Consider the following 57,671-nt stretch of genomic DNA (forward strand, 5'->3'; position numbering starts at 1 on the left):
GGGTGGACTGGACCCGCATTGAAAGAGCCTCGGAAAACGGCCGCCTGCTGACGGCCCTGGTGGGCGAGGCCATCATACGGGTGGCCTTCATGATGACCTATGTGAACGGTTATCAGGGTTTACCCATGGTAATCACCGGCGCCCTCACCAGTGAATCCGCCGCCAAGCGCATGAAGGAGACCATCAGCACATTCAAACTGGCTACCCTGCCGGGCGCCCTGCGCCGTGGTGGCGAAGCCTATCAATCGGCGGTGAAGGTACGGGTGATGCACGCCATGGTGCGCACCAGCCTGCTGCGACGGCCCAAGATCTGGGATTACAGTGTGTATGGTACCCCCATTCCCCAGGTGGACCAGATGGGCGCCGCCCTGGGGTTTAATTACCTGATGTCGTTGCGGGCCCTGAAAAACGCTGGCCGCTTCAGTGAATATGAGGCCTGTGCCGTGGAGCAGGCCCGCTACCTGGCTTATCTGCTGGGTATGCACGATCAGTTTCTCAGCAATGACCCCAGACAGATTGTGGAAACCTGGAATCTGTGCCAGGCCACTCTGCGCCATCAATACGATGAGCGGGGCCGTGACCTGAATACCGCCACCCTCAATGCCTATCGCCGCAACAGCAAACGGTGGTTTGACCGCACCTTCCACACCCTGGATGTGAAATCCACGCGCTTCATGTACACCAAAATGGTGGGAAGGCGCACCGCCGAGGCCATGGGTGTACACAGCAAACGCTCCGATGCGCTGGCCTTTGCATCCCTGTTTGCGCCCCTGGGCATCGGCTTTGGTGCCCTCAGCCTGCTCAAGAAAGTGCCCGGTGGCCGTGCCCGCATCGATCAACGGGCCACCGAGGAAATATTGCGCCAACTGGCTAACGAAGGCACCGCGGAATACCGCACCAACGAATCCGATTACAAATTCGAATCCGTTTGAGTTGCCGATGAACTGCGTTTTTATTGCCTATACTGGACAAGGCAATACTACCACCAGGGACGCACATGAGCTGGGATCTGATCTGCCTGAAGGCCCACGAACACCGCCAGGAGGGTGACGAAACCTACGCTTGCCTGTACAAAAACTTAAGCCGCATTGAAAAAGAGAATATCAACGCTCTGCAGTATAACGTGCGCGTGGTACCGCTTCCGCTGGTGGCGGGCAATGGTGACAACAAGCAGCTTGTTACCATGGAAGAGGCGCTGTTCAAGGTCATCGTGGATCTGAATGAGAGTAAGGTGATGTTCGACATTGGCGGTGCTGATGCCGCGTTGCCTTCGCTGCTGCGCGGTGGCGGCCTTGGTTGCCTGGCCATCTCGGAATTAATCATCTGGGCGAAAAAGCATTACAGTGAATTTGGCGTGGTGTCCGGCTACATCAGCCCGGCCCTGCTCAATTACCCCAACAGCGAAACCATCTCCGTACACTGCTTGAAAAAACTGGGGTTTACCGTTGCCCGCTCCCACAAAGGCGGCCTGCAGTTTATGGCCGACCGCGTTGGGCAACTGAACAGTCATGTGAACAACAACAAAGTGGAAAGCGCCACCCCCGGGCTCTGGTTCAGCAATCTGATGCAGGACAACCTGAATGTGGCGCGCCAGATGAAGATGCAGAGCGAGGAGATTTCCAACCTCAAGGAACAACTCTATCAAACCGCCAACCAGAAACATTCAGCGGCGCCCTGGATATCGGGCCTGCTCATGGGTGTGGTGGCCGGCTCCGCCCTGGCTTCGGTTTTATTCAGCCTGTAGGGCCGGTCCTGACTGCGGCTGAACATCGGCAAACTGGCTGCGGCCCAGCCAATGATGAATCCGCTGCACATAAGGCGCCGACCCCACCGCACTCAAACGTCCGGACTCCAGGGCCGTGCGCAACGCCAGTTTGCCGTACCAGATCTTGGCCAGGGTCTCCAGGTCGGCGCTCAGGTACACGTCCACTTCATGGCCAATATTCTCGTCACATACCTGCGGCGCCCTGTCCCGCACCAGTATAAACTTACGGATCTTTTCCCCACTGGTGGCAACATTGAACTGCAAGGTGGTATCACCGGACGGTAATTGGTCCAGGTTCAACGCCACGGCAAAATCACGCACAATCACCGACACATTGAGCTGTTCAGCATCCATGTCGTCGAACGCCCATTGCATGCCCCACTTACCCATGGCTTCCACCACCGGCCGCAATGCCTGTCCACTGGGCGTGAGCCGGTACTCATAACCCCGCTTTTCCGCAATGCGCGTACGGATGAGGATGCCCTGCTGCTCCAGCGTTTTCAGCCGGGTGTTGAGCAGCGTGGGCGACAGTTTGGGTAAATATTTCTGCAGATCTGAAAAGCGGCTGGCACCGAACAGCATCTCGCGCACGATCTGCAGAGTCCAGCGTTCACACAATATGGACGCGGCCCTGGAAACCGGACACACCTCTTCATAGTCGTACATGGGCTCCCCGTTTGGAATGACTACAGATTTTGTAGTGGTTTACTACATATTCTGCACTATAGCGAGCAAACCTGCCTCCCTAAACTCTCCTTCTGTCAGGTCAGCAAAGGCCTGATCCACAACCAACAAAACGGAGAGAACCACATGAGCATTGAACGCAACGATCTGATTATTGTAATGACCAAAGGCATTTATGATGAAGTGTCATCGGTGGGCCTGACTCTGGCCAACGGCGCGTTAACCGCCGAAATGAACGTCGGTCTGTTCCTCACCAGTTCCGCCATTGATCTGGTGCGCCGCGATGGGGTGAATCACACCCACGTACACCCCATGGAACCCCTGAAAGCACTGCTGCACGATTTCATCGACCGTGGTGGCAAGGTCTGGGCCTGCCCCCCCTGCACCAGCGCCCGCGGCTATGATCAAAGCAGCCTCATCGATGGTGTTGAGATCCAGGGTGCCAGTGTCATCTTTGCACGCATCAAAGCCGGCGCGGCCAGCTTGACTTTTTGATGCATCTAACAGGGGGGTGAAGCGGCGGTTGAGTGAAATTAATGCGCCGTTTCATGCCTCTGTCATATTCCCCTGCCTAGTATTGGCGATCGTTTTACGACCAAGTTTGCCGGCCTTTCGCGTCGGCCAATTCAATAGGGGATCTTCCATGAAGCATCGTGTTATCAAAACGGCGCTGGCACTGTCCATCGCCACTGCCTCTGCCGCCACCCTGGCGGACAGCCGCGCTCACAAGCCGTTCTGGCCACAGAAAAAAGACATGTATTTTGAGCGGGTGGCCACCTTCCCGGTGTATGAAAACCTGAACCCGGCGGCCGGTGATGAAGCAGAGGATACCACCGCCGCCGAGATCAGCGCCGCCAGCCAGGATGGCAACGTGGTCTATTACAGCGACAGCCCCAAGCAACGCATCGGCCTGATCGATATCAGCGATGTGTCAAAGCCCACCCCCGCCGGCTTCATCGCCCTGGACGGTGAGCCCACCTCGGTGGCGGTAAACGGGAACTATCTTCTGGTTGCGGTGAACACCTCTTCCAGTTTCACCACCCCCGCCGGCAAGCTGTCGGTGTATTCCCTGGATAACCCCAGCCAACCCCAATGGCAGGCGGATTTCAATATGGGCGGTCAACCCGATGCCATTGCCGTCAGCCCCGATGGGCGTTACGCCGCCATCGCGATCGAGAATGAACGGGATGAAGACCTGAACGACGGCATCCTTCCCCAACTGCCCGCCGGTAATCTGCAGATTCTGACCATGGGCAAAGACCCAAGCCAGTGGCAACAGCGCAGCGTCGACCTGCGCGGCCTGGCGCATACGGCGCCTTCCGATCCGGAGCCGGAATACGTGGCCATCAATCGTTTCAACATTGCCGCGGTTACCCTGCAGGAAAACAATCATATTGTGCTGGTGGATCTGCGCCGCGCCATGGTCATCAACGATTTCAGTGCCGGCACGGTGGATCTTTTTAACGTGGACACCAGCGAAGATGATGTCATCAACCCCGTGGATACACTGCTGGACCGGCGCCGCGAACCCGACGCCATCACCTGGCTCAACAACTGGTGGATGGTGACCGCCAACGAAGGCGATTACGAAGACGAGAACGGCGTGCAAGGGGGCAGCCGCGGTTTCACTGTGTTCAGCCCCTTCGGTAAGGTGCGTTATGAATCCGGCGCCAGTCTGGAGCATGCACTGATCCGCGCCGGTCATTATCCGGAAAGCCGCTCCGAGAATAAAGGCATAGAGCCGGAATCGGTACTGGCTGAACGCTTCAGGCACCAGGAGTTCCTGTTCGTGGGCAGCGAGCGGGCCAATATTGTGGCGGTGTACAAGACCGACGCCTGGCATAAGCCGGAACTGCATCAGTTACTGCCCACCACCATCGGCCCGGAAGGCATTCTGGCCATTCCCTCCCGTAACTTGCTGGTGGTCTCCAGTGAAGAGGATTCTGCCGAAGATGGCTTTCGTTCCACCGTTTCCCTCTATCAATACGGTGCCCGACAGGCGCCGTATCCACAGATTCAGTCCGACCCCAAACAGCTGATCCCCTGGGGTGCCCTGAGCGGCATGGCGGGCGACCGGCAACAGGCCGATACCCTGTACGCGGTCCCGGACAGCTACTACGGGGAATCCCGCATTTTCCGGGCTCAGGTCAGCAAGCAGGGGACCGCCGTCATTAAAGACGCCCTGGTCCTGAATAAGAATGGTGCTACGGTGGATTACGACCTGGAAGGCATTGCCCAGCGCACCGATGGCAGTTTCTGGCTGGTCTCCGAGGGGAACAGTGGCAGCCGCCCCAACCTGCTGATCAAAGCCGGCGCCGATGGCTCAATACTGGAGGAAATATCCCTGCCGGCGGCGGTGGTGGCGAAGCAGAAAAGCAACGGCTTTGAAGGGGTTGCGGTGACCGGCAACGGCGCCCGGGAAACGGTATACGTTGCCTTTCAACGGGAATGGACCGATGACCCCGCCGGACAGGTCCGCATCGGCGTCTACCGCCCGGCCAGCGGAGACTGGAGCTTCTTTTACTATCCTTTGGAGAGCACATCAACCGGTTGGATCGGCTTAAGCGAAATCACCGCCATCGACGACACTACCTTTGTTGTGATCGAGCGGGATAACCAACAGGGCCCCGCCGCCCGGGTGAAACGGTTGTACCGGTTTTCCATCGCCGGCATGACGCCGGCGGCAGAGGGTGAAACGTTTCCGGTGTTAAGCAAAACACTGGTGCGGGATCTGCTGCCGGACTTGAACGCAACCCATGGCTGGACCGCGGATAAGGTGGAAGGCACCGCCATCACCCGTGATGGTGAAGTCTACGTGGTCACCGATAACGATGGTGTGGATGATGCCTCCGGCGAAACCCGCTTTATGGCACTGGGTAAGCTATTCCGGTAACGGGATGGTTCAGATCTCCACAATGGAAAAGCCTTGTTTGGGAAAATGCACATGAACCAAACCCACCGCTGGATCGCTGCGCGCAATGATCCAGCGGTTGGCGGAGGCCCCCACCAGCTCGCCCACCGACGCATCCTGAGCATAATCCGCCGGGGCAATACTGACCCGGCAACCCAACAGCGCATCCTGCTTTTCTTCGGCGGTAATGGCTCTGGGTTCGCTGTTTCTTGCCAACACCAGGGTTTCATCGGGATTGATTTCGCTGCGCCGGCCCTCGCCGAACGCGTTCATGCGATCCATCCAGGCATTGACCCGGGCATAGGGTTGCAGGGTCTTTTTCTCAGCGGCGTCCCGAATCATCCACAGGCTGTGATACGCCGCAAAATCCGCAATATTGGGCTCGGCCCCAAACAGAAAGTCCTGCTGCAACCGTGCCTCCATATCCTTCAGATGTTGCTTGACGATAGCGGGTGCTTCCCCTGGTTTTACCATGCGTACCGATGCGGTGCGGCCCATCCTGATACGATCTGCAAAGAACTTGAACAAGTCAATAATGCTCAGAGTTTGCAGTACTTTCTTGTTCAATGCCCAGGAGGCGGATGACATCACACAGGCAAAGAAGACTTCCAGCTCAACATGTGCAATAAACCGGTTCACCTCATCGCTGCAGTTCTGCCGCGCCAGTTGCGGCTTACCGGCCCGCACGGCAATTTCACTGGAAATCACTGCAGTATCGCAAAATACATCGGCGCCGCATTGAGCCACCGGAATTTTACGGTAGCCCCCTGTCAATGTTGCCACAATGGGTCGGGGGGGCATTTCCCGGGTGATGGCGGATTGCCAGGGCAAATCAGCATAGCCCAGCATGCTGCGGACTTTCTGAGAAAATGGCGACAGCGCATAATGATGCAAGATCAAATCAGACACAAAAAATATCCCTCTATTGGCCAACAGGTTGTCCCGAATAGCAAGGCACTAACATAACAGATTTGCCTGCTGCGTATCAGTCCGGGAGGATAATTGATAAGGCCCAAAAGCTTGTACCATCGCTCCAAATAATTCAGGCACAATGTTCACATCCTTGATAGACTAAATGTTATAGGCATAGTGCCAGGCGCGCTTACGACAACAGAACGACAGGGGAATCAGGTGAATATTCAGATTCAGCGCAAGGGGCTGCGCTTCTCCATCCGCCTGACCGTGGTGGGTGTGTTCGCTCTGGCCACCACCTTGACCGCAGTGATCGCCATCGGCCTGCAATATTATTTCAGCCGCTCCATCGCCATTGAAACCGCCCTCGGCAAGTATCAGAACCACGCGGAAAACACCCGCAGCTACCTCAACGCCATCGATACCAACGCCTTTCATGTTGCCCAGCTGCTGGCCAGGTATCCGCAGTTGTTGAGCGATGGCGAAATCAATCCGGATTCCCTGCAGTTGTTCTCCGACATCATGCAAAACAATCGCCTTTTCTACGCCATATACATTGGCTTGGAAAACGGCGATTTCTTTGAGGTGGTCAATCTTAACAGCAGCAATACCGCCCGCCGCCAACTTAAGGCAACTCCGCAAGACCGCTGGATTGTGATCCGGGTATCCGGCAGCGGCGCGGCGCGCCAGCGGGTTTTCGAGTATTACAACGCCGATATGCAATTGCGGGTCGCACACAGTGAATCCAGTGACTACGACCCCAGCGTTCGCCCCTGGTTTACCAACGCCACCACCGACCGGGTATTCAAAACCGATCCCTACCTGTTCCAGCACCTGCAGGCACCGGGACAATCCTATTCCATGCGCCTGCCGCAGCAGAACGCCGTATTGGCAGTGGATATCACACTGTCGTCTCTGGCCAGTTTTTTAAAAGCGCAAAGCCACAACAGCGGTTCGGAAATTTATCTGTTTAAACCCAGCGGCGAGCTGATTTCATCCAACCAAACCCGCTCCGCCATGGACAGCATTCCCTCTGCGCCCCCGGTTGAACTCAGTGATGCGCAATCACAATTCATCCAGTCCGTGGGGAAACTGCGGATTTCCAACGAACTGGACTGGCCACCCATTGACTACGCGGTATCCGCCGAACCCCAGGGCTATTCCGTGGATCTGATGCGTATGATTGCGCAGATGACCGGATTACAGATCGAATTCGTCAACGGGTATTCATGGCAGCAACTGGTTGCCTTGTTTGAACAGGGCGAACTGGATATCCTGCAGCCGGTGTTCGCCAATGATGACAATCGCAGAATGGGCACCCTCAGCGACCCCTTTTTGCGGCTGCCTTATGCCATAGCAACCCGCCCGGGGCAGGCACCCATCACCCGCGTGTCTGAATTGAACGGGAAGGTGGTTGCCCTGCCCAACAGCTGGTCCATCATCCAGATACTTGAGCAACACTATCCTGCCATTCAGGTGCTGCCGGTGGACACCCCCATTGCCGCATTGCGCGCGGTGCTGGACGGCCAGGCGTTTGCCACACTGGACTCGGCACCGGTTCTGCATTACACCGCGGATCACTACTACATTGATCGCTTGCAGTTTCATGAGAATATCAACGCCCGGGCGGATAAGCTTCCCGATCAGATGCATTTTCTCACCAGCACCCGTTACCCCTTGCTGAACGGTATTATCAACAAGGCACTGTCCAGCATTGATGCTTACCATACGACCCAACTGCAGAAAAAATGGTTTACAACCGCAGACGCGGAGGCACCCAGTCAACCCAAAACCACCGTGCCCTATCCGGAATTGATTGCTCCGGTGACCGGCCTGACCAATCATCTGCACGAGGTAAACCTTAACGGCCAACCGCATTTTATTTATAAAGCCGCACTCAATCCCGAAGAGCCTGACAGTGATCTGTTTGCCGTGGTCATCGGTACCGCTGAGTTAATGGCTCCCAGCATCGCCCGGGTCACCTATTCCGTGGCCATCACCACATTGTGCCTGTTGATCCTGCTGCCTTTTATCTGGCTGTTTGCGGCCCCCATTGTCAGGCCCATCAAACGCCTGGCCATTGAAAACAACCGCATCAAGAACCGGCGTTACGATGAGGTGGAATTTCACGACAGTTCCATCATTGAAATCTTCGAGTTATCCCGCTCCATCGTCGACATGGCAGCCACCATCAAACAACACGAAGAAGCCCAGAAAGCGTTGATGGAATCCCTGATTCAATTGATTGCCCAGGCCATCGACGAAAAGTCGCCCTATACCGCCGGCCACTGCGCGCGGGTTCCTGAACTGGCGCTGATGCTGGCCCGGGCTGCGGAAGACTGCAATACGCCACCGTTCGATACCTTCCGTTTTCGCAATGAAGATGAATACCGGGAATTCCGTATCGGCGCCTGGTTGCATGATTGCGGCAAAATCACAACACCGGAACACATCGTGGACAAAGGCACCAAACTGGAAACCATCTACAACCGCATTCACGAAATCCGTACCCGCTTTGAAGTGCTGTGGCGTGATGCCGAGATTCAATACCTGCAAGCCGTGTTGGACCAGCCGCAGCTGGAGCCGCAATGGCAACAGCAACTGGAACACAAACGGCAACAATTACAGGACGATTTTCATTTTATCGCCAGACTGAACCAGGGAAGCGAAGGCATCAGCCCGGACCAGACCCGACGCCTGCAGGAATTGGCCATGATCACCTGGCAACGCCATTTTGACGACCGTATCGGACTGTCGCCGGTGGAAGCATTACGCTATTCGGACCAGGCCCCCACACTGCCGGTGACCGAACCGTTGCTGGCCGACAAGCCACATCATATTATTGAGCATGAAAAACCGAAAACCTACCCGGCTCACCTGCAGATCGACATGGAGATTCCTGAGCACCTTTACAACCTGGGTGAAGTCTATAATCTCTCCATTGCCCGCGGCACGCTGTCTAAAGAAGATCGTTTCAAAATCCAGGAACACATGATCGGCACCATCCGTATGCTGGACGCCCTGCCATTTCCGCCGGAGCTGTCCAACGTACCACGCTTTGCCTCCACCCACCATGAAACCCTGAAAGGTACCGGCTATCCACGCAAGCTGAACGGGCATCAACTTTCAATCCCGGAACGCATCATGGCGGTAGCCGATATTTACGAAGCCCTGACCGCCGCGGATCGTCCCTATAAAACGCCCAAGACCGTCAGCGAGTCCGTGGCCATTCTGTTCCGCATGGTGGAAAGCGGCGATATTGATCGGGATGTATTTGAACTGTTCCTCAGCAGTGGCGTTTACCAGGAGTACAGTGCGCGCTATTTACAACCGCAACAGCAGGATGACGTGCCCATCAATCAGTACCTGCGCAATAGGGACTGAGGCGCATCAGTGTTGCAGATGGCGGCAACATAGGGTATTAATCCGCTGCTGGAGAGCCAGACAACAAACCGTGTCTGCCCTCCCTGAACGTTTCCTGATGTCATTTATTATTTTGTCTGAGGTTTTTTATATGCATTTCAAAAAAATTGGGGCGACATTGTGTCTGCTTACGCTGAGCTCGATCAATACCGCTTTGGCCGATGGTTATCTTGGCCTTTCCTATGGCACCACCTCACCCGATGAAAGCGGCTTCGAAGACGACAATGGCTTTAAAATTACCGGTGGTGGCAAGCTCAACGATAATTTTGCCGTTGAGGTTTCCTACACTGATCTGGGTGCCTTCGAAATGGACAGGGCTCTGGTTCGCGAAATAGAGTATTTCGTTGGCTATGATCTGGATGGGGTTGATATTGAAATCAGTGGCGTGGAAGTTTCGGGCATGGGCATTGCGCCGGTGAACGAAACCCTTTCCCTGTTTGGCCGTATCGGTATCTTCTTGTGGGATGCAGAGCTGAATGTTGATGTATCAGGGTACGGCTCCGGCAGTGACTCCGATGACGGCAACGATCTTTTCCTCGGTATCGGCGCCATGGTGAACCTGTCTCAAGCCGTGTCACTGAAAGCCGAATTCTCCCGCTACGAAGCCTACGAAGGCGACATCGACTTTATGCATCTCGGCTTTAACGTTTATTTCTGATCACTGTCTTTGTAAACCGCCCTGACCGTGGCCTTGATATCGGCATTGGTATCGGTATTGATATCGGCCATCGTCCGGGCAGCAGCGTGGCTGGCCGCAGGTTGCGGCTCAACCCGGGGCGGGGGTGGCGTAATGGTATCCAGAGGTGTTAACAAATAAACGTAGCCCACCATCAACCACATAATGAGGATCGTGCCGATTAACGAAACATAAGCGTTCTGCTTGGGTGGCTTCATAGGTTAATTGCGTAAAAACGTCATGCTGATGATTGTTTTTTACGCTATCAGTGTACGACCTTGCAGTCATCCTACTTTCGTCTATTTACATTATGCGCATCTGATTCAAGTGGCTGATGCGGATCAAGGCACCGGCTCTGAAGCTGAACCGCAGAAGCGTTGCATCAATTCCGCCTTCATGATTGCGCCGAAATCACTGTGCCAAAGCCACTCATAGTAATCGCGGCCGATCTGGTCCGGTGGGGCGGGTTGTTGCCGCCAATTGGCCCGCATTCGATGATCCCGCAGGTACTTATCCATGGCATCCTGCACCGGATCCAGCTGCCAGCCGTCCGCGGAAAATGCTTCCACATCATCACACAGGGGTTGTGCCGCCACTGGTTGTGCCAACAACATCAGTATTGCCATTGCCGGAAGTGTGCGCATGCTGCCTTCCTCGTACGCTATTGCCGTGCGCTAATCGATTCAGAAGCCTAGATTGTGCGCCCAAAGCGGCAGCCGCTGCAATGGGGTGTTCAGGCCTGCCGGTACAGGCTCCATTCCACTGCCCGGCGGATATAGTAATTCAGCTCCTGATCCGCGGCCTGACGGGATTCAAATGGGCCCTCCTGGGTTTGCTCCCGGGTAAGAAAGTACCAACCGTCTCCGGACCAGAAAATGCGGTCACTTCTGAACCAGGTTTTTTCCTGTTCTCCTGCGCGTACTGCCATGGCACTGCTCCCTGCCGTCGCCTGAATGTTTTTTAACCATAGCAGTGTGAACCAGTTCACATAATAATCAATTTTCATAAGCGGGCGCGCTGATAACCGCCGTTGTTTAGAACCAAACACTTAGCTTTTTTGGCCTGGAAGCTATCTGCATTAGGCAAAAACCGCGCAGTATTCACACCAGAATCAGGATACTATTCCACCACCTTATGCCCCGTGTCGGGCAATACGACATACGAACAACAGACAGGATGAATCGGGATATGAAGCGGCGTCTTAGGGAAATCTTCCGGGGCTGGCACAGGATGGCCGAACCTGCTCCCGTGGATGCCGATCAACTGCCTTTGGAAGAACAACGGCTACAGGACCTTTCGGCGCGCATCCGCTCGGGTATTCTGTTTTATCCCGTGGTGTGGCTATTGATTGGCGGTATCATCGTTATCAAAAGCCCATCCCAGTCCAAACTGGTGATGAGCGCTGCCATCTTTGTGCTGGAAGTGGCGATCACCGCCTTTCGTTTTCATTTGTTACACAAGTGCGCCGGCTACACCCATTTTCATCACACCCGCCAGTTTCGTTATATCGATCTGGGCGTCACCCTGAGCGCCCTTTGCTGGTCAGCCATACTTTTATCGTCACTGATGAATACTCCGTTCAGGGAACATTATTCCCTGATCATTACCGCCACCTTGGCACTGAGTTCCGGTGCGTTGATCAACCTGTCCATTCGCAAACAAACCGTGCGCTGGTATCTGATCGCGCTGTATTCGCCTTCCGTGATCGTGCTCAGCCTGGGGTGGGCCGATCAGCCTCCGGGATTGGGCCTGGTATTCCTGTTTTATTGTCTCGCCATGTATCACCTCACCCGGCTGCCACGGCGGGAGTATGAGCGGGCCGCACTCAGTAACCTGCAACTGCAGGAGCAGGCCCGGCGCCTGACGGAGTTGAGCAACAATGATGCGCTCACCGGATTGCGTAACCGGCGTTATTTTGAAACCACCCTCAAACAGGAATGCAGTCGCGGCCAGAGGCTGAATTACCCGCTGGCGCTGCTGATCATCGACATCGATTTTTTTAAGACCATCAATGACGAATATGGTCATATGGTGGGAGATCACTGTCTGCGCCATGTGGCCAAGGTGATCAGTGAGGAGTTTTTACGGGCTCAGGACACAGTGGCAAGGATCGGCGGCGAGGAGTTTGCCGTGATTTTACCCGGCATGAACCAGAGCGACGCCATGGCCCTGGCGGAAACCCTGCGCCGCTCCGTTTACGACAATCCTTTTACCGTGGAAGGAACACAGCGCACCGTCAGTGTCAGTATTGGCTGCAGTGCTTCGGTGCACCCTCATGAGTACAGCCCGGCATCGTTGATGAAACACGCGGACCAGGCCCTCTATCTGTCAAAAAGCAAGGGCCGCAACCAGGTTTCCTTTATCGAAACCAAGCAATGATTCAATCGGTTGCCGGCTGCCATTGACCACCCCGTTGGCGATAGCCCAACCACGCCCGGTTCACCGCACCGGCCACCTTTTCCCCCTGCAAACGGCGATTGTCATAGGCACTGAAGGGCACGGCAAACTGCAACCCCAGCGCGTCACAGACAGCAGCTCCGGCATCCCAGGGGCCCCGTTCATGGCTTAACACCCATTGCCCGCTGCTCTCGTCCCGACAACTGTAAGGCAGCAGACCGGCGCAAGGGGCCACCTGGAAATGACCGTCATCATTGTGCAGCGCACACCGGCCATGGGCATCCGCCGCCGGTTGCCCCTCGGCCCAACTCCAGAGTGCCGCCCGCAGGCGGCCATCACCGGGGCGTAACTTGTCCAGGCCGAGCAGATTGATTTCACAATCCAACAGGTTCGCCACCACCGGCGCAGTAATCCGGCTGCCGGCATTGCCCACCAGACGGGACAGCAGGGTACGGTCTTCCTGCATACGGAGGAAGGTTTGCTGCACCTGTGGTTGCGACAGCGCAGAATCCACACAGGCCGGTGCCGGCTGCAGCATTGACAGACTCAAGGTAGGATACCCGCTGTCATCGTCGGCCCCGGCAAAGCCACCGAACAGCACCGACGCCAGCTCCGAGCTGCTGCAGCCATCACTGAGGATCAGGATATTTTTGCCCGCCGCACGCAGCAGCGCTTTACTCAAGCCTGCGGGGATAAGCGGGCAGCCCCCGGTGGCCGCCAGAGGTGTGGCCGGTAAGTAGGTGTAGGGGCCGAGCAGATCCAGCAACCGTTGGGCCAGTTCGGCCCGATCCCGGGCCGCGCTGTGATCTTCGATGTACAGCAGCAGCACCGCATCCTGGTTCTTTGGCTGCTGCAACCAGGTCGCGATTTCCTGCAGCCCCTGGGCCAGGGGGCGGTCGAAGGGGCTGCAGCCAATGTGCTGGTCGGTGCCGTGACACAGCAGCAGCTGACCGAAAACCGAGTGCACATCCAACTCGAGGGCACGCACGTCCATCTCCAATTGCGCCGTAATGCTGTGAATCTGATTGGGGTCGTAATAACTTTGCGCTGTGGTGTAAGCGGCGGCATTGTAGGAATTATGGGTGGCGATGAAGGTGACCCGGCGCAGGGGCTGCTCCTGATCCAGCTGACGCTGCAACTGATGGGCCCGGTGCAGCCAACTGGATTGGTAGTGTTCCACTTCCAGATTACAGCCGGTGAGCAGCAGCGCCACGACCACCGGCAGCCAACGCCCCGGGATAGTGAGATGTCGATTCATAACCGATTTTATTCTTGTTATTGATTTTGTACGATCGTACCAGGATATGCCTGTTTGAGGAAAGAATTTTGTCCCTATCCCACACCGCGACTGTTCTTGTCACGGTACAGATCCGCATCCGCCCGCGCCAACAGGTTATCACCGCTGAGATCCTCTTCCACTGTGGTGGCCACGCCCACCGACGTGGTGACCTGGACCCGGTTACCACCGCTGAGCTGAATAGGCTTTGCAACCGTGGGGGCGATTCGGGACAACAAGCTCTGCACTGCATTGTCGCGGGCGTTTTGAATGACGATGGCGAATTCGTCGCCCCCCAGTCGGGCAAAGGTATCGCCTTCCCGCACCAGTTGCTGGATACGCCGGGTCACCTCCACCAGCACTTCATCACCGGCACTGTGGCCATGGGTGTCGTTGACTTCTTTGAAGCCGTTCAAATCCAGGCAGATCAGGGACACCGGCGTGCCTGTCCTGCGGGCACGGGCCAGTTCGGCCTGCAGTGACGCTTCAAAACGGGCCCGATTGGCAATCCCGGTCAGGTGGTCGGTACTGGCCATACGCTCCAGATCCAGGGAACGCTTGCGGGCATCCAGCGCCGTGGTCACCAGGAACGACAGATCGCTCAGGGCCAGGCGCTGTTCGGCGGAGAACTGACGGGGCTGAGCGTCGATGACGGCAATGGTGCCCAGGGCCCGGCCGTCACTGTCACGGATGGGCGCGCCGGCGTAAAAACGCACATGGGGCGGCTGTGCCACCAGAGGATTATGGGCAAACCGGTTATCCTGGCTCAGATCCGGCACCACCAGCGGCTGTTCCGGCCGCATAATGGCGTGGGCACAAAATGCCACCTTGCGATCCAGCTCCGGGATATCCAGGCCCAAGCGTGATTTAAACCACAACCGCTCGGAATCCATCATGGCCACCACCGCAATGGGCGCCGCAAAGGTATGTGATGCCAGGCGCGCCAGGGCGTCAAATTCCGGTTCCGGTGGCGTGTCCAGAATCTCATAGGCCCGCACGGACCGAATTCGCTGTGCTTCATCAACGGGAATGGGGCAGGATACTGTTGACATGGACACCCTCCAAGCAGGTCATTAATTGACCAGTATAGTCGGGGCCGGCAATAAAGCCCGTGCCGGTGTGCCCGGCCTTCACTCCGGCGGCAGGTCTGATGTGGGGCCGGCTTCCAGATGGGCCAGCAATTTCCCCAGCAAGGTAATCAACTGCTCCAACTCCGGTGCTGACAGACCGGCCTGGGCCACACCGGCACTCAGGCCGTCCAGAGTTGCCGCCATGGCCTGTTCAATCACCGTCTTACCCTTTCTGTTCAGGTGCACCAGCTTGCTGCGTTTATCCTGCGGATCCACGGACCGCTGCACCAACCCCCGCCTCTCCAACTGGTACAGCACTTTGGTCTGTCCGCCGGATGACAACAACGTGGAGCGCTGCAGGTCCGTTGGGCTCAACACGTAGGGGCGGGCCGACCGACGCAGGGTGGCCAGCAGTGGTGTGATGATGTTCTACCACCTGGGTGAAGACCTGGTTAAAACCATGCATGAGTGGATGGGGTTGCTGTTTGTGGGTGCCATTGTTTTGCACCTGCTGAATCACTGGGCTCCCTTCAGCCGCTATTTCAAAAGCAAACAGGCCGTTGCCATTGTGATCCTGGTGTTTGCCGTGGCCGGCACCTGGATGGTGAGCAGCAGTGTGGGGGGCGGCAGCGAGCATCCCGCCAAGCAGCTGATGAAACAAGTGCAACAGGCACCGTTAACCCGCGTTGCCGCTCTGCAGGGCGAAAGCGAACAGGATCTGGTGCAACGCCTGCAGGCCGCCGGTGTGCAGGTTGAAAGTGCGCAGCAAACCCTGACCGAGCTTGCCCGCACGAATCAGAAACACCCTACTGAATTACTGAGTTTGGTATTGGGAAATCCTTGACCGACTTTATTCCAGCACCCGGCGGGATTCCTGATAGGCATCGGACCAATATTCGGAATCAATCCGTGAGGACATGACGCCGCGGGAGCTGGAGGCATGGATAAACTGCCCCTGGCCCACATAGATGCCGACGTGGCGCTGTTTGAACCCGGTCTTGAAGATCAGCAGGTCACCGCTGCGCAGCTGATCCAGTGACACCGCTTCACCAATATCCGACAGCTGATCAGTGGAGCGCGGCAGATGCATGCCAAACACATCCCGATAGGTAACGTAAACAAATCCCGAGCAATCAATGCCGCGGCGGCTGAGCCCGCCCATCTGGTGCGGGGTACCGGCCCATACCTCATAGTGGCGCGCCAGCCGTGTTTGGGGGGCGCCCTGATACAGAATCCGTTGCGGCTGCACGCCATAGTGGGCCGGGGGCGCGCTGGAACAGGCTCCCAGCCACAGTACCGCCAACATCAAACTGATTACACTGACGCACGCTTTTGCCATGGATGCACACCGTCCTCACACTCTTTCCCAGTGTAAACCATGATCGCCCATTGCAGACAGCGGCGCCGGCACCCCATCACAGTCTTGACAAATTAGGACAAACGACCTAATCTCTGTTCCCACAATAGGACAAACGTCCTAAGGGCAGACAACCAGGCAGCACCGTATCATGCACACCCGGCAACACATCGTTGAAGCAGCGGATCAACTGTTCTATGAACAGGGCTTCGAGCATACCTCCTTTGCGGACATAGCCGCCGCGGTGGGCATCTCCCGGGGCAATTTTTATTACCATTTCAAAACCAAGGACGACATCCTGGACGCGGTCATTGATCTGCGTCTGGCCAACACCCGGCGCATGCTGGCGCAGTGGGAGCAACAGGGTGATTCAGCCCGGGATCGAATTCGCTGCTTCATTCACATCCTCATTGCCAATCAAGGCAAGATTCTTCTGTATGGCTGCCCGGTGGGCACATTGACCAGCGAGCTGGCCAAACTGGATCACGCCGCCCTGACCAAAGCCGGTGCGGTGTTCACCCTGTTTCGCAACTGGCTGCAGCAACAGTTTCGGGCACTGGGCCGGGAGCAGGATGCCGATCAACTGGCCATGCATGTATTGGCCCGCAGCCAGGGTGTCGCCACCCTGGCCAGCGCCTTTCACGACCAAACTTTTATCCAAAACGAAGTGACGCAGCTTTACCACTGGCTGGATGACCAGCTGCAACCCAACCCAGGCAACAAGGAGGTATAAACCATGTTTATTGTGTTATTGAGATTTTCAGACAACCGGGCCCAGGCCAGTCAGTGGATGGCGGAACACAACGGGTGGCTCAAGCAGGGTTTTATGGACGATGTTTTTCTGCTGGCCGGCAGCCTGCAACCCCAACAGGGTGGCACCATCATCGCCCACAACATCAGCCGCCCTGAACTGGAATCCCGCGTTGCCGATGATCCCTTCGTGGCGGAAAATGTGGTGCGCGCCGAAATCCTGGAGATCACGCCGGCACGGGTCGACGCACGCTTATCCTTTCTGATGGCAGGAGCGGAATCATGAGCCGGACCGTCACCGGCCCCGATGGGAAACCACGTTGCAACTGGTGTGCAGCGGCGCCGGAGTTTTTTGCCTATCACGATCAGGAGTGGGGCTATCCGGTGGCAGACGATCAACGTCTGTTTGAAAAGCTGTGCCTGGAAAGTTTTCAGTCCGGACTCAGTTGGCGCACCATTCTCGCCAAGCGGGAAAACTTCCGCAACGCATTTCACCAGTTCGATTTCAATCGCATTGCCCGGTATACGGAACGTGACGTCAATCGACTGTTGCAGGATGAAGGTATTGTGCGCCATCGCGGCAAGATCGAAGCGGTGATCAACAATGCCAAACGGGCACGGGAGATGGTGCAACAGGAGGGCTCCCTGGCTGCTTATCTGTGGCGCTTCGAACCGGCCGCACAACCTCCGGCCCGGGCCCAAACGGCTTCCACCTCAGTGGAATCCATTGCCTTGTCGAAAGCGCTGAAGAAACAGGGCTGGAAATTTGTCGGCCCCACCACGGTGTACGCCTTTATGCAGGCCATGGGCATGATCAATGATCACGTGGGCGATTGCGTCAGCCGCAAAAAAGTGGATCAGGCCCGCAAACGGTTCCAGCGTCCTGCGTAGCCGGGGTCACTGTACGGCGCCGCCATGCATGCTGTGGATCAGCCCTTGATGCAACGCACGGAGTAGCCGTAATCCATTGGGTCAGGGTAACGCTCCACCTGACCCACAAACGCCATGTACCAGGCGAAGTTTTCACGATCGCGGGTACTGGACCAGTACTTGCCATGGGCATTGAGGTAACCGAAGTTATCGTCGCCCTCACCGTAGCGGCCACCACCGAACTGCAGATTGAAACCGCTGCTGCCGTTGGGAGAGAGTGCCTGTTGGGTAACACGGGTGTCCCGCCGCTCCTGCTGTGCATTGTTATAACCACCGAAATGATCTGCCAGAGTGCGCCAATCCGCATCCGACGGCAAACGCCAGCCATTGCCCAACGCCTGACAGGCCTGCCTGGCCGCTTGCCAGGTATAGAGCCGGCCATAGTCGGTGCAGTTGCGGAACTGATTGTCGTAACACCAGGAATCCTGGACCCGGTAATCCAGATTGGTCTGCATCCAGATCTTGTCCAGCAACCTGATGGTGGCATAGCGTTTACCGTTGGGATCGACCACATACCCAGGGGCCGCCCCTGCGGCGTTTTTGGTGCCACCGCCGTCACCCACTGAATTATCGTGTTGCAGCGATGCCTGCAGGGGTGAGGTAAACAGGAAATCACCATTGGCATGACCCCGAAAATTACCCGTCACCGGGGTGCTGTGCAGAGTACTGCCGGCGGTCTGCATGTAAGCGGCAATCTCCGACACAGTGATATAGCCGTCGGTAGTGGTATCCGCTTCACCGGCCAGCCCCTGCAACAACTGGTACGTAAACAGGCTCATGCCATCGCGACTGGCCGCCGATACCTGCTCGTTGGCACCACCGGCGGTGATGTACTGGCGCGCGGCGGCCTGGGTAATGCGCTGAATATAGTTAAGGGCGTTGGGGCTGAAGGAACTGGCCAGGCTCTTCACCGCAAAGGCGCCACCGAAACAGGAATCAAATATAAACAGTTGATGACGGGCATTGCCCAGTTGATCGGCGCTGTCACGCAGCGTGGACATGGAAACCCAGGAGGTGGCAGAGGCGCTGCGACCATCAAACGGCACAATGTAGCCGCGGTCTTTCCCGCCCACCTTGCGGGTCACCCCGTGTCCGGAAAAGTAAAACAGGAAACGATCATCCTTGCCGATGCGCGGTGCCAGATCATCCACCAGGTAACCGACGATGGCATCCTGGGTGGCCGCCGGGCCCACCAGCTTTTTCACCTGGTAGCCCTGCTGCACCAGATAACGTTCCATGTTGTGGGCATCGTTGGCGGCATTGGGCAACGCCGGCAGCCCCGCCTGCGGATACTCGTTCACCCCCACCACCAGCGCATAACTTCTGGCGAACTCCGCCGCCGCGACTCCGGGCCCACACAACAACAATCCCACCAGTATCCAGCCACGCCAATGCATCATGCTGCTTCCTTTATTCAGTGTTTGGATGGTTACAGTGCCTGCAATTTCTGTTGCAACCGTGCTGCCTGTTGCTGCATTCCTCCCGCCTGCAATCGCGCCAGCAATCGGGTCACACTGGTATCACCGGGCAATTGCTGGTGGCTCTGCAGCAGGGTGTCCACAAAATCCTCGTTGTCCGGTTCAATCTCCACCGCCAGCACCGCATAGGCCAGAGCACGCTCATGCTCCCCTTGCTGCAACGCATCCCAGGCCAGGGCATTGAGCGGGTACGCAGCCATGATCATGGGCAGGTCCGGCATCCGCAACAACTCATGAAATTCGCTGATGGCCCGCTCCCGCTGACCGTTCACATACCACGCAGCAGCCTGTTGCAGACGGGCTTCCACCTCTTGCACACCCATGGCCTGCTGGCTGCTTTTGACCTGAATGCGGCTGGCGACAATGGCGCTGCCGATCACCCCCGCTTGGTGGGCGCCGTCGGCCGTGGCGGAAACAGGATTCACCACAGGCCCGGTCACCGGGGCCGTCGGGAACTCCTCGATGAATAATTCCGGATTGCCCTGATACACCATCAATCCCACCACCACCACACCAAACAATACAAAAAATGTGCCCGGCGCAGCCCGCTTGAGGGCAAATTCATGCTCACCCAATTTGGCCGTGAGTTCAGTATCACCGCCGCCACCCAGCGGCAGACAAAACAAACGATATCCACAGAAGATCGCCAGCGCGCCAACTGCTATAATGGCAAGCCGGAACAGCAACGCATACACCATAAAGACGGGTAGATGATCCACAACAAGCCCCCAATAGCCAGCAGAACACTCAGAAAACAGATTTGGTCAGAAAACAGATTTGGTTAGGAGCACCACCGTAGCAGAGTACCCGGAAGCAGGCAATTGCCGGCTACAACGTCTGTCACTGCGGTTTCCAAGTTTGCATGCCCGATTAAAAAACATACAATGCGACCCACAAAAAATGCACCTAAATGATTCGATCCGGGGCAGGGTTGCACAGCATCAGTTCTGTTTTAACCAATGCAGACAATGTGTTCGCCTTGCGCTTGCTTACCTTACTGTATTTACTTAAAAAGAACTCATTCACCAGCGTCGTTTCCAGGAGCAACCATGCCACAACGAATTAAAGTCAAGAATCCACTGGTCATACTGCACGGTGACGAGATGGCACAGGTATCGTTTGACCGGGTGCTGGAGCAGTTCGTCACCAGCAAGCTGGATATCCAACTGGTGGAAGTGGATCTGTCGGCGGAAAACCGCCTGCGTACCAACGGCAGTGTGGTGAACGACTCCATTGAAGAACTCAAACGCCATGGTGTGGGCATCAAGAACGCCGGTATGACCGTAAACAAAGCCCAGTTGGAGGAGTTTCTGGCGAACATGCCGGAGTTGAGCGGCACCGCGCTGAAGCCACTGGCCACCAAATCCCCCAACGGCGCCATCCGTAAAGGCATCAGCGGCAACATCACCCGCGAGGACATTCCATTCCGTAACCTGAAACGCCTGACACCGGATTGGATCGATCGTGACATTGTAGTGGACACCATGGATACCGGCGGCAATAAGGAAAGCCACAATGAGATTTCCAAATCCACCGGCATCATCAAGGTACTGTTTGTGGGTGCCAGTGGTGATCCCATCGAGCTGCATCGCCGTAAAATCAAAAAAGGCGACCCCTGGCTACTGGCCTCCAACGACAACGAAAAAGTAAAAGCCTGGGCACATAATTTTTTTCAGCGGGCGATTGCAGAAAAGCGTGATGCCTACCTGGGCCTGAAAGACACGGTGATCTCCGGTTACGACGGGGTTATGCGTGAAACCGTGGAAACCATCTACCATGAACAGTACAAAAGTGAATTTGAAAAACTGGGGCTGAAGTATTTCTACGAATTGATCGATGCCCAGGCCGCCCGCATCGTGTCCAACCCGCCTGCACGCGCCATCTGGGGTGTACCGGAAAACACCACCGGCCGCAAACTCTACAAGCTGGTGAAGGAGCTGAAAAAATACGGCATTCCCGATCGTCGTTTCAGTGTTTCCATCTCCCGCATGAGTGCCGGTGGCGGCGATCAGTACGGCAGTTTCAACATGCCGCTGGAAGAAGACGGCATTATCAAAGTGGTACTGGACGGTGAAGAGAAGTACGCCCGCGATGTGAAAAAAGGCGACCCCATCATCTTCATGGCCAACGATCGGGATGCCATCAAGGACTGGGTGGGCCAGGTGTTCCGCGACGCGGCGAAAAACTCCAAGGAAATCTACTTCGGCCTGAAGCGGGAGTACATGGAATACGATGACGTATTCAGTACGGTGATCAAGGAAGTGCGGCAGGAAATCGTCTCCGACAACCTGCAACCGCCATCGTTTATGATCATGCGCCCCTCCTCCCAGTTGAAGAAAATGATCACCGATCCACCCCGCAACGGCCTGTACCCTTCCCTTAACCTGGACGGCGATATCTATTCCGATATCTCGGCCGCATTGGGGGGCAGCCTGGCCACCGCCAGTTCCATCATCGAAAGTATGGACGGCACCATGCTCTACGAAGCACCCCACGGCACGGCCCATGATCTCTACCTGAAGTATCTGGAAACCAATGGTGAAGTGGCACTGTTCAACCCTTCTGCACTGCTGTTTGCGGTGGCTAACGCACTGGAAACCCTGGCCGAACGGGAAGATAACCCGGCCCTGAAGACTTATTCCGATCAACTGAAAGAAGCCTTGATCACCACCGTGGAGCAAGGCTACATCACCGCGGATCTGCAAGGCAAAACCAACAACCCGGAACAGGAAACAGTCGTGGATATGTACGGTTTTCTGGATAACATTGAGAAAAACCTGCTGCAGTTGGGCTAAACCACGCCACTTGTGTGGCATACAACCTGCATCGCTGCTGACATGAACCGATACCCGAACACCTCTTACGTTTGGTACGCCCATGTCAGCAGCACATCCCTCTGCCCCACACCCCATGACCGCCCTGGTGCTCACCGCCGGTGGCGCCCGCGGCGCCTATCAGGCCGGAGTCATGAAGCGCATCAGCGAGATCCCCGCCTTCGTTGACCAGGCCGCACCATTTTCAATCATCACCGGGGCGTCTGCGGGCGCCATCAACGGTGCCGCCATCGCCAGTCAGCACGATAACTTCGGTGTTGCATCCAAGTTGCTGGTGAAACTGTGGGCCAGCCTGGAGGCCAACAACGTCTACCGCAGCGACGCGTTCGCCATGATGAAAAACGCCGCCAGCCTGGCATTGGATTTTGGCCTGGGTGGACTGGTGGGCGCAGGGCGGGTTAAATCCCTGGTGGATTCCTCCCCGCTGTACGCGTTTCTCAACCAGAACCTGAAACTGGACGGCATCCGCCGTGCAGTAAAAGAAGGCGGGCTGTATGCATTGGGAATTACCGCCACCGGCTATCACACCGGCCGGGCCTTCACCTTCGTGGAAGGCAAGCCGGGCCACCCCCTGTGGAGCAAGAGCCGCCGGGTGGCACTGCCGGCGGAGATCACCTTGCCCCATGTACTGGCCTCCGCCGCCATCCCCATTGTGTTCCCGCCGGTAGAGCTGCCGGCCGGCGCCGCGTCCGCATTCTTTGGTGACGGCGCCATGCGCCTGGTAACCCCCCTGAGCCCTGCCATTCGTCTGGGGGCGGACCGGCTGCTGGCGGTGGGTGTGCGTTGCCAGGAATCCGCCAACAGCCTGTTGCGCTCAGAATGGTCACAGGACGCGGATTTCGCCCCCAACCTTAAACGGCCACCGCTGTCCCAGATCTGCGGTACCTTGATGAATGCCATCTTCCTGGATCATTTGGATTCCGACCTCGATCACCTGAAGCGCATGAATTCGTTTGTGGCCGAACACGAAAAGCTCGCATCCCTGGTGGACCTGGTGGCGGAATCGGACTCAGATCATGAACCCATGCGCATCGTAACCCCGCTGGTGATCTCGCCCTCCGCCGACATCGCCATCATCGCCAAAACCCTGCAACACCGCATGCCCAAAACCATCCGCTACGTGATGGATGGCCTCGGCACCCCGGACGCCCAAAGCGCCGACCTCACCAGTTTTCTGTTGTTCGATTCCGAATTCACCCGGGAACTGATACAACTGGGCTATCGGGATGCAGCACAGCGCATTGATGAGATCGAAGCCTTTCTGCGGGATCCGGATTACACCGCTGCACCAACCCTTACAGAGGTGGCAACCGAGTAGAATACCGGGGCCTGCCGCATCCTCTCCATGGCATAGTACTTGCTCTGCTGGAGTGAAGATGTTATGAAATTTCCATGGCCCCCGAATGCAGTTTATCAGGTGCCCCGATGGGAATTCATATAGACATTGGTTTACAACCGTCATGTCTGAACAAGGGAGTATCGAAACTGCATGCCTCGCCTGATTGTTGGTTATGTGCGGGTGGTCGACGCCATTAATCGCCGCATTGGCCGCCTGATGATGTACAGCATTTTCATTATGGTGGGCATCCTGTTGTGGTCATCCATTTCCAAAACCTTCTTTCTGCCCTCCCTGTGGACGCTGGAAGCCGCCCAGTTCGCCATGGTGGCCTATTACGTTCTGGGCGGCGCCTATTCCATTCAGCTGAATGCCAACGTGCGCATGGACCTGTTCTATGGCCAGTGGTCACCCCGCACCAAAGCCTGGTTCGATGCCTGCACCATTTTCTTTTTGATTTTTTTTCTGGGGGTGTTGCTCTACGGCGGTTTCGAAAGCACGCAGTATTCTTGGGAATACAACCAGCGCAGCCGCACCGCCTGGCGCCCTTACCTGTGGCCTATCAAGGCGGTCATGTGTTTGGGTTTTATCATGATGATCCTGCAGGCGCTGTCGGAATTCTTTAAAGACTTGGCCCGCATTCGCGGTCAGGAGATCTGATGTCCCACAGCATGATTGCCACCACCATGTTTGCCCTGATGATGTTGCTGATGATAACCGGGCAGCGGGTGTTTGCCGCCATCGGTGCCGTGGCGGCGGTAGCGGCCCTGGCCCTATGGGGCACCGGCGGCGCGGACATACCGTTTACCGCTGCAATGAAACTGATGAACTGGTACCCGCTGCTGACCCTGCCCATGTTTATTTTTATGGGTTACATCCTGTCGGAATCCCGAATCGCCGATGACCTCTACAAAATGTTCCATGTCTGGATGGGGCCGGTGCACGGCGGCCTGGCCATCGGCACCATCGGCCTGATGGTGTTGGTGTCGGCCATGAATGGACTGTCGGTGGCGGGCATGGCCATCGGTGCCACCATTGCCCTGCCGGAGCTGCTGCGCCGCGGCTACGATAAAAAAATGGTCACCGGTGTGGTCCAGGCCGGTTCCTCCCTGGGCATTCTGGTACCGCCCTCCGTGGTACTGGTCCTGTACGCCATGATTGCCCGCCAACCGGTGGGGCAACTGTGGCTGGCGGGGGTGGTTCCCGGCCTGATCATGGCCGCACTGTTTATTATGTACATCGCCGTCCGCTGCCGGCTGCAACCACAACTGGGGCCGGTCTTGGCGAAAGAGGAACGCCAGGTGAGCAGAGCAGAAAAATTACGTCTGCTGCGTGCCGGACTGCTGCCCCTGATCATTTTCGCGGTCATGATGGTGCCCTTTGTTAACGGCTGGACCAGCCTGGTGGAAAGCTCCGCATTGGGCGCCATGGCCGCCATGGTGGCGGCGGTGGTCAAAGGCCGTATGAACAAAACCGTGTTTGAAAACTCCCTGCGCAATACCCTGGGCATCTCCTGTATGTTTATGTGGATCATTCTGGCGGCACTGGGGTTTGGCGCGGTGTTTGATGGCCTGGGCGCCGTAAAAGCCATTGAGAACCTGTTCACCGATCAGTTGGGGCTAAGCCCCTGGATGATTCTGATATTGATGCAATTGTCTTTTCTGCTGATGGGTACCTTTCTGGATGACACCGCCATGCTGGTGATCGTGGCCCCGCTGTATGTACCGCTGGTGCAGGCGCTGGGCTTCGATCTGATCTGGTACGGCGTGCTGTATACCGTTACCACCCAGATAGCCTATATGACGCCCCCATTCGGCTATAACCTGTTTCTGATGCGGGCCATGGCGCCGCCGGAAATCAGTCTGCGTGATATCTACAGTTCCATACTGCCGTTTGTGCTGGTGATGGTACTGGCACTGGCCTTGATCATGATCTTTCCGCAACTGGCGCTCTGGTTGCCGGGCTATGTGTATAACCAATAAAGAATCCTGATAACAGCAGTACCGTTTTCATGTGTTGAACCGAACCATACATTACGTATAAGAGGAAAAACCAATGAAAGACCGCCGTACCTTTATCAAATCCGCCGCGCTTCTGGCCGGCACCGCCGCCACCCTGACCCCACCACGACTGTACGCAGCCAAACCCAAGATCACCTGGCGCATGCAGACCTACGCCGGGCCGGCCCTGGCCGAGCACGTGATCAAACCGGCCATTGAAAGCTTCAACAAAATTGCCGGTGATGAGATGCAGATCGAATTATATTTTGCCGATCAACTGGTACCCACCGGAGAGCTGTTTCGTGCCCTGCAGAAAGGCACCCTGGACGCAGTGCAATCCGATGATGATTCCATGGCATCACCCACCGAAGTCACGGTGTTTGGTGGCTACTTCCCCTTTGCCAGCCGCTACTCACTGGATGTACCGGTGCTGTTCAACCAGTACGGACTGAAAGAAATCTGGGAAGAAGAATACGCCAAAGTGGGGGTTAAACACCTCTCTGCCGGTGCCTGGGACCCGTGTCATTTCGCCACCAAAAAACCCGTCAACAGCTTAAAGGATCTGAAAGGTCTGCGGGTATTTACCTTCCCCACGGCGGGCCGCTTTATGGCGCAATTCGGTGTGGTACCGGTCTCCATTCCCTGGGAGGATGTGGAAGTGGCGGTGCAGACCGGCGAGCTGGATGGCATCGCCTGGTCCGGCATCACTGAAGATTACACCGTGGGCTGGGCCAACGTGACGGATTACTTCCTTACCAATAACATTTCCGGCGCCTGGATCGGCTCGTTCTTTGCCAATATGGACCGTTACAATGAATTGCCGGACAAACTGAAAGAACTGCTGAAAATCACCATGGACAGCTCCCACTATTATCGCCAATGGTGGTACTGGGGTGGCGAGGCCAAGCTGCGGGTGAACGGCACCAAAATGAAACTCACCAGCATTCCCGACAAGGAATGGGATCAGGTGGAAGCGGCGGCCCATTCCTTCTGGGATGAGATTGCCAAGGAATCCCCCACCAAAGCCAAGGTGGTGAAGATCTTCAAACAATACAACGCAGACATGGCCAAAGCCGGCCGGCCCTATCGTTATTCCTGAACCTGAAAGTCACTGCAACCACAGTGGCCCGGCTGCGGCGGGCCACTGTCACACCGTTTTATGGGGTATCCATCATTATTACTGATTGATATTAACATCGGGCCTATCAGCATTTTTTGTCAATCAACAAAAGCGGCCTTTCCAAATTGCGATGCAGTGCCCCAACCCTTCTGGTTTTCTGACCTACACTTAGCTTTCAGGCACTGAAACACAGCCTTGAGATAACTCGACATGGAAGTAAATCACGACCTGCAGCAGGTTCGTAATCAAATATGCAACTGGGTGCTGATCACCGTATCCATCTGCGGCATTCCCGCCCTGATCGGCAGTTTACTGCGTTCTTATACCATTGGTCTGCAATGGGTTATGGGAATTCAGGTTGTGGCGCTCACACTGGTGGTTTCCTTTGTCTTTTTCAACCGCGTCATTCCCTATCCGCTACGGGCTGGGTATGTGGTTTTTTTGTTTACCTTTATCGGCTTAACCGGCATGGCCAAATTCGGCATCGCGGCGGCAGCCATTCCCATGGCCATTGTGTCGCCGGTGCTTGCCACTATTCTGTTCGGCTTCCGTTCGGGGCTGGTCTGTGCCGCAATCACGTTAATCGCCATGAGCGGCATTGCCGTGGGCGTGATCAACGGCAACCTGGCCAACGATTTTGATCTTACTGCTTACGCCGGCCTGGTTCCCACCTGGACCGCTTTTCTGTTAGTGGTCGTAATGTCCATCGCAGCACCGATCACCGCCATCATCATGCTCGAGCGCCACCTGAGCAAGGCGCTGTCGCTGTCACACAGAAGTCAGGAAGAACTGGAACAATTGGTAAAAGAGCGCACCCGGGCCCTGGAACAGGCCAAACAGGAGGCGGAGCATCTTGCACGAACCGACGTATTGACCGGCTTAAACAATCGACGTGCCTTTTATGAGTACGCCACCCTGCTGGATATTCAGGCCCGCCGTCAAAACCAATCCTATGTCATTCTCATGCTGGACGTTGACCACTTCAAGGCCATCAACGACAACCTGGGGCACGATAGCGGTGACCTGGTACTGCGCATGCTGGGCGAAATCCTCATGGACACCTTTCGCTCCAGTGACATTGTTGGCCGCCTGGGTGGAGAAGAATTCGCTGTGATATTACCAAAAACCAGCATGCGGACCGCGTTGCTGTTGGCCAACAAACTGAGAATCAGAATTGATCAAGCAAAGGTGCATGCCCCCAAAGGCATGATTCATGTCACCGTCAGTATCGGCATTGCCCATATGGATCGCGCTACCGTCACCCTGGAGCAGGTTATTGCCAATGCCGACAGCGCGCTGTATCAGGCCAAGCAAAATGGAAGAAACCGCGTAGAGCGCTTTCATTCTGAAGCCATCACTCTTTTTCACAGCGGTTCGCCTCCCTAAGCACCCAATTTTCGGAGTCTCCTGGGGCTGGCGCGGATCACCTGTTTGAAAGTTGCACAATTCCAGCTATACCTAATGGATGAGGTCCACCATGTACTTCCTGGGAGGCTAAGCTGGGTAGCCACCGGTTACACGGCCTGATTCAATGAAAGATATTCCCTTGGGCTCACTGCTGATCGGAAGTGTTTTAGGCTTTTCTGCGACTCTGGCAGAGGCGCGCACTCTCCCTGAAGACCTACTCAACCTCTCCCTGGAAGAGCTAACACAGATTAAAATTTCCGGGCCCTCCCGCACCCTGCAAACCCTCAGTGATGTGCCTGCATCGGTTACGGTATTTCAGCGCCGGGAACTGCGGAGTATGGGTATTGACTTCCTTTATGAGCTGCTCAGCTTTGTACCAGGACTTCAAACCAGCCGTGACAACAATTATGGCGCAGCGTACTTTTATTCCGCTCGCGGCAGCAGCACCGCCCAGGAAACCACCTCGATATTACTCTTGATCGATGGGGTACCACGCCAGGAAGTCCGCAGCACCAGTGCGATCTCCGGCCTGCTGCCCCTGGATCGCATCGAAAGGATAGAAATCATCCGCGGCCCGGGCTCCGCTCTGTATGGTTCCGGTGCCTTCCTTGGCATCATCAACATCATTTCCGTGAAAGGCAATAACCTGATAAAAATCCAGCCCGGCGAGCCGGATCGACAGCAACTGGAAGGCCAACTGAACGTCGGCTCAGGCAACTGGGAGCTGGATGCTTTCCTCTATGACTACCGGGATCAGGGCGAAGCCTTCCAATTGAACGACCGACTTGGCGACGAACTAAAACCAACTACAGACCCGCAACAGGCCAGTAACGCCGTAATTAACCTTCGCTACCGGGACACACAGCTGACCTGGGAGCATTTTCGTTACTCATCACAGCAATTCTACAGTATTGGCGCCATCAGCAATCCGGTAAACGAAAGCGAAAACAGCTACGATCACATCAGCCTCAGGCAGAACCTCGACTTTGGTGCCCTGCAAACCACCCTTCAGGTCAGTTACACTGCCAGCGAAACCACGTTTGTCTCTCAGGGCACAGAATACGGAGAGCTGGCGGCCATCAGCAATCCCAGCAGCAATGCGCCTTTAGTGGCCGACGTGCTGTATGAATCCCACGACCTTCTTCTGCAATGGCTGAATGACTGGCATATCAATACCGACAATACGCTGCAGTTCGGCCTGGAAAAAAAGCATGAAGAAATCACCACCGCCCGCCTGAATTCCAACTACGATACCGTCATGCTGGCCAACATGGAGTTCCCCGTAGACTACAGCGCGAGCCGGGACATCCGCACCAACGTACTGGAAACCGGCGGCCGCAACATTTACGGAGTTTATGCCCAGCTACAACATCGATTCGACAATAGCACCAGCTTCACCCTGGGCTCGCGCTACGATGATTACACGGATTTTGACGGACAATTCAGCCTGCGCCTGGCCATGATTAAAGAGTTGCAAAATGAGCACTACCTTAAGCTGTTCTACGGCGAGGCCTTTCGCGCACCTGGGTTCAATCAGCTCAATATCAAGGAGTCTGTCACCGTGGCACGCAACCCTGATCTGGAGGCAGAAACCATACGTTCCACGGAACTGGTCTGGCTCAAACAAACCACCGACTATACTGTATCAACCAGTGTTTTCTACAATATCCTTGAAAATCAGATCACAACACGCGCCACCACCGACGGCAAAAGCAGTGCTGTCAACGAAGATGCCGAGTACAGCAGTGGCATTGAGCTGGAGGGTTCCGTGCAACTCAGCCCGCAATGGTTAATACGGGCTGGTTATACCCGATTCTTCACGTTACCGGACCGGGCGGATCGTGAATCCGACCAACTGGCATCCATCATTGCCCACTATCAGCGAGCGGATTGGTGGTTCAATTTGGCAGGCTACTACAACAGCGATCGGGATATGGCACGAGAAGAACTGGGCCCCGTCGATGCGTTCACCGTGCTCAATGCGAAACTGGGGTTTCTGCTCAGCAACGACATCACCACCACCTTACAGGTCAAGAATCTACTGGCAGAAGACGCAGCATCAGTACCCCAGAATATCAACATCACTACCCCCATTCCCTATCGCGGCAGAGAGTTGAGCATCGGCTTGGAAATACAACTCTAGCGATTTAGTCGTGACTATAGTGTTTTTGGCTCATCAAACAGATTCATCAGTCCTGTCTTGCGTTTCGGCGATGGTGCCTGCATGGAATTTCGCACATTGGACACTTATACGTTAGAATTCATCCAATATGACCGTTTACAGCAGAACAAGAACCGTGACCTACCCATTTGTACTTACCAGCCTGATTCTAGGCTTGCTTGTGGCAGCCATTTCCTCCGCCCAGGCCAGCGAAACCGACCCGGCAGCCCCTATCAAACTGGGGGCAGTGAAGGCCGCCATCGTCGAACTGGAAAGCGGTAAAACCCTGTATTCCAAGCATTCCGACTGGGTGACCCCCATTGCGTCCATCACCAAGCTGATGACCGCTTTGGTGGTGATGCAAAGCGGACAGGATCTGGATGAATGGATTGAGATACCCAAACCCGACCGGGAGACCCGTAAAAACGCCTATTCCCGCATTCGCATCGGCTCCCAGTTGCAGCGGGGCAACGTGTTACGGCTGGCATTGATGTCCTCTGAGAATCTGGCGGCCTACACTCTGGCGGCCCGCTATCCCGGCGGCGTGGACGCTTTCGTGGGGCAAATGAATAAAACCGCCGCCAGCCTGGGCATGTCCAACACCCATTTCGTGGATGCCAGCGGGCTGTCATCGGGCAATGTTTCCACCGCCGAAGACCTGGTCAAGCTGATTGCGGCGGTGTCCCACTACGACAAGATACGGGAATATTCCACCACCCCCCGCTATACCGCCCATTTTCGCAAGCCCCGCTATGCATTGGGCTACGGCAATACCAACCGGCTGGTACACCGCAACAGCTGGGACATTGAGTTGAGCAAAACCGGTTACATAACAGAAGCCGGGCGCTGCCTGGTGCTGCTGAGCAAACTGGAGGGCCGTGATGTGGCCATGGTGTTTCTGGATGCCTTTGGCAAGCAAACCCCGCTGGGGGACGCCGGCCGGGTAAAACGCTGGATCAGTACCGGTGACAGTGGCCGCATTGCCGGCGCGGCGTTGCGCTACGAGCAGAGCAAATCAAAGGAATACCCCTACCTGAAAGACAACCTGTAAAACCCTACGGCCGGGCTGCGACTCAGACACTGATCACCTGGGGTTGTTGCAGCTCGGCGATCAGGGTTGCCAGCTGCTTGTCGGTCACCTTGAGATCCCCACCGGCGACCTGGGCTCGCACCCCTTGCTCCAGGTGATCCAGCCCGGCGTAGGTTGTACACCGGCCCCGCATAAAATCCCGGGCGAAATCTGCGTCCTTTCCCTGTTCAGAAAAATACTGTTTCACCAACACCAAAGCCGAGCTGTAAGGGAATTTACGTTCACTGCTCCACACCGAATTCAACACTCCGGTGGAAGTACCGTCCACCTGCTCCCGGGTTACCATGGTGACAAAATCGGGCTTTCCCAATGCGCCCTGCTTGTTCTCTTCAAAATTCCAGAAATGAAAGCCCGGCGCGCGGTGTGTAACGCGGCCATCGTAGGCAAAATATTGCGCTTGTGTATGAATCGAATCCGCCACGCTTGGCAGATGTAATTTACAACGCACCAAATTCACGCCCCGGCGAATGGACACCCGGTAGCGCACCCGCAATGTGCTTTGCAAAATGGTTTCCGCATCCACCGGTGCCCGGTGAAACAGACAATGCAAGCCATAGTATTCCTTGTAGCGCTCTTCTTCTGAATCATTCATGTAGTAACCAAAGCCCGGCAGGAACCTGCCGAGCTGAAACTCATCCACAAAGCGCTGCACCTCATCGGCGTTCAGCTTCAGCTTGGCACCAAACTCATAGATATCCACCCCATCATAAAAATCCCTGATATCGAACTCCTGGATGATGCGCACCATATCCGGGATTAATTGTCGATTGGCATTAATGTGCGCAACGATCGTTTGCAGGGTTTTGCTCTGGCTTTCATTGTGCCCGGAAAAGCTGGCCCAGTTGGTCAGCGTCTGTCCGGTTGGTCCGAACCCCACCCGCACACACCAGGGTTGGCCACCGATGTTTTTCTCAAGTATGCCTGCCATCCATTTATCCACATCATCCTCTGCACCAGCGTACTCGCGGCAGGTCAGCCCGTGCAACTGAGTCAGATAAGATTTGAGATCCACCAGCTTGGTATCTTTATGCTGTGCGAACTGCGCCAGCATGCCGAGATAGTTGTTTTTCATATTCAGTAACAGCGCCGCTTTGGCGGGAAGGACGCTCAGTTTTCTGACATCAGATGACACCGGCATGTAGGTTCCTTTTTTCTGGGATTTGTCTTATTGGAATTTGCCTGACGCGACTGCCCGATAAAATTAAACCCCATTTGATTATCAAATGACAAACAATTTGAACCCAAGCCCGCCTCAAGCGTACAAAAAGCCGTCACGGGAGCTGGCTCAATCCAGGCTCAAGTGCGATATTTCGAGCAGAGCGCTGGAAAAGAGAGGTGATCATCATGACAAAAAATAAAACGACCGGAGCACTCATCCCAGGCCATGGAATAGCCTATAGCTTGAAGGAAGTTAACGAGCTGGTACGAACCATTTTTCATGGCATGAACGTTATGGTGGAAAATGTATTGCGCCAGGGCAAGTGGTTACTGCTGGTGGCGTTTATGCTGTTCACTGTCCCCTATGTACTGGAGGAGAACCGGCTGGAGAGAATCACCGCAGTTATTGAAAACCTGGTCAACACGTTTTATGAGAACCAGCGGCTGATGGTTAAGGAAGAAGCAAAGGCGCAGAAAGACATCAAGCAGATTACACGCCATATGGATCTTGAGCGCCTCCTTTCCCTGCAGTACAACAGGATCATTGAACTGCAGACCCAGATGGCGCTGCTGGCCCGGCACGGCATTGAGGAGAAACCTGCGGCGGAAACAAACCTGCAACCCGCCACCTCGGTGGAGCCGGATTATTGCGCCGACCCCGGCCGGCGCCACTATGCCTTTACCGACGGCTGCGACTACGGCATGTAACGCACCCGGGGCCGCCCCGGTACGCACTTCAGATCAGTGGAACAAACCGGGCCGGGGGCTGGCCACGGGGTGCGGGTCCAGCAAATCACGGTACATGCGATAGGTGATGGAAGAGGCAATGATGATGTTGGCCTGGGTCTGAAAATCGGTGATCAGATCCAGTGATTTTCTGAACTCCCACAGATCGGCTTTTTGTTGGCTGCTGCCGCGCAAATAATGGGTCGCCCGCCCGCCTAATTGCAAATGCTGATCCAGCACTCTGGCAATGCCCGGACCGGCGTAAATCACGGTTTCTTCCAGCATGTACAGGATCCCCAACAGCGCGGCGGAGTACACCTTCTCCACCCGATCCATGTATTGAATCAACTCCCGGGCTTGTGCGGGCAGGCTGTCACAGCGCACCCCCAACAGGCTTTCCAGCTCGTCGATATCCTGCTGCAACTGCGCCGATTTTTGGCGCCGGCTGGTGACGTATTTGTCCACGTCAAATGACTTGTGCTCATGACTGAGAATATCACTGACATGGAAGGTGCCCCCCTGGGCATGGAACAGGGATTCCAGATGCTGGCGCAGCTTCAGGTGGGCAAACAACAGCTCTGCGTACTGTTCTTTACTGACCCCCCCAAGCCAGAAGGCGTGATAGGAATGGGTACGCAGAATCTCTTTACGGCAATCTCGCGATACGTTGCGCAGGCCAACGGATATTCTGGGGGGCCGAGACGTCCGCTGTGCCTTCGCCTGGTCAAAATCAATCACTTCTGCGGTCATGCCACCACCTCGAAATACGGAATCAGTCCTCTGAGATAGTACTATCAAACGCCAGATCAAAAAACAAACAGTAAAAGGTGTCTAATTTGTTTCCGGGCTAGCCGATTTAGGCACGCACCAGGCCGCCCTTCTTATGATTGACTCTACTCACCACAGGGGGCCAGTTGAATGGTTACTCCCACCGGCGGCACCTGCAATGGCAAAAACCGGTGGTCTGCGCAGTGCAGTAACCGGATTTGCCCGGATTCAAGCGGCAGGTCAAAGACAAAGCGCGCCGTTGCCGGGCGGCCGTCTTCCAGCAGCGACAGAATCGCCACTGTCATGCCGTCGAATTCAAAAGTTTGCCCCACCGTAAAGGCCTCCTCCCGGCTGCGCATAAAGTAGGCTGCCGGTTCCAGCAGGAATCCCCCCTCAGGGCTCAACAGGAAAGAGTTCTCCCCGTCACGCTGCAAGCTCATCAGCCGGTCACCACTGGCCAACGGGTAAAATGCCCGTGGGTTCGGCAGCCCCTGATAGGCACGGGCCAGGGGATAGAAGATGGCATAAAACACGGAATTGGGATTAATCAGCACCACCGCACGTTCAGTATCCGCCGCAGTGACGGGCAGCTGCCGGGCCGGTTGCGCCACGTTGTCCCGGTCATGCTGGCGATACAGCACACTGACCGTGGGCAGGGTCGCCAGGCTCAGTAAGGTGAAGATCAGCACCGGCCACAACAGAATACCGGCCATAGGCCGCTGGCCACGCTGACCCATCGACGTGCCGACCCACTGCAAAATCAGACCCGCCACCAATGGCGTCATGCCCAAACTGACGAACGCCAACGTGCGCGGGCCACCGGGCCCGGCGGCAATCGGCAGCATGCACAGGGCACTGCCCAGCAACAAAAAACGCTGCGCCGGCCGTTGCAGGGAATCCCACAGCAGGTACAAAAACCCTCCACAACAGGCCAACGCCACCCACCAACCCGGTTGGCCCAGTTTGGCCGACCCCAGCAGGCCGGCGGGCACATGCAGGATGCTGTTGAAGACAATGGTCGGTACCGCCTCCAGCAACGCCACCCCATACTGACCCGGCGCCCGCACCGGATCGCTGTAGTATTCCGACGCCGCCACCCCATGGTTCCAATAGACATAGACACTGGCCCACAGCATCATCACCAAACCATAAGGGGCCAGGCGCAACACCCGGCGCAGTAGCGTTCCGCGATCCAGGGTAAAGGTCCAGGCAAACAGCCAGGCTCCGGCGCTCAACCCGTATTCCGATGCCAATAATGCCAATGCAAAGGCCAGCAAAGCACCCACCCGATACCCTGTCGCGAAGCCGGCGGGCTGCCTGCTTTTAACATGCAACAGCAACGCCGCCACACCCAGCGCCGTGGCCATCAGGGTATTACGGCTGGCCAGCCAGGCAATGGTCTGACCGTGGTTGGCGGAAACCGCAAACAGCACAAACGCCAACATACCCACCCGCGTATCGCCACTGAGGCTGACAAGAAAGCGGTAGGCCGCCCAAAAAAACAACAGCACCCAGATCAGTTGATGCAGGTGCATTAACAACGGTTGCTGGGGCCAAAGGGAGAAATCCAGCCAATGACTGAGTTCCGCCAGCGGCCGCCACATTTGAAAATGGAACTGAGAACTGGTCCACCAGGGCATCAGCCCCTGTTCAACCAGATAACGGTTGGTGTCCGCTTGACCATCGGACACCGAGAACATGCCAAACAGAGAAGCATCATGAATATCCGGCAGCAGCGACGGCGCCAATACCCGAATCGCCAGGTAATAATCATCGGCCATCAAACCGGTCCACAACGTCGACAACGCCAGACCGGCCAGTACCATAAAAAATACGCGATTTTCGACGCTCTGTATTACCCGCCGGATACAGACGGCTTTCCTGGTCAACACTTGGTTCCTTGAAACTGACTACATTACTACGGGTTGCAGGGTAACCGCCCCGGTTTCAAAGGAAGCATACACGGCATCCATTTCACGGTGCCAGTAAAAATGCCCCGAAAGCCTGATGGCTGGCAAAAACTGCAGGCCCCTCAGCGGCCGGCTTGGTCTCAGAACCGGCCACCCAATAGGTGGTACCATCGGTATCCATCTTCAGGGGATAGAATCCATGTTCATTCACCTGATAAACCCCGCCTTCGAAATCCACCATGTAGCGCAGGCGCCCGATCACGTTTTCCCGCAGCAATTGCCCATCACCATCCCACTGGGAAAGCAATAGATTGTCCACCATCCTGGCCACCCCGACAGGAATCACACCGGGGGTATAAACCAGCACGCTCTGCTTGTTCTGTAATGCGCTGATCACCCCGTTGTTTACTTCAATTTGCAGACTCGCCAGTTGGCCGGAGTCGGCACCAAAGCGATCCAGGCTGATTTCCCGTTGCCATTGAGATACGCCGCTATAGGAGATCAGTTGCAGGTCTGCCACGTTTTTGCCGAAAAAAACATCCGAGCGCTTGCGCTGGGTCAACACCAGATAACCGGCCTCACCATAGGGTAATAACCGCAGCGCGCTGCCATTGCCATCCGGCTCTGTCACCGGCAGATCAAGGCTCGCCTGTAATTGGCCGCTGGTAGAAAACTGCAACAGGCTGAAGGACTTTGCGCCGTCCTGCGCTGTCTCCCGCAGGCCAACCACCACCTGCGCCTGGGCACTGATCATGGCCGCCAAAGATCGGCTTTCCAGCGCCGGTAAGGCCTCCGTATTGCCCCACAGACTGGCACCCGCTGCATCGTAAGCGGCCAACTCCAACGCCTGCTCCGAAAGCACCGCCGTCACCAGGGTGCCATCATCCTGCAAGGTGGCCCGCAGGTCAGGATAGCCGGCGCTATTGAACGTCAGCGTCTGTGGCACCTGCCATACCACACTGCCGTCGGCGGTTGCGCACAGCAAAACAGTCTTCTGATCTTTGCGCCCTACCCAACACGTCCGCTCACTTGAGTGTGCCACCAGGGTCAGTTGCTGATAGCCAAAATCGCGCCAGGTATATTCACTGAGCAGTGCCCCACTGGAGTCCAGGTGATAAAAACTGCCGTTGAATCCAATCAACAACAATTCGTCATTGGCTAACGCCAACAATCGCTTGCTGGTGTTGATGGCCATCTCCGGGCCAGCGCCGGGGGCTGGCAAATCCGGATCGGCATAGGTGGTGGAAAGCAACGTCTGCCCCTGTGGATCGACGCTCCAGATCCCGATACGGCGCTGGCGCTGCTCATCGTAACTGCGGTAGGCGTAAACGGCATTACCACCGGGCAGATAGCTAAGGCCCAGGGAGGTGGAGGTAAACACATAAGGGTTGTCTTCACCGGTGAGCAACCACTGGGGAGACTGCAATGGTACGTTGTTAAGGTCAGCGTTATTGTCACAGCCGCTCAACAGCAGCACGAGGGGAATCAAACCTGCCAGTAACTTCATGGTGCATCCTCCTTGATACAGCAATATTTTTTGTTATGGGATGAAGTGTTGGCTGAGTATACGAGCCGGGGCTGAACCGAACTAGGATTTTCCGGCCAGGCAGCGCGCTGAACTGATTAAAGCGAATGCATCAGTTCCACATGCTCAGCGGTTGGTCCATAGCTGCCATAGGTATTCTGAAAGCCGTTTTGATCGATAAATGGCAACAATGTTTTCCAATTGAAATCAGGTCTCTGGTCAAGGCAAGTCAGCAAGAAATTCTTGTGCAAGGGCATATCCGGATGATAAACAGAATCGCTACACATCGCGTATTGCAATAGCTCCACATCCAATTCTGTGCAACGCAGGCTGCCTTGAAAAGGATTGGTCCTATTCGCTTCGTTGTGGTTATTAATCAGGATAACCGGTGTTGATTTGCTCATGGGGCCGTTGCCGTGTCGAGTTTGATAACAACGGCTCAGGTAATAGATGTCTACCGGGTCCGTCAGGGTCAGTTCCAATCGTGACAGCAGCAGAAAAGCATTGGCCGTTGTAGTATTACTGGGTGTCACATTGGGAAACAGACCATGTGTCTGATCCAACATAATTCCCTGGCTGCCCTCAAAAACAAGCGCTTGGAATTTCTCCGCACATTCCCGCAAGTGAGAAACTGTCATCAACATAAAAGCGGCTCTGCAGACATCAATGAACTGGGCATCATCGATACCCTCCAGCTCCGACTCAAACGCCTGCAGCATAGCGGCATCAGAAGTGAGCAGATCCCTATAATAATCAGAAATGGCGCGCAGCTTATGCGCCATAATCCAGTGAAACGCTAGATCCTTGGTATGCAGACACACCCCGGCTGCCTCTCGCATTAAGGTTGCACCAAAGCCCACACCACAGGAGCCATGTTGTTTTACTCGCTCCGTGACCCGGTTGTACGCTACGTCGTAGGGTGTGGTGACTGCCACCAGAGGATGGACAAATACTCGCGGAGCAAGGTGTTGAAGGTGAGCTGCCTCCGCCAGCATTGCAGGCGGAAACAGAGTGCAAAACTCACTATAATAGGTTGGAGCGCCACGTAACGTACCGGCACCAAAGTTACTGAACGTGTGACACCGCTCACCGACCTGTACGGTGTGCCCAACCTGATGCCCACCTGAGAAACGAACCACCAGGGAATCCACCCGGTTGCGCGACACCAGATAGTCAACACAGAGACCTTTACCGGAATCACCAAACCCCAGATCTACGACAATATTTACCTTCATGGGCTACAGCATATCCTCCACTTCAATCCTGTCTTCCCATCGAGTATCAGAAGTTGGTTGATGGCGATCAATGACGATATTGGCGATACGACTGGCCAACTGTTTGTAATCATCCACCTGAATAAATTGCTGGCCCAGAAGATCACGCCAATTACCTTGCCGCTCCGCAGTTGCAGCGTAGGCAGTATGCAAGATGTGCATATGATGTACGTGGTAACGCTGTTGCGCTTCATGAAGTATTTCCTGAGCACTGACCGTGACTGAGCCCGTGGCTGGAGTCAGGCGCGAGATAATCTCAGCCGGAATCGTTTCCAAACAAGGCTCATCGCCAATGGTAAACAGGAACCCTTTCTGCTGTCGCTTTTCCCAACAATCGATCACTGTATGTCGGGCAGCAAACAGCCAGGCCAAATGATAGCTTTCACCACCATTACCACCTCCACCTTGTTCAAGGTAGACTTTTGTCAGCCAACGATCCAAAAGCTCAGCTGATGATTCGAACTGGCCCACCTGCAATGGCGCATTATCATAAACATGGTCCCCGATACCCAGGAATAGAACCTGCGGGTGGGCAATGCCCGCCTCCATCAATGAGCCCATCAGATCCGGCAAGGTATTCTTCACCAGATCCTCCGGAACAAAGCCCATGCTGCCGGTAACATCCAGCGCTACAACAATTGACAGTGATTCCGGATGTTCAGCCGAATCCCGTGACTCACGCATGCTGATTGAACGGGGATCCATTTCCGGATCGATTTCCCGAGCCTGAAAGATTTCCTGACGGGATTTTGTTGCATAGCCCTGACGGGCACGCAAGGCTGCATACGCTTCGTTGGAATAGGTTCCTGATCCCATGATTGTTTTCCTTAACAGAGGTTTACAGATTAGTTGGACTGGGTAAACAGATAGTCATAACGCTTCTGGGCGATTTCTCGTTTTATTTCCAGATTGCGTATTTTGACCCCCAGTTCAATTTCTTTGGTTACGAAGTCTTTGGCATCAAAATCAGAGGCCAATACCAGACTGGTGGCGTCCGTTGGACTCAAATCCAGCATGTTTTCCTGCTCACGGCGCAAACGCTTGATGGAAATCGCTATGTCCTCGATTTCCCGCTTGAACATCACCTCGGCATCTTCGGCAATGGCAACTGCGCGATCCGCACGAATTTTTGCATTGTTACGTTTCAACGACTCCAGAAAGGCGCCTTCTTCCATATTCTGTCTCCAGAGGAATGAATTCACCATATAGACAGGGAAAGATAAAAAAAGCGTTAAAAACAACGAATGGAAAATCAGGTTATCCCATACACCACAACCCGATTGCGGCCAGCCTCCTTGGCCTGGTACAAGGCTGCGTCGGCGTTTTTCAGCGCCTGTTCGCCGTTGTAATCACCACCGGTTTGCGTGTAGACTCCAACACTGATACTGACCGAAAACATGGCCTCGTCACTGCTGATGACGCTGCCGTGAATGGATTGCCGAATGCGCTCAGCCACCACCGTGGCCCCTTTACTGCCGGTTTCCGGCAACAACAGGCAAAACTCCTCACCACCAAAACGCGCCGCCACGTCCGGTGGCTGACGTACGCCGCCGATCAAATGGCTGGCAATGGTCCTGAGGCATTCATCCCCACCCGCATGACCATATTGATCATTCACCGATTTAAAATGATCCACATCGATCATCAGCACCGAAATGACGTGGTTGTAGCGGGCACAGCGGTTGAATTCTTCTTCTATTTTAAGCTCCAGATAACGGCGGTTTTTCAGGCCGGTAAGCTGGTCGGTCTGGCTTAATTGCTCCAGTTGCAGATTCAACGCCTCCAGATCCTGCGTGCGGGCCTGCACCCGTTCTTCCAGATCCTCTTTCATTTTCTCAGTGGTCTGCAGCAGCGCCTGCTGGGCGGCAAAGCGCAACAGCTTTTCCCGGTTGATTCGATCAGCCAGCGCAAACGACAACAGCACCACCTCCAGTATGGAGCCGATCTGCGCCGCGTTGTTGGTAAGAAAATTAGCCGGCAGCAAGTTGGTTTTATTCAGCGTAATTACGATTACACCCAGCAGGAACACCGACCAGGCCAACAGATACCAGCGGGCACTGCGATCCCCCAGGTAAACCTGATACACTCCAATGGCAAACGCCATGCTGGCCAGCACTATGGTAACCCCAACCACCACTTGCACCAGAATATGGTAAGGCCCCCACCAACTCACGGCCGCAATGGCAGCACACAAACCCATGATGCCACTCATCAGTTTATTCATGCGCGGCATCAAGGTTTTCAAGCGCAGGAACTCTTTACTGAACTGGCCGGCAAAAATACACGCGAGACAGATCATGAACAGCAAGGCCACGTTATTCCATTGAATGGCATTGGGCCACAAATAGCGGTAGGCCTGTCCACTCAACGTCGTAAACATCAGCGCCATGAACAACACACTGCCCACATACCAGAAATACGTGCTGTCGCGCAACGAGATAAACAGGAGCCCGTTGTACAGCACAATGATCAGCATACCGCCCCAGTAGAGCCCCTGCACCGTCTCCAGCCGCATCTGATGTTCGAAGTAGGCTTTCTGCTTCCACATCACCATGGGCACCTGCATGGCGCCTTCGCTGTGCACCTCAAGATAAAGTGTCAGGTTCTGTTCTGGTTGCCATTCAACCGGAAATACAAAATTGGGGCTATCCAGCGGCCGCTCCCGATACAGTCGCCGATCCCCCATGTGAAATTCCGCAAGCAGATTGCCGCCATCCATCACATAAACGTTAACGTAATCCAGAGGTGCGTAACTGATCTCGATGTAGCGTTGCTGGGTCTTGGAAGTTGGGTTATCCAGCTCCAGCTTCAACCACCAACGGGAATTGGAATAGCCCTTGTTCAACACCCGCTCGCCATTGGCTTGCCACGGCAATGTCTGCTGCAGAACCTGTTCCAGCGTGAGGGACGCTGAGGTGTCCTCATAGTATTGAATAGCCTGCTGCAGAGGCTGCCTGGGGGCATCCCTTACCAGGGCGCTGCCAAGGGCGTTTGAGGTACCGATCAGGTACAGCAGGGCAAGAGACAGAAACCAACGACTCAACCGATCATCCTTTTAAGCATCGACACAGTTTTCCTTATATTCCGGTGCACTGATTCAGTATAGATGCTATTTGGGGCCTGTAATTTCAGACCCCGCGGGGAAAACGGTATTGCCTTACAATTCAACTGGGTGGTAAGCCGGCACAGAGAGCACTCACCTGAGCCTTATTCTGCCTCCAGTACCCGCACGTTAATCACATGCTCTACCTGGCGCAGCTGATCGATGATGGTGTCATTGGGGAGTGCTTCAACGTCGAGGATGTTATAGGCCACGTTGCCCCGGCTTTTGTTCATCATATCCACAACATTCACGTTGTTTTCCGTGAAGATGGATAATACGTTACCCAGCACACCGGAGACATTATCGTTGCTGAAGGTAATGCGGCTGCAACCTTCCGCCCGCGGCATATTCACCGCCGGGAAGTTAACAGAATTCTTGATATTGCCGTTCTGCAGAAATTCCATCAGTTGATCAGCAGCCATCACAGCGCAGTTTTCTTCCGCCTCGGCGGTACTGGCGCCGATGTGCGGCATGGCAATCACGTCGTCCCGCTCCAGCAATTGCGGCTCGGGGAAATCGCAAATGTACATACCCAAGCCATTCTCGGATTCAAGGCTTTCCACCACCGCAGCGGAATCCACTATGGCGTCACGGGCAAAGTTCAACAGGCGCGCGCCGGGCTTGATGGCCTGCAACGCGTCATGACTGATCAGGCCACGGGTAGCTTCCAGCGCGGGAACATGCAGGGTCACGTAATCGGCACGGGAAAGCAGAGAGTGCAGATTCTCCATGCGTTCAACCCGATTCGGCAAACGCCAGGCTGCCTCCACCGACAGAGCCGGATCATAACCCACCACTTTCATGCCCAGGGCCAACGCCATCTCCGCCACCATGGAACCAATGGCACCTAACCCCACCACGCCCAGTGTGCTGCCGTACAATTCTTTTCCGGCAAAGCGTTTCTTTTCCGCTTCCAGTAGCTTGCTCATTTCGGCAGCGTCTTTCAGGTGTGTCAGGCTTTGCACGTATTCAATGCCCTTCAGCACACCACGGGAACCCAACAGCAGGCCGGCCAGTACCAGCTCTTTCACGGCATTGGCATTGGCGCCGGGGGTGTTGAACACCACGATGCCGCGCTGAGTGTACTCTTCCAGTGGAATATTATTCACGCCGGCACCGGCGCGAGCCACACCCAGCACTGTTTCCGGTAACGCTTCATTATGCAGTTTGTGACTGCGCAACAGGATGCCATCCGGATGGCTGATGTCGCTGCCTACCTCATAGTCCGCCCGTGGAAAGCGCTCCAGCCCTTTAACCGAAATCTGATTGAAAGTTTTGACTTTAAACACGATTCATTCCCTTTGATCTACTATTTATTATTTATGCAGTGACCTGCTGATATGCCCACTCCAGCCAGGGCACCAATGCTTCCAGATCCGTGGTTTCCACCGTCGCGCCACCCCAGATACGAATGCCATCGGGTGCATCCCGATAGGCACCGATATCGTAGGCCACACCTTCGGCTTCCAGCAACTTGGTGAATTGCTTGGTTTGCCCGGCATCCATTTGCATGGTGAGGCAGATGCTGGTGTTGGATCGCACCTCAGGCTGTTGCGCCAGAAAATCGATCCAGTCATGTTGCGCCACAAAGTTTTCCAACACCGCCAGATTGGCCTGGGAACGCTCAATGGCCCCGGCCACGCCACCAATATTGCGCACCCAGTCCAGCGCATCCAGATAATCGGCAACACACAACATGGAGGGGGTATTGATGGTTTCGCCGCGGAAAATACCTTCGATCAGTTTACCGCCTTTGGTCATGCGGAAGATTTTTGGTAACGGCCACGGAGGAGTGTAACTTTCCAGACGCGCCACGGCCCGTGGCCCCAGGATCAGCATTCCGTGAGCGCCTTCACCGCCCAGCACTTTCTGCCAGGAGTAGGTCACCACATCCAGTTTTTCCCAGGGCAGTTCCATAGCGAATACCGCGGAGGTGGCATCACAAATGGTCAACCCCTGCCGATCTTCCGCAATCCAATCGCCATCGGGAACCTTCACGCCGGAGGTCGTGCCGTTCCAGGTGAACACCACATCGTGGTCAAAATTCACATCGGCCAGGGGCGGCAGCTCACCGTATTCGGCTTGCAACGAGCGCACATCATCCAGCTTCAATTGCTTCACGATATCTGTATGCCAGCCGGAACCAAAGGATTCCCAATGCAGCACATCCACCGGGCGCGGCCCCAGTAAAGACCACAGGGCCATCTCGACCGCGCCGGTATCGGAGGCGGGCACCACACCAACGCGGTAACCGGCGGGCAGGCCCAGCAGTTCAGCGGTTTCTTCACAGCAGCGTTGCAGAGCGGCTTTACCCAGAGTTGAACGGTGGGAGCGGCCCAGGGTGGACACATCCAGGGCGGATACAGCATAGCCGGGGCGCTTGGCGCAGGGGCCGGAAGAGAAATTCGGATTCTGGGGTTTATGTTGCGGTTGCATGAAGGTCCTCGAGGCTGATGACAATGGAAACCCACCGCATTATGCCAGCTCTGCCAGCGAGGCACTAATGGTTAAGAGGCTTGCGATTCAAATTCAGCGCACTGCAGTGCAGGCAGACCATAATGTGCCCGGGCCCGGTTACAATCCGGGTTACCGGCAATGGTTACGCTGTGGCAGGCAAATTCCCGGCAGGGGGATGGGCGGTTTTGATAAATACTGCAACGGACCTGGGTACCAATCTCCCCCAGCAGGGCCACACAGCGTCCATGGCCACCTTCGGTGCCCTGCATGCAGCTGTAAACACTGTTCACTTTGGTTGTCAGATGGTCGGGCACCAAGCCTCCGACGCTGCGCGCCTCTCCCCAATAAAATGACACACGGAAAAAACCGCAGCAGGCGCCGCAACCAAGGCAGGGGGAAACAGGGTCAACCGGCTCCTGAGACATACGCTGATCCAGTATGGAAGGGAGCGAAATTTTATAGCCGGCTGTTGTTGGGGAACATGAAAATAAATTCGTGCTGACGTTAAATATCATTAAGCATCGGGCTTCACGGCCACCACAAAATACACCAACCGGTTTCCCTTCGGTACCCAGCGATACGCAATCCTGAATCCCGCCTGCTGCAGACTGGATTCCAGCGCTTTGCGGCTGAACACGCATACCCTGGGCAATTTAAAAAAGCGGGTAAACGGCGCAATAAGCCGATAGACATTAAGCCCCTGCTGCAAACAGGCGGTACTGCTGACAAACACCCCCCCTGGTTTAAGCAAGGTGTACACCTGGGCGATGGCCTGGTCTTTATCTTCCAGTAAATGCAGTACATTCAACCCCAATACCGCATCATATTGCCCTGCTTGAGCGGCAAACTCTTTCAGCTCAGCCACCTGAAAATGCAGCTGGGGAAGCCCTGCCTCCGACAATTTCCGCTTGGCCACCTCAATCATCCCCGGGGCGTTATCGATGGCGGTATAGTCGCGCACCAGTGGTGCATGAATCAGGGCCGTGGAGCCGGTACCGCAACCAAACTCCAGCACCCGCATATCCGGCGTCAGATAACCTTGGGTCACCTCCAGTTTCTTGGCATACTCCGCCTGGTTGGCAATCGGTTGGCGGGCGTAGCGTTCTGCAATACGGTCCCAATAAGCAGTTGAATGATCCATGGTGGCGCTTGCCTCCTGATTAGGTTGATACGCATTCTAGCCATGCATTTTTGCACTTGATATTGCCAAAACTGCATTTAAGCTATTCACATTTGTATAGACTGTTGGCTGGCTACCCCACATTTGAAGGAATTCCCATGGACTGGCGCCCCCTTAGATTTGATTGGAACCGCGCCCGCGCCTTTCTGGTGACCGTGGAAGAAGGTTCACTGTCGGCGGCGGCGCGGGCTTTGGGTATGTCCCAGCCCACCCTCGGGCGGCAGGTATCGGCCCTGGAGCAAGAGCTGGGTATTGCCCTGTTCGAGCGCAACGGCCAGGGCCTGCAACTCACCCCCGGTGGCGCGCAACTGGTGGAGCACGTGCGGGCCATGGGCGAGGCGGCCATGGATTTATCATTGGCCGCCTCCGGGCACTCCAACTCCATCGCCGGCCGGGTGTGCATTTCCGCCACCGAGGTGATGGCCATGATGGTATTGCCCGCACTGATCAAAAAGCTGAATCAGCACCATCCCAGCATCGTTATTGAGCTGATCGCATCCAATGACAGCAGCGACCTGAAACGCCGCGAGGCGGACATCGCCATCCGCTCCTACCGCCCCACTCAACCGGACCTGATTGCCCGCAAACTATCGGACATCACTGCAGCCTTGTACGCCACCCCGGACTACCTGGGCACACTGCCGCAACCGTTAACACTGCAAGCCCTGGCGCAGGCCCGGTTTATTGGCTTCAACGGGGGCGATAACCGGGGCTATATCCAGAGCCTGGCAGAACACGGGCTGCACATCACAGACGCGAATTTCTGTGTGAATCCCGACAGCCACCTGGTGCATTGGGCGTTGACCAAACAGGGCCTGGGCATCGGTGTCATGCCCACGACCATCGGGGATCAGGAGCCCGCGGTGGAGAGGGTGCTGGCCCGGCACGGCGCATTCTATAAAGGGGAGATGTGGCTGGTATCCCACCGCGAGTTGCGCATGAACAAACGGGTACGGGCGGTATTCGATTTTCTGGCGCAAACGCTGGGTGAAGACGGGGCGTAAAGGCTTTAACCCGGCAACGGTTTTACCCGGGTTTTTCCCGCCGCTCTAACGGCCGCCTCCGCAATGGCCGCGGCCACTTCCCGGGCAGCCTGCCGGCTTTGCATGGCCCGCGATACGGTGATGCCACCGATCAAAACGCTCAACATGGACCAGGCGCGGGCGCGACGCTCCTGCTCGACGGCACCCGCCAGACCACGGGCGGCAATATCGACGATGACCTGCATCTTACGCTCATAGGCCCCGTGCACCTCATCACCAAAGCGCACCACCTCAGGGGTCAGCGATGCCATGGCACAGCCGCACTCCAGATCCTGTCGATGGGCTTCAGTCATGTAGTAATGGGCAAACTCCTTCACCCAGTCGGCCCCGTATTGCTGTTGAAACTGCGGCAGATTGGTAATTACTTCTTCCAGGCCCTCGGCCAGCACCTCATCAAAGGCACCTTCTTTGGATCCAAAGTGGGAATAAATGGCCCCGGAAGTGACTCCGGCGGACTTGGCCAGATAATCCACACCAATACCGGCATAACCGTGCTTGCGGAAGCTTTTACTGGCGGAATCCAGCACCTTGCGGCGGGTTTCTTCTTTGTTGACACCTTTACGTCGCATAACGGTTACCTGACTTGTCATAAAAAATTAATATAACGATCGCTATTTAATGATTGACTTATAACGATCGTTATTTAAATATTCCGATAACGATCATTATATAGTGATCGTTATCTAATTGGCAAAAGGAGATTCCCATGTACACGCCACTGAAACCAGCACAAACCAACCAGCACACAAAAAGCCGACGTTCGTTTCTCGGCAAAAGCGCCGCGGCTCTGGCCCTGATCCCTCTGCTCAGCGCTCATGCACTCGTCACCGCCGCGGAGACAAACCCCGGCCAGCAAACCGGCAACCCAATGGCCTACGTCTATACCGAGTTACAAATCTCGACGCCGTTTGATCAAATTCCCTGGCAAAGAATCAATCAGGACATAAAACAACAGCCCGGGTTTCTCAATAAAACCTGGCTTTCCGGTGTGGGCAATGGCTCCGGCGGCGGATTCTATGCTTTTGATTCCGTTGCACACGCGCAGCAATTCGTTACCGATTATTTCCCCAACGAGGCCAAGGGGTTCGGTGTGGCCCAAACCACCCGCGTGTTTGATGCCAGCGTAACCGAATCCGCCAGCCGCGATATGAATTCCGTATACTACGGCAACACCCCGGCCACCAAACCCGGCGCCTACGTGTACACCGAAGTGCAGCTGAACGTCACGCCGTTTGATAACGGCCCCTGGCGTGACATCAATCTCAAACTGAAAAAGCAGCCCGGCTTGCTGTCAAAAACCTGGCTAAGCGGCCTGCACACGGGCACGCCAGGTGGCTTTTATGCCTTTGACACGGTGGAGAACGCACAGAAGTTTGCGGTGGAGTACTTTCCTCAAGAGGCCAAGTCCCTGAACGCGGCCTTCTATACACGGGTATTCGATGCCACTGCCACCGAGCAGGCCAGTCGCGCCATGCAATCCCCGTTTTATAACTAACCCGACAGGGGGCTGTGGCCCACTCCCAGGGGCTTGCTTAGCCTTTTAAAAGTTGCTCTGAGAGCGGGCCGCAGGTCATAAAAGCGTAAACCTGTCCCAATATTCCTATTAGTGCGCAGGCGATTATTTCTACACTCTCCTGTCTGGCAACCGTTCACAAGCAAGGCACGCGCATGAAAAGAAATACAATAAAGCAGTTAGTCTCTCTCGTATTGCCGCTTCTGGTCTTAAGCGGATGCGGGGGTGGATCAGAATGTTATTACGACGCCGAGCCAAGCGGGGGAATCAGTTCCGCGCGGGTATTTTATCCCTGTGATTTACCGGATAATTCGCAGAGCTACCGCGCCACCACCCTGTCGGGTGGATTTACCAATAACCAACAAAATATGTATTGGCTGGCCCAGTATCTGGTTGAGCAGGGCAACATGGTGGTATTTACTGTTTCCGCCGTGGACAACCTGAGTGTCCCCGGTTATGAGAGTGCCCAACGATCGGGCTACGATCTGATGCAGACGGCCAATATGGACCCCGCTAACCCACTCTACCTGCGCCTGGGAAAGTACGCCTTAATGGGCTATTCCATGGGTGGTGGTGCGGTTTTGAACGTGGGCAATGAACTGGCCGACGCGATCGACGCCATTGTTGCCCTTGCCCCCTATTCGCCCAATGAAAACCTGGCGAACGTGACCGCAGACACATTACTGCTGGTGGGGCAGAATGACATCGTTGCACCGCCGGGCTTTTCCGCCGGTGCCTATGACAACCTTCCCGCCGGCATCAGCAAAGCCTACATGCAACTGGCGAACTTCGATCACCTGAAGTGGATGAACAATACCGGCAGCAGCAACAATTCCAAAGCCGCCAGGCAAGTGATCCTGGACTGGTTTGACTATGCATTGAGTGGCAGCGGCAGTGCGCAGCAGGCTCTGTTGAATCCACCCCAGGAAATCATCACCAACCAAAACAATCTGTAGCATTTCCGCGGTGGCAGATACCCTACTCCGTTCCCGGGTACTGCTTCAGCAACGCCAGCATGGCGTAGTTGTTTAATTCTACTGCGGCCTGTTGCAATGTGTACTGATCATACAACCGCACGCTGGGGTCTGCGCCTCTTTTCAGCAGAGCTGCAGCGATGCTCAGGCTTCCTGTGCTCACCGCGTGTCCCAGCGGGGTTACCCCCGCTTGCATGCGGTAATTAATATCCGCACCATTGTTCATCAGCCAAAGTGCCGCATCACTCTGTTTAAATTCGATGGCCTGCATCAGCGGGGATAACCCGGATGGACCGCTAACATCGTTCACATCGGCACCGCGCTCTGTGAGCCACTGCATCACCTTGATCTGCCCGGTTTGTGCTGCGTAATGCAATGGCGTATGGCCCATATCATCGCGGGTGTCGATCGCCATACCCTGATCAATCAACCAGCGGACGTTGGTGGGGCGCTGTGCGTTGATGGCCAGGTGTAACATCGTTTTGCCGCGATGGGCCCGACCGGTTGCTGTCACCTCACCGAAGTGTGGCAGCTGACGGTAAATATCGGCAAACAGATCGTGGTTGCTGAACTCCGCCGCACGAATATAGAATTCCTGATAATTGTCGGCGAACGCCAGTGCCCGCTGCCAAACCTGCAGCGCTTCTTGCTGCTGCCCGGCTGCCTGCAGCTTTGCCGCCCGGGCGAACTGTACCCAGCCATAATCTTCCCTCGCCACGGGGTAGTCTAACTGCGCCAATGTTTCTTTGCTCACCTGCTCCGCCCAGGCAAGATCCGAGCAATCAAACAGAATACGTGGAATCAGGTTACCCCGGGCCCAACTGATGTTCGGCTGCAGCGCCACCATCTCCGAATAGTATTGTTTTGCTGTATCAACGGCGCCTTTTTTACATTCACTCTCAGCCAGTTCAGCGTAAGCCACCGCGCGGGGCAACGCCGGCAATGCCCCATTCAATGCAGCCATCTTATAATGGCGCACGCTGTTTGCTGCATCATTGGGGAGTTGTTTCTCATACAGGCGCCCCTGATTGACCTCAACCCAGGGATCGTTGGCATCCAGCGTGCGCGCCCTATCCAGGGCGCTCTGTGCCGCGCTGAAATCAAAGCGCTGAATATGCCAGTGACCCAACAGTGAATAAGCCGCCGCCAGATTTCCATCCAGGGCCATTGCCTTGTCGATTAACGCTTTGCCGCGTTCCAGACCGTTATTCCGATAGCGCCGGCCCATGGTATTGGTGGTCGCCAGGACGTAGCGCGCCAACGCTACATAGGCCGGTGCATACTGTTGGTCCGCGGCGATCACACGCTGAATCAATTGATGGGCAATGTCCTGTTCCTCGCCGCTGCCGTTGTAGTAATCCATCAATCGCTGGGCGGAGGCGATGATCGGTTGGGCGGACTGCCGATAGTAATCCAGATCCGGCTGGGCAGGTTGCGCCAACAGCTCCTCGCTCACGGACGGAAAGCGTTCCGGAAACAGCAAGGCCTCGCCCCCTTTCATCGCCATGATCCGGCGCATCTCAACACCGTTTTGCTGGCTGATCTTTTTCCAGGAAGTTCCAACCCGATCAAGCAGGTATTCTTTGGTGGATTGGGGCAACTGCTCCATGGCTTTCATGCTGCCCAGCAGGCGGCCACAGGACTGCGTGTGCGTTTGCAGCTGATCGGCATACTGGGAGAACTGGCTTTCATTGCGGATTTTACGCAGAAGTTCGGTGTATTCCGCCTGACAGGTTTGGGCGAGCTGATCCTGGTAATACAGGGTTACCGCCCTAAAAATACCGTGCTCGTGGTTCAGGTAAAGCAGCCCACCCACCACCAGCAATAAGCCCAGACGCACCAAATGAGCACTCTTTTTCATATCAAACCTTGTGTCCTTTTTATTATTCTGGATGCCCCCAGCGCTTTCCTTAGCTGCGGCTTGCAATTCATTCCGGCGTACAGCGGGTAAGTGTGTGAACCGGATCTATTTCACCACACCTACTTTGACCCTAGTTTGACGATCTTTGAAGGCGTTCTCAATTATTCATTAAATGGACAAAGAAGTGAACGGGAGGGGAGGCACAAAGGGAGGCACAGAAGAAGGCCATGCCCACGGCCGGGCATGGCGTCTGCGATCGGTGTTTACTGTTTGGGGATCGGCCAGGCGATGGATTTGGTCTCCAGGTATTGATTGAAGCCGGCCTCACCATTCTGACGGCCGATACCGCTGAACTTATAACCACCGAAGGGAATATCAACCCCATGGGCGGCACCGCCGTTAATGGACATAACACCGGCTCGAATCCGGCGCGCCACGGCCATGGCACGGTCCAGGGATCCCGAGTGAACACTGCCCACCAGACCATAGCGGCTTTCGTTGGCAATGCGCACGGCATCGTCGTCATCCTCAAACGGAATCAACACCAGCACCGGGCCGAAAATCTCTTCCTGGGCAATGGTCATCTTGTTGTCCACATGTGTGAACAGAGTTGGTTCAACATAGTAACCCGTGGGGAACGCCGCCGGCCGGTTGCCACCCAGGGCAAGGGTCGCGCCTTCGGCGATGCCGGTGTCGATCAGGCTCAGCACCCGGTCGCGCTGCCGGGCAGACACCAGCGGGCCCATCATCACATCGGCACGTTGCGGGTCACCATAAGGCGCCATCTGCATGATGCCCTTGACCTTGGCACAAACCTCTTCGTAGCGGGCCTTGGGCACCAGCATGCGCGTGGGAATACCACAGCCCTGACCGGCGTGGAAGCACACCGCCAATGCCCCCATCAAGGCGGAGTCAAAGTTGGCGTCGTCAAGAATAATATTGGCGGACTTGCCGCCGAGTTCGAGGAATACACGCTTCATGGTGGCAGCACCCTTCTCCATAATGCGCTGGCCCACCGCCGTCGAACCGGTGAAGGAAATCGCATCCACCGCGGGGGACAGGGTGAGCGCCTCGCCCAGCAGATGATCCGACGAGGTAACGATGTTCAACACACCCGCTGGGATATCGGTCTTCTGCGCCGCCACGCGACCGATGAAAGTTGCGCTCCACGGGGTATCCGGCGCGGGCTTCAGCACCAGGGTATTGCCCGTGGCCAGGGCCTGGGCAATCTTGTTGATGGCCACCTCAAAGGGGAAATTCCAGGGAATGATGGCCCCCACCACCCCCATTGGCTCCTTCCAGATACGGCGGGCATTGGGTTCGCCCTGGTTGCCTTTTCCATCGGGCAGCTCAATCTCCCAATCGAACCGGTCCATCAGCTCAATGGGGTAATCCAGCGCTTCCGGAAACGACGCATCCAGCTGCTGGCGAATCGTCGTCATGCGGGGGCAGCCCGCTTCCTGGATCAGCTGTTCACGCAATTCCTCACGCTCCTCCATGATCCCGTCGCGCAGCTGAATCAGGCACTTTTTACGGAATTCCCGGTTGGTGGACCAATCGGTTTCATCAAAGGCGCGGCGGGCCGCAGCAATGGCACGCTGCATGTCCGCGCGGGTGGCATCGGCCACAACACCAATGACCTCTTCGGTAGCCGGGTTGATGTTGTTGAAGGTCGCACCGTGCTCTGCCTCCACCAGCTCACCATCGATCAGCATGCGGGTCTCGGGATTGATCTGGGGCAGTTTGGGTTTCTCCTGCCCGGCGCTTGCAGCACGCTGCACCTGGGGTGCGCTGGCGGTACCACCGGCAGCACCACCGCCCACACCCCGCAGAAAGTTAACGATCATCTTGGCGCTGGGGAACACGTCCGACACCGCCGAGCTGGTGAAGCCCACATCGGTGATCAGCGTGATGCCACTGACCACCGCGGCAGCATCACTGCACAGGTAAACCAGGGGGCCGGCCTGCTCCATTGGTGTGGACACCTCAACACCGGCCTCTGCACGGTAATCCTTGCCGAAGGTCAGCCACGAATCGGCGTTGTCACGGGCCAGGGGCGTGTCGGTGGGCCCCGGCAGGATGGCGTTAATACGAACCCCTTTCTTCAGGAACGGCATGGCCATGCGCGCCACGTAAGCACACACCGCCTGCTTGGTGAACATGTAGCTGCACTTGCCGTGCTCCACCGCCCACTGGGTTGCCTGGTCATAATCGTCGATGGCGAGAAATTCGATCAGCTCAGGCAGATTGGCTTCCCAGCCCATGCCGGCCGCCGATGAAATCAAACCGATGGCCGCCCCCTGATTGAACATCTCCGCCGCAAACATCTGGTCGATCAGGTAGCGATGGCCGATAAAATTGATACGCTCAATGCCGGGGGTGCCATCGGCAACACCGGCGCAACTGAACAGCGCATCAATCCTGCCGCCACACTCAATCAACGCCTGATCGATCGATTGTTTGTCGGCCAGATCCACGAACAGCGTCCGCACACTTTCCAGAGTAATCTCGCCGCGGTCCATGACCACCACTTCCGCACCCGCATCGCGCACCAGTTCCGCCGTTGCGGCACCCATGCCGGTTGCCCCGCCTACCACCAAAACGCGCTTGTTGCGGTAGCTAAACTTATCGAACAAGGACATTGCACTCTCCTAATAGACCACTCAGTTGTCATTATTTTTCATTACTATACATCATTGTTGATTATAAAGGAATTTGCATATATTGAATTCAGTGGTGCTGTCAGCGGTGGGGAGGCAGGTAAAGCGATTGCTCAGCGGTTAGCCACACCGTATATTGAGGTGCACCCTAACCGATACAAGGAAGACATCCGACATGGCTTGGAAGAATCAGCTGGATTTTGTTTCGCTTGGCTCAAGAGGCATACGCGGCTCTAAAAAGGTACCAAAAAGCTGCATCGAATCCGCAGAATACATCATCCAGTGTTATGCCAACGGCAAGTTGCTCGACTGGAAGGCAGGTGATTCGCGGGAACCTCACGTTTACGCCCATTTCGGCAACAAAAGCATCAATATCAGCGATACCGCCAATTTCCATCTGAGTGCCAGCGGCCTCAAAGATTATGCGTTCACCGGCCTCCCCGTGGAAGGACAGGGTCTGATCTGCCTGAACAAAACCAAAAAGGACCTTGGCTACAATATGCACCTGGGCGCTGTGGTGGCGGTCAATGCGGAAGATGGCAAGGTGCTGATCAGCAACATGATGGAACAAGCCCACATGGCCGTTTCCCTCACCACCATAGAATATATCGAGATCTCCAGCGTTACTGAGTTCATTACGTTGAACTTTGGTGACGATGGCCCGGCCAGCTATGCGCTGGGTTTGTTGGATTTGTGATGACACTGAGCCGGCAACGGAGCCTAAGCCATGGATGTACAACTTAACCATAAAACCGCCCTGGTCAGTGGCGCCCACCGGGGCACCGGCAATGTCATTGCCACCACGCTGGCAGAAGAAAGGCTGACCGGCGGATTGGGCATCGTTACAGCAACACATCGTGCAGCATGACTTTCCCAACCCCTGTGGCCGCCTGGCCACCCGTCAGGAAGTGGCTGATTTGGTTGTGTTTCTTGCCAGCCCCCGGGCGGGTTTTATTAACGGGCAGAATATTCGGGTGGATGGTGGCGCGGTGCGTTACGTTTAGGGCTGGTTAATAACCCATTTTGGTTTTCTATGCCTTTTGTTAACTGGTTACCCTTTTTCAGGCCCTGGCAGCCTGCTAACCAGGGCTTTTGCGACTATATTTGCATTAAGAGTTTGATTCTTAAAAAGCTTATTGCAGAATATGGCCAGCCTTCCCAAACCTAAAATCAATTTATCCATCGCCGTAAAGTACGCCGTCAGCATTACGTTGCTGATCGTTATGGGCATGGGCATCCTGGCGTTGGTGACCTTTCGTGATCAGTCTGAAGTACATGAAAAACTGCAAAAAGATTTTGGACGCATCATCTCGCAACAGATTGCCAACAGCGCCGTAGAACCCTTCTTTACCGAGGACGAGTTCAAGCTGGGTGTATTGCTTAGTAATCTCAGCAACAACAACCGCGTTGCCGGTGTGGTGATTCTGGATCATGACTTTACGGTGGTGGCCAAAACCGGAATTGAGATTCCGCAATCGGCCATCGTCCAGTCCATAAAACTCAATCAACATGTGCGGCCCTTCGCCCAGTGGGATAACCACCCCAACCAGAATGTTGTCATCTATGTGAGCCCCATCGTTTTCAAAGACGTAACCGGCGGCTACGCGGCGCTGGCCGTGAACAATCAGAGCGTTGCCACCCTGCTGTCAAAATCACTACATACTTTTATTGTAATGAGCGTTGTGCTGTGCATCAGTGTCAGCCTGCTGGGGATCGCCATGGCACATAAATTCTCCCAGCCCATTACCTCGCTGGCCGCTGCAACCCGGGATTTGCAACAGGGGAAACTGAAGCACATTCCTGAGCGGCGTTCGGATGAGCTGGGCATGCTGATCAACGCCATTAACAACATGAGCAACGGCTTGATCCAAAAAGACCAGGTGGAGGCCATGCTGAACAAACTGGTTGACCGTGACATAGCCCAAAAGGTACTGGGCGGCGTTCAGGAAGTTGAACTGGGCGGAGAGCACGTGGAGGCCACCGTACTGTTTGCCGATATCGTGGGCTTTACCAACATCTCAGAGAGCCTCTCGCCGCAGGAGGTCAGCAACCTGCTCAACGAGTACTACAATTACTTTAATCAATGCGCCAAATTTTACTTTGGTACCGTGGACAAATTTATTGGCGATGCAGTGATGCTGGTGTTTGGTGCACCAAAGCCGGATAAGGATCATCAGTATCATGCGTTGGCCTGTGCGGTATTGATGAATCAACTGGTTCGCCGGTTGAATCAGATACGGCGGGAAAAGGGATTGTACGAAGTCAATCTGCGCATCGGCATCAATTCCGGCAGTATGCTGGCCGGACTCATAGGCGGCAGCAATCGAATGCAGTACACGGTGGTGGGTGATGCCGTTAACCTTGCCTCCCGTCTGTGCAGCGAGGCTGGCTCCTCCCAGATTATTATTGAGGAATCCATGTACAACGCCATCATCCAAACACATAAAATCAACGCCGAATCACGCAAGCAGATTAAAGTACGGGGCAAAGCCGAACCCGTCGCCATTTATCACGTGCATGATATAGAGCAACCCAATGCGCATGTGGTGGATAACCTGATCGATGACATTCTCAGTAAGCCATACAGCCGCAACGACAGTAACCCGATCACCCTGGACAAACCCATTACCATCGATCAATCCGCCCATGGCAAAATTCATTGATCGCCTGCGGCTGTGCCCACAGGCCAACCCCATCCTGCCCACTATGCCGAGCATAAAGTTACTGGCCCTGATCTGCTGCCTGGGGCTCACTGCCTGTGCCTCTCTATCCATACCCAAACAACCTTCCGATGATTACATTGCCGGGTTGCTGGCGGAGAACCAGTTTGACACCGCGCTCAAAGCGGTGGATCACTGGCAGGATAACTACCCCAATGATCTAGAGCTGCCAAAGCAACGCAAACACATCACCCAAGCCATCAGCCGCTTTGAATACACTACCCTGGCCACCGCGCAACAGCTGGATAACAAGGGGCAATGGCAAGAGGCCAAAAGCGTGTATGAAAGCGCTTTGGAAAAGGTGCCCTCCAGCCCGGCATTACAGAACGCCTACAGTGAATTCAGCGTTCGCCATCTGACCTACCTGAACGGGCTGAAAGAAGATCTGGATGTCGCGCAGGCCAGGCACTGGCTAAACATCAGTGCAGACATAAAAGCACTGTACCAGGCCGCACCCAATGATCCTGAGGCCCGGGCCTGGCAGGAAAAAAGCCATGAGGAACGCGAGCGCCTGGCCCGCCGCATGGTGAACTACGGTTTGGCCCATGAAGAAAAGGAACACTTTGGTACTGCGGCACTGCGCTATGATCTGGCCTATCAACTGGACCCCGGTGAATTTACCAAACCCTACCATGAGCGGGCGGTAAAAACCTTTGCGCAACGCAAGGCAAAACAGAAAAAGCGTGCCCGCGAAGATCAGAAGCGCCAGCGCTCAAAGCTGAGCCTGCTGATCGAAGAGTTTGATCAGCATCTGGCGCAGCGTGAGTTTCGCCTTGCCAGAAAAACCCTGCGCGCCATGGAGGTGATTGACGCCAAATCACCGGAGGTACTGAAACGCAGAGACCAACTGGATCAGCAGCGCAGCATTGCCTTGAATCAGGCTATTCAGGATGGCAAAAATTTCTACACAAAGGGTGAATTTGACAACGCCATTGATGCCTGGCAGCGCGCACTGCGGCTTGACCCCGACAACAAGGAACTGAAAGAAAACATTCAGCGGGCAGAAAAATTTCGTGAAAATCTGCAACGCCTGAAGCAGGGATCGTAGCGCTCCTGCTGACCCATATGCCAACTCTTCAGCCCTGTGCCCCGGATACGTAAGCGGCGGTTAAAGCATCTGTGGGGGCCTCAAACAACTGCCGGCACTGGCCAAATTCGATTAATTTCCCAACCCGCTCACGCATCCAGAAGAAGCCTACGTAGTTCGCCACGCGGCGGGCCT

Annotated in this window: 55 protein-coding genes (2 of these 55 only partly in view); 28 read left to right on the forward strand and 27 right to left on the reverse strand. The window is 55.6% G+C overall.

All coding sequences use genetic code 11. The features are described 5' to 3' along the window. Together D9N13_RS23285 and D9N13_RS23290 are read left to right on the forward strand one after the other, a co-directional pair. Positions 1–932, forward strand: partial view of an oxygenase MpaB family protein gene (locus tag D9N13_RS23285; RefSeq protein ID WP_290594398.1) — the 3' portion only. Its footprint begins 364 nt before the window's first position; 932 of the gene's 1,296 nt are visible here — the last part of the coding sequence; its start codon lies beyond the left edge, outside the window; it ends in the stop codon at positions 930–932. 65 nt (positions 933–997) lie between these two features. Next, positions 998–1,744 carry a hypothetical protein gene (locus D9N13_RS23290; RefSeq protein WP_290594403.1) on the forward strand — a complete coding sequence of 249 codons (747 nt, stop codon included), beginning with the start codon at positions 998–1,000 and terminating at the stop codon, positions 1,742–1,744. Here D9N13_RS23290 and D9N13_RS23295 read toward each other — a convergent pair. Further along, on the reverse strand, positions 1,730–2,431 hold the full coding sequence (locus tag D9N13_RS23295) for a winged helix-turn-helix transcriptional regulator (RefSeq protein WP_290594406.1): 702 nt from the start codon (positions 2,429–2,431) through the stop codon (positions 1,730–1,732). The two genes, D9N13_RS23290 and D9N13_RS23295, sit on opposite strands and share 15 nt — an antisense overlap. A 144-nt stretch (positions 2,432–2,575) precedes the next feature. Here D9N13_RS23295 and D9N13_RS23300 point away from each other — a divergent pair, with 144 nt between their 5' ends. Then, complete coding sequence (locus D9N13_RS23300; RefSeq protein ID WP_290594408.1) at positions 2,576–2,944, forward strand: DsrE family protein; 369 nt, start codon at positions 2,576–2,578, stop codon at positions 2,942–2,944. Between the two features lie 148 nt (positions 2,945–3,092). After that, positions 3,093–5,342 carry an esterase-like activity of phytase family protein gene (locus D9N13_RS23305; RefSeq protein WP_290594410.1) on the forward strand — a complete coding sequence of 750 codons (2,250 nt, stop codon included), beginning with the start codon at positions 3,093–3,095 and terminating at the stop codon, positions 5,340–5,342. A 9-nt stretch (positions 5,343–5,351) separates the two neighbouring features. On the opposite strand, the gene D9N13_RS23310 is transcribed toward D9N13_RS23305, so the two are convergent. After that, positions 5,352–6,269: a glutathione S-transferase family protein gene (locus D9N13_RS23310; protein WP_290594412.1), complete on the reverse strand. Its 918-nt coding sequence runs from the start codon at positions 6,267–6,269 to the stop codon at positions 5,352–5,354. Positions 6,270–6,491: 222 nt separating this feature from the next. Here D9N13_RS23310 and D9N13_RS23315 point away from each other — a divergent pair, with 222 nt between their 5' ends. Beyond that, positions 6,492–9,656 carry an HD domain-containing phosphohydrolase gene (locus tag D9N13_RS23315; protein ID WP_290594414.1) on the forward strand — a complete coding sequence of 1,055 codons (3,165 nt, stop codon included), beginning with the start codon at positions 6,492–6,494 and terminating at the stop codon, positions 9,654–9,656. A gap of 130 nt (positions 9,657–9,786) precedes the next feature. Beyond that, positions 9,787–10,353 (forward strand): outer membrane beta-barrel protein, encoded by a 567-nt coding sequence (locus D9N13_RS23320; RefSeq protein WP_290594416.1) that lies wholly within the window; start codon positions 9,787–9,789, stop codon positions 10,351–10,353. On the opposite strand, the gene D9N13_RS23325 is transcribed toward D9N13_RS23320, so the two are convergent. From D9N13_RS23325 to D9N13_RS23335, 3 genes are all read right to left on the reverse strand, one after another. After that, a complete protein-coding gene (locus D9N13_RS23325) occupies positions 10,344–10,589 on the reverse strand; it encodes a hypothetical protein (RefSeq protein WP_290594418.1) in 246 nt (81 codons plus the stop codon). The genes D9N13_RS23320 and D9N13_RS23325 overlap by 10 nt on opposite strands. A gap of 123 nt (positions 10,590–10,712) precedes the next feature. After that, positions 10,713–11,015 carry a hypothetical protein gene (locus D9N13_RS23330; protein ID WP_290594420.1) on the reverse strand — a complete coding sequence of 101 codons (303 nt, stop codon included), beginning with the start codon at positions 11,013–11,015 and terminating at the stop codon, positions 10,713–10,715. 89 nt (positions 11,016–11,104) lie between these two features. Beyond that, positions 11,105–11,299, reverse strand: a complete 195-nt coding sequence (locus tag D9N13_RS23335; RefSeq protein WP_290594424.1) for a DUF6316 family protein — start codon at positions 11,297–11,299, stop codon at positions 11,105–11,107. Positions 11,300–11,559: 260 nt separating this feature from the next. Here D9N13_RS23335 and D9N13_RS23340 point away from each other — a divergent pair, with 260 nt between their 5' ends. Continuing rightward, positions 11,560–12,750: a GGDEF domain-containing protein gene (locus tag D9N13_RS23340; protein WP_290594429.1), complete on the forward strand. Its 1,191-nt coding sequence runs from the start codon at positions 11,560–11,562 to the stop codon at positions 12,748–12,750. Position 12,751: 1 nt separating this feature from the next. Here the strand turns inward: D9N13_RS23340 and D9N13_RS23345 are convergent, their stop codons facing one another. From D9N13_RS23345 to D9N13_RS23355, 3 genes are all read right to left on the reverse strand, one after another. After that, positions 12,752–14,026 (reverse strand): hypothetical protein, encoded by a 1,275-nt coding sequence (locus tag D9N13_RS23345; protein WP_290594431.1) that lies wholly within the window; start codon positions 14,024–14,026, stop codon positions 12,752–12,754. A 74-nt stretch (positions 14,027–14,100) separates the two neighbouring features. After that, the gene (locus D9N13_RS23350; protein WP_290594433.1) at positions 14,101–15,096 is read right to left on the reverse strand and encodes a sensor domain-containing diguanylate cyclase; all 996 of its coding nucleotides are present in this window, start codon (positions 15,094–15,096) and stop codon (positions 14,101–14,103) included. A 78-nt stretch (positions 15,097–15,174) separates the two neighbouring features. Next, entirely contained in the window at positions 15,175–15,492 is a 318-nt protein-coding gene (locus tag D9N13_RS23355) for a MarR family winged helix-turn-helix transcriptional regulator (protein WP_411268209.1), read from the reverse strand. A gap of 40 nt (positions 15,493–15,532) precedes the next feature. Between D9N13_RS23355 and D9N13_RS23360 the strand changes: the two genes are divergently transcribed. After that, on the forward strand, positions 15,533–15,958 hold the full coding sequence (locus D9N13_RS23360; RefSeq protein ID WP_290594437.1) for a DUF4405 domain-containing protein: 426 nt from the start codon (positions 15,533–15,535) through the stop codon (positions 15,956–15,958). Positions 15,959–15,964: 6 nt separating this feature from the next. Here D9N13_RS23360 and D9N13_RS23365 read toward each other — a convergent pair whose 3' ends face one another. Next, entirely contained in the window at positions 15,965–16,453 is a 489-nt protein-coding gene (locus tag D9N13_RS23365) for an NlpC/P60 family protein (protein WP_290594440.1), read from the reverse strand. A gap of 169 nt (positions 16,454–16,622) precedes the next feature. On the opposite strand from D9N13_RS23365, the gene D9N13_RS23370 reads away from it, so the two are divergent. Genes D9N13_RS23370 through D9N13_RS23380 form a run of 3 tightly spaced genes read left to right on the forward strand, consistent with a single transcriptional unit; the run spans position 16,623 to position 18,112 of the window. Further along, entirely contained in the window at positions 16,623–17,204 is a 582-nt protein-coding gene (locus tag D9N13_RS23370; protein ID WP_290594442.1) for a TetR/AcrR family transcriptional regulator, read from the forward strand. Between the two features lie 3 nt (positions 17,205–17,207). Further along, the gene (locus tag D9N13_RS23375) at positions 17,208–17,507 is read left to right on the forward strand and encodes a YciI family protein (protein WP_290594444.1); all 300 of its coding nucleotides are present in this window, start codon (positions 17,208–17,210) and stop codon (positions 17,505–17,507) included. Continuing rightward, entirely contained in the window at positions 17,504–18,112 is a 609-nt protein-coding gene (locus D9N13_RS23380) for a DNA-3-methyladenine glycosylase I (RefSeq protein WP_290594447.1), read from the forward strand. The genes D9N13_RS23375 and D9N13_RS23380 overlap by 4 nt, the downstream gene beginning before the upstream one ends. A gap of 38 nt (positions 18,113–18,150) precedes the next feature. On the opposite strand, the gene D9N13_RS23385 is transcribed toward D9N13_RS23380, so the two are convergent. Continuing rightward, the gene (locus tag D9N13_RS23385; RefSeq protein WP_290594450.1) at positions 18,151–19,551 is read right to left on the reverse strand and encodes an FISUMP domain-containing protein; all 1,401 of its coding nucleotides are present in this window, start codon (positions 19,549–19,551) and stop codon (positions 18,151–18,153) included. Between the two features lie 29 nt (positions 19,552–19,580). Further along, positions 19,581–20,348: a hypothetical protein gene (locus D9N13_RS23390; protein WP_290594452.1), complete on the reverse strand. Its 768-nt coding sequence runs from the start codon at positions 20,346–20,348 to the stop codon at positions 19,581–19,583. 330 nt (positions 20,349–20,678) lie between these two features. Between D9N13_RS23390 and D9N13_RS23395 the strand changes: the two genes are divergently transcribed. The 8 genes from D9N13_RS23395 to pbpG all read left to right on the forward strand — a co-directional run bounded on the left by D9N13_RS23395 (position 20,679) and on the right by pbpG (position 31,538). Then, positions 20,679–22,424, forward strand: coding sequence for an NADP-dependent isocitrate dehydrogenase (locus D9N13_RS23395; RefSeq protein ID WP_290594454.1), 1,746 nt, complete (start codon positions 20,679–20,681; stop codon positions 22,422–22,424). An 82-nt stretch (positions 22,425–22,506) separates the two neighbouring features. Beyond that, positions 22,507–23,781, forward strand: coding sequence for a patatin-like phospholipase family protein (locus D9N13_RS23400; RefSeq protein WP_290594456.1), 1,275 nt, complete (start codon positions 22,507–22,509; stop codon positions 23,779–23,781). Positions 23,782–23,952: 171 nt separating this feature from the next. After that, the gene (locus tag D9N13_RS23405; RefSeq protein WP_290594458.1) at positions 23,953–24,459 is read left to right on the forward strand and encodes a TRAP transporter small permease subunit; all 507 of its coding nucleotides are present in this window, start codon (positions 23,953–23,955) and stop codon (positions 24,457–24,459) included. After that, the gene (locus D9N13_RS23410; protein ID WP_290594459.1) at positions 24,459–25,781 is read left to right on the forward strand and encodes a TRAP transporter large permease subunit; all 1,323 of its coding nucleotides are present in this window, start codon (positions 24,459–24,461) and stop codon (positions 25,779–25,781) included. The genes D9N13_RS23405 and D9N13_RS23410 overlap by 1 nt, the downstream gene beginning before the upstream one ends. Before the next feature lie 73 nt (positions 25,782–25,854). After that, positions 25,855–26,898, forward strand: coding sequence for a TRAP transporter substrate-binding protein (locus D9N13_RS23415; RefSeq protein WP_290594461.1), 1,044 nt, complete (start codon positions 25,855–25,857; stop codon positions 26,896–26,898). 231 nt (positions 26,899–27,129) lie between these two features. Beyond that, positions 27,130–28,305 (forward strand): GGDEF domain-containing protein, encoded by a 1,176-nt coding sequence (locus tag D9N13_RS23420; RefSeq protein ID WP_290594463.1) that lies wholly within the window; start codon positions 27,130–27,132, stop codon positions 28,303–28,305. Between the two features lie 145 nt (positions 28,306–28,450). Continuing rightward, positions 28,451–30,469, forward strand: a complete 2,019-nt coding sequence (locus tag D9N13_RS23425; RefSeq protein ID WP_290594465.1) for a TonB-dependent receptor plug domain-containing protein — start codon at positions 28,451–28,453, stop codon at positions 30,467–30,469. A 154-nt stretch (positions 30,470–30,623) separates the two neighbouring features. Continuing rightward, positions 30,624–31,538, forward strand: coding sequence for a D-alanyl-D-alanine endopeptidase (pbpG, locus tag D9N13_RS23430; RefSeq protein ID WP_290594467.1), 915 nt, complete (start codon positions 30,624–30,626; stop codon positions 31,536–31,538). Positions 31,539–31,560: 22 nt separating this feature from the next. Here pbpG and D9N13_RS23435 read toward each other — a convergent pair whose 3' ends face one another. Continuing rightward, positions 31,561–32,715, reverse strand: coding sequence for a hypothetical protein (locus tag D9N13_RS23435; RefSeq protein ID WP_290594472.1), 1,155 nt, complete (start codon positions 32,713–32,715; stop codon positions 31,561–31,563). Positions 32,716–32,921: 206 nt separating this feature from the next. Between D9N13_RS23435 and D9N13_RS23440 the strand changes: the two genes are divergently transcribed. Beyond that, entirely contained in the window at positions 32,922–33,443 is a 522-nt protein-coding gene (locus D9N13_RS23440) for a hypothetical protein (protein ID WP_290594474.1), read from the forward strand. Between the two features lie 33 nt (positions 33,444–33,476). Here D9N13_RS23440 and D9N13_RS23445 read toward each other — a convergent pair whose 3' ends face one another. The 11 genes from D9N13_RS23445 to D9N13_RS23495 all read right to left on the reverse strand — a co-directional run bounded on the left by D9N13_RS23445 (position 33,477) and on the right by D9N13_RS23495 (position 45,639). After that, positions 33,477–34,211: a hypothetical protein gene (locus D9N13_RS23445; protein WP_290594476.1), complete on the reverse strand. Its 735-nt coding sequence runs from the start codon at positions 34,209–34,211 to the stop codon at positions 33,477–33,479. 143 nt (positions 34,212–34,354) lie between these two features. Further along, positions 34,355–36,118: a hypothetical protein gene (locus D9N13_RS23450; protein ID WP_290594478.1), complete on the reverse strand. Its 1,764-nt coding sequence runs from the start codon at positions 36,116–36,118 to the stop codon at positions 34,355–34,357. A gap of 85 nt (positions 36,119–36,203) precedes the next feature. Then, positions 36,204–37,646, reverse strand: coding sequence for a hypothetical protein (locus D9N13_RS23455; RefSeq protein ID WP_290594480.1), 1,443 nt, complete (start codon positions 37,644–37,646; stop codon positions 36,204–36,206). Positions 37,647–37,762: 116 nt separating this feature from the next. After that, complete coding sequence (locus tag D9N13_RS23460; RefSeq protein WP_290594482.1) at positions 37,763–38,899, reverse strand: adenylosuccinate synthetase; 1,137 nt, start codon at positions 38,897–38,899, stop codon at positions 37,763–37,765. 3 nt (positions 38,900–38,902) lie between these two features. Continuing rightward, positions 38,903–39,754 (reverse strand): hypothetical protein, encoded by an 852-nt coding sequence (locus D9N13_RS23465; RefSeq protein WP_290594484.1) that lies wholly within the window; start codon positions 39,752–39,754, stop codon positions 38,903–38,905. A 29-nt stretch (positions 39,755–39,783) separates the two neighbouring features. Continuing rightward, positions 39,784–40,113: a hypothetical protein gene (locus D9N13_RS23470; RefSeq protein ID WP_290594486.1), complete on the reverse strand. Its 330-nt coding sequence runs from the start codon at positions 40,111–40,113 to the stop codon at positions 39,784–39,786. A gap of 77 nt (positions 40,114–40,190) precedes the next feature. Next, complete coding sequence (locus tag D9N13_RS23475) at positions 40,191–41,981, reverse strand: diguanylate cyclase (RefSeq protein WP_290594488.1); 1,791 nt, start codon at positions 41,979–41,981, stop codon at positions 40,191–40,193. Between the two features lie 164 nt (positions 41,982–42,145). Then, positions 42,146–43,330, reverse strand: coding sequence for a phosphoglycerate dehydrogenase (locus D9N13_RS23480; protein ID WP_290594492.1), 1,185 nt, complete (start codon positions 43,328–43,330; stop codon positions 42,146–42,148). 31 nt (positions 43,331–43,361) lie between these two features. Further along, positions 43,362–44,477, reverse strand: a complete 1,116-nt coding sequence (locus D9N13_RS23485; RefSeq protein ID WP_290594494.1) for a phosphoserine transaminase — start codon at positions 44,475–44,477, stop codon at positions 43,362–43,364. Between the two features lie 71 nt (positions 44,478–44,548). Beyond that, positions 44,549–44,923: a YkgJ family cysteine cluster protein gene (locus D9N13_RS23490; RefSeq protein ID WP_290594496.1), complete on the reverse strand. Its 375-nt coding sequence runs from the start codon at positions 44,921–44,923 to the stop codon at positions 44,549–44,551. An 89-nt stretch (positions 44,924–45,012) separates the two neighbouring features. Further along, a complete protein-coding gene (locus D9N13_RS23495; RefSeq protein ID WP_290594498.1) occupies positions 45,013–45,639 on the reverse strand; it encodes a class I SAM-dependent methyltransferase in 627 nt (208 codons plus the stop codon). A 137-nt stretch (positions 45,640–45,776) separates the two neighbouring features. Here D9N13_RS23495 and D9N13_RS23500 point away from each other — a divergent pair, with 137 nt between their 5' ends. Then, positions 45,777–46,682, forward strand: a complete 906-nt coding sequence (locus D9N13_RS23500) for a LysR family transcriptional regulator (protein WP_290594500.1) — start codon at positions 45,777–45,779, stop codon at positions 46,680–46,682. 5 nt (positions 46,683–46,687) lie between these two features. Here D9N13_RS23500 and D9N13_RS23505 read toward each other — a convergent pair whose 3' ends face one another. After that, positions 46,688–47,290, reverse strand: a complete 603-nt coding sequence (locus tag D9N13_RS23505; RefSeq protein ID WP_290594502.1) for a TetR/AcrR family transcriptional regulator — start codon at positions 47,288–47,290, stop codon at positions 46,688–46,690. Between the two features lie 137 nt (positions 47,291–47,427). Here D9N13_RS23505 and D9N13_RS23510 point away from each other — a divergent pair, with 137 nt between their 5' ends. Both D9N13_RS23510 and D9N13_RS23515 read left to right on the forward strand, forming a co-directional pair. Then, complete coding sequence (locus D9N13_RS23510) at positions 47,428–48,216, forward strand: YdhR family protein (RefSeq protein ID WP_290594504.1); 789 nt, start codon at positions 47,428–47,430, stop codon at positions 48,214–48,216. 173 nt (positions 48,217–48,389) lie between these two features. Beyond that, complete coding sequence (locus D9N13_RS23515) at positions 48,390–49,190, forward strand: alpha/beta hydrolase (protein ID WP_290594506.1); 801 nt, start codon at positions 48,390–48,392, stop codon at positions 49,188–49,190. Between the two features lie 22 nt (positions 49,191–49,212). On the opposite strand, the gene D9N13_RS23520 is transcribed toward D9N13_RS23515, so the two are convergent. Continuing rightward, complete coding sequence (locus tag D9N13_RS23520; protein ID WP_290594508.1) at positions 49,213–51,069, reverse strand: ankyrin repeat domain-containing protein; 1,857 nt, start codon at positions 51,067–51,069, stop codon at positions 49,213–49,215. 263 nt (positions 51,070–51,332) lie between these two features. Next, positions 51,333–53,711: an aldehyde dehydrogenase family protein gene (locus D9N13_RS23525; protein ID WP_290594510.1), complete on the reverse strand. Its 2,379-nt coding sequence runs from the start codon at positions 53,709–53,711 to the stop codon at positions 51,333–51,335. 193 nt (positions 53,712–53,904) lie between these two features. On the opposite strand from D9N13_RS23525, the gene D9N13_RS23530 reads away from it, so the two are divergent. From D9N13_RS23530 to D9N13_RS23550, 5 genes are all read left to right on the forward strand, one after another. Then, entirely contained in the window at positions 53,905–54,426 is a 522-nt protein-coding gene (locus D9N13_RS23530) for a hypothetical protein (RefSeq protein WP_290594512.1), read from the forward strand. 30 nt (positions 54,427–54,456) lie between these two features. Beyond that, positions 54,457–54,597: a hypothetical protein gene (locus D9N13_RS23535; protein ID WP_290594514.1), complete on the forward strand. Its 141-nt coding sequence runs from the start codon at positions 54,457–54,459 to the stop codon at positions 54,595–54,597. Continuing rightward, positions 54,587–54,733, forward strand: coding sequence for an SDR family oxidoreductase (locus D9N13_RS23540; RefSeq protein ID WP_290594516.1), 147 nt, complete (start codon positions 54,587–54,589; stop codon positions 54,731–54,733). The genes D9N13_RS23535 and D9N13_RS23540 overlap by 11 nt, the downstream gene beginning before the upstream one ends. 141 nt (positions 54,734–54,874) lie before the next feature. Next, positions 54,875–56,392 carry an adenylate/guanylate cyclase domain-containing protein gene (locus D9N13_RS23545; RefSeq protein ID WP_290594518.1) on the forward strand — a complete coding sequence of 506 codons (1,518 nt, stop codon included), beginning with the start codon at positions 54,875–54,877 and terminating at the stop codon, positions 56,390–56,392. Beyond that, positions 56,376–57,497 (forward strand): tetratricopeptide repeat protein, encoded by a 1,122-nt coding sequence (locus tag D9N13_RS23550; protein WP_290594520.1) that lies wholly within the window; start codon positions 56,376–56,378, stop codon positions 57,495–57,497. Before D9N13_RS23545 ends, D9N13_RS23550 begins: the two co-directional genes overlap by 17 nt. 28 nt (positions 57,498–57,525) lie before the next feature. On the opposite strand, the gene D9N13_RS23555 is transcribed toward D9N13_RS23550, so the two are convergent. Continuing rightward, positions 57,526–57,671: the 3' portion of a phosphate ABC transporter ATP-binding protein gene (locus D9N13_RS23555; RefSeq protein WP_290594521.1), read on the reverse strand. 691 nt of this gene lie beyond the right edge of the window; only the last 146 of its 837 coding nucleotides appear in the window; its start codon lies off the right edge, out of view; it ends in the stop codon at positions 57,526–57,528.

This window comes from Ketobacter sp. GenoA1, assembly GCF_003671475.1.
GTDB lineage: Bacteria > Pseudomonadota > Gammaproteobacteria > Pseudomonadales > Ketobacteraceae > Ketobacter.

Excerpts from the sequence above, each read along its gene's own strand:
- D9N13_RS23405 (WP_290594458.1), top strand. The coding sequence starts at position 23,953 with ATGCCTCGCCTGATTGTTGGTTATGTGCGGGTGGTCGACGCCATTAAT.
- D9N13_RS23545 (WP_290594518.1), top strand. The coding sequence starts at position 54,875 with ATGGCCAGCCTTCCCAAACCTAAAATCAATTTATCCATCGCCGTAAAG.
- D9N13_RS23385 (WP_290594450.1), bottom strand. The coding sequence starts at position 19,551 with ATGATGCATTGGCGTGGCTGGATACTGGTGGGATTGTTGTTGTGTGGG.
- D9N13_RS23325 (WP_290594418.1), bottom strand. The coding sequence starts at position 10,589 with ATGAAGCCACCCAAGCAGAACGCTTATGTTTCGTTAATCGGCACGATC.
- D9N13_RS23535 (WP_290594514.1), top strand. The coding sequence starts at position 54,457 with ATGGATGTACAACTTAACCATAAAACCGCCCTGGTCAGTGGCGCCCAC.
- D9N13_RS23460 (WP_290594482.1), bottom strand. The coding sequence starts at position 38,899 with ATGAAGGTAAATATTGTCGTAGATCTGGGGTTTGGTGATTCCGGTAAA.
- D9N13_RS23320 (WP_290594416.1), top strand. The coding sequence starts at position 9,787 with ATGCATTTCAAAAAAATTGGGGCGACATTGTGTCTGCTTACGCTGAGC.
- D9N13_RS23300 (WP_290594408.1), top strand. The coding sequence starts at position 2,576 with ATGAGCATTGAACGCAACGATCTGATTATTGTAATGACCAAAGGCATT.
- D9N13_RS23415 (WP_290594461.1), top strand. The coding sequence starts at position 25,855 with ATGAAAGACCGCCGTACCTTTATCAAATCCGCCGCGCTTCTGGCCGGC.
- D9N13_RS23425 (WP_290594465.1), top strand. The coding sequence starts at position 28,451 with ATGAAAGATATTCCCTTGGGCTCACTGCTGATCGGAAGTGTTTTAGGC.
- D9N13_RS23340 (WP_290594429.1), top strand. The coding sequence starts at position 11,560 with ATGAAGCGGCGTCTTAGGGAAATCTTCCGGGGCTGGCACAGGATGGCC.
- D9N13_RS23550 (WP_290594520.1), top strand. The coding sequence starts at position 56,376 with ATGGCAAAATTCATTGATCGCCTGCGGCTGTGCCCACAGGCCAACCCC.
- D9N13_RS23375 (WP_290594444.1), top strand. The coding sequence starts at position 17,208 with ATGTTTATTGTGTTATTGAGATTTTCAGACAACCGGGCCCAGGCCAGT.
- D9N13_RS23440 (WP_290594474.1), top strand. The coding sequence starts at position 32,922 with ATGACAAAAAATAAAACGACCGGAGCACTCATCCCAGGCCATGGAATA.
- D9N13_RS23505 (WP_290594502.1), bottom strand. The coding sequence starts at position 47,290 with ATGCGACGTAAAGGTGTCAACAAAGAAGAAACCCGCCGCAAGGTGCTG.
- D9N13_RS23290 (WP_290594403.1), top strand. The coding sequence starts at position 998 with ATGAGCTGGGATCTGATCTGCCTGAAGGCCCACGAACACCGCCAGGAG.
- D9N13_RS23515 (WP_290594506.1), top strand. The coding sequence starts at position 48,390 with ATGAAAAGAAATACAATAAAGCAGTTAGTCTCTCTCGTATTGCCGCTT.
- D9N13_RS23305 (WP_290594410.1), top strand. The coding sequence starts at position 3,093 with ATGAAGCATCGTGTTATCAAAACGGCGCTGGCACTGTCCATCGCCACT.
- D9N13_RS23500 (WP_290594500.1), top strand. The coding sequence starts at position 45,777 with ATGGACTGGCGCCCCCTTAGATTTGATTGGAACCGCGCCCGCGCCTTT.
- D9N13_RS23470 (WP_290594486.1), bottom strand. The coding sequence starts at position 40,113 with ATGGAAGAAGGCGCCTTTCTGGAGTCGTTGAAACGTAACAATGCAAAA.
- D9N13_RS23420 (WP_290594463.1), top strand. The coding sequence starts at position 27,130 with ATGGAAGTAAATCACGACCTGCAGCAGGTTCGTAATCAAATATGCAAC.
- D9N13_RS23525 (WP_290594510.1), bottom strand. The coding sequence starts at position 53,711 with ATGTCCTTGTTCGATAAGTTTAGCTACCGCAACAAGCGCGTTTTGGTG.
- D9N13_RS23370 (WP_290594442.1), top strand. The coding sequence starts at position 16,623 with ATGCACACCCGGCAACACATCGTTGAAGCAGCGGATCAACTGTTCTAT.
- D9N13_RS23335 (WP_290594424.1), bottom strand. The coding sequence starts at position 11,299 with ATGGCAGTACGCGCAGGAGAACAGGAAAAAACCTGGTTCAGAAGTGAC.
- D9N13_RS23520 (WP_290594508.1), bottom strand. The coding sequence starts at position 51,069 with ATGAAAAAGAGTGCTCATTTGGTGCGTCTGGGCTTATTGCTGGTGGTG.
- D9N13_RS23455 (WP_290594480.1), bottom strand. The coding sequence starts at position 37,646 with ATGAAGTTACTGGCAGGTTTGATTCCCCTCGTGCTGCTGTTGAGCGGC.
- D9N13_RS23510 (WP_290594504.1), top strand. The coding sequence starts at position 47,428 with ATGTACACGCCACTGAAACCAGCACAAACCAACCAGCACACAAAAAGC.
- D9N13_RS23485 (WP_290594494.1), bottom strand. The coding sequence starts at position 44,477 with ATGCAACCGCAACATAAACCCCAGAATCCGAATTTCTCTTCCGGCCCC.
- D9N13_RS23400 (WP_290594456.1), top strand. The coding sequence starts at position 22,507 with ATGTCAGCAGCACATCCCTCTGCCCCACACCCCATGACCGCCCTGGTG.
- D9N13_RS23330 (WP_290594420.1), bottom strand. The coding sequence starts at position 11,015 with ATGCGCACACTTCCGGCAATGGCAATACTGATGTTGTTGGCACAACCA.
- D9N13_RS23495 (WP_290594498.1), bottom strand. The coding sequence starts at position 45,639 with ATGGATCATTCAACTGCTTATTGGGACCGTATTGCAGAACGCTACGCC.
- D9N13_RS23435 (WP_290594472.1), bottom strand. The coding sequence starts at position 32,715 with ATGCCGGTGTCATCTGATGTCAGAAAACTGAGCGTCCTTCCCGCCAAA.
- D9N13_RS23395 (WP_290594454.1), top strand. The coding sequence starts at position 20,679 with ATGCCACAACGAATTAAAGTCAAGAATCCACTGGTCATACTGCACGGT.
- D9N13_RS23380 (WP_290594447.1), top strand. The coding sequence starts at position 17,504 with ATGAGCCGGACCGTCACCGGCCCCGATGGGAAACCACGTTGCAACTGG.
- D9N13_RS23365 (WP_290594440.1), bottom strand. The coding sequence starts at position 16,453 with ATGGCAAAAGCGTGCGTCAGTGTAATCAGTTTGATGTTGGCGGTACTG.
- D9N13_RS23490 (WP_290594496.1), bottom strand. The coding sequence starts at position 44,923 with ATGTCTCAGGAGCCGGTTGACCCTGTTTCCCCCTGCCTTGGTTGCGGC.
- D9N13_RS23350 (WP_290594433.1), bottom strand. The coding sequence starts at position 15,096 with ATGTCAACAGTATCCTGCCCCATTCCCGTTGATGAAGCACAGCGAATT.
- D9N13_RS23295 (WP_290594406.1), bottom strand. The coding sequence starts at position 2,431 with ATGTACGACTATGAAGAGGTGTGTCCGGTTTCCAGGGCCGCGTCCATA.
- D9N13_RS23530 (WP_290594512.1), top strand. The coding sequence starts at position 53,905 with ATGGCTTGGAAGAATCAGCTGGATTTTGTTTCGCTTGGCTCAAGAGGC.
- D9N13_RS23445 (WP_290594476.1), bottom strand. The coding sequence starts at position 34,211 with ATGACCGCAGAAGTGATTGATTTTGACCAGGCGAAGGCACAGCGGACG.
- D9N13_RS23345 (WP_290594431.1), bottom strand. The coding sequence starts at position 14,026 with ATGAATCGACATCTCACTATCCCGGGGCGTTGGCTGCCGGTGGTCGTG.
- D9N13_RS23465 (WP_290594484.1), bottom strand. The coding sequence starts at position 39,754 with ATGGGATCAGGAACCTATTCCAACGAAGCGTATGCAGCCTTGCGTGCC.
- D9N13_RS23410 (WP_290594459.1), top strand. The coding sequence starts at position 24,459 with ATGTCCCACAGCATGATTGCCACCACCATGTTTGCCCTGATGATGTTG.